The organism is Micromonospora profundi, from assembly GCF_011927785.1.
In the GTDB taxonomy this organism is placed as follows: Bacteria; Actinomycetota; Actinomycetes; order Mycobacteriales; family Micromonosporaceae; genus Micromonospora; species Micromonospora profundi.
This window is the reverse complement of the sequence record NZ_JAATJK010000001.1, coordinates 3,101,885-3,159,555: the sequence shown is the minus strand read 5'-3', so window position 1 is coordinate 3,159,555 and position 57,671 is coordinate 3,101,885. Positions and strand designations below refer to the sequence as shown.

The 57,671-nt window shown below is 68.0% G+C and carries 46 protein-coding genes and 1 pseudogene (2 of these 47 running past the window's edge); 33 read left to right on the top strand and 14 right to left on the bottom strand.

What is annotated here, in order from left to right; translation table 11 throughout:
* From F4558_RS32160 to F4558_RS32155, 10 genes are all read left to right on the top strand, one after another.
* On the top strand, window positions 1–687 hold the 3' portion of the coding sequence (locus tag F4558_RS32160) for an IclR family transcriptional regulator (RefSeq protein WP_167944482.1). It extends 63 nt beyond the left edge of the window; the window shows 687 of its 750 coding nt (coding positions 64–750); its start codon lies off the left edge, out of view; it ends in the stop codon at window positions 685–687.
* A gap of 8 nt (window positions 688–695) precedes the next feature.
* The gene (locus F4558_RS13915) at window positions 696–1,982 is read left to right on the top strand and encodes an acetyl-CoA hydrolase/transferase family protein (RefSeq protein WP_167944481.1); all 1,287 of its coding nucleotides are present in this window, start codon (window positions 696–698) and stop codon (window positions 1,980–1,982) included.
* A 48-nt stretch (window positions 1,983–2,030) separates the two neighbouring features.
* Window positions 2,031–3,572 carry an acyl-CoA carboxylase subunit beta gene (locus tag F4558_RS13910; protein WP_209273288.1) on the top strand — a complete coding sequence of 514 codons (1,542 nt, stop codon included), beginning with the start codon at window positions 2,031–2,033 and terminating at the stop codon, window positions 3,570–3,572.
* Window positions 3,573–3,584: 12 nt separating this feature from the next.
* On the top strand, window positions 3,585–5,159 hold the full coding sequence (locus tag F4558_RS13905; RefSeq protein ID WP_167944480.1) for an acyl-CoA carboxylase subunit beta: 1,575 nt from the start codon (window positions 3,585–3,587) through the stop codon (window positions 5,157–5,159).
* A gap of 77 nt (window positions 5,160–5,236) precedes the next feature.
* A complete protein-coding gene (locus F4558_RS13900) occupies window positions 5,237–5,452 on the top strand; it encodes a biotin/lipoyl-binding carrier protein (protein ID WP_167944479.1) in 216 nt (71 codons plus the stop codon).
* A gap of 37 nt (window positions 5,453–5,489) precedes the next feature.
* On the top strand, window positions 5,490–6,836 hold the full coding sequence (locus F4558_RS13895; protein WP_167944478.1) for an acetyl-CoA carboxylase biotin carboxylase subunit: 1,347 nt from the start codon (window positions 5,490–5,492) through the stop codon (window positions 6,834–6,836).
* A gap of 48 nt (window positions 6,837–6,884) precedes the next feature.
* Complete coding sequence (locus F4558_RS13890; protein WP_167944477.1) at window positions 6,885–7,463, top strand: biotin transporter BioY; 579 nt, start codon at window positions 6,885–6,887, stop codon at window positions 7,461–7,463.
* A 519-nt stretch (window positions 7,464–7,982) separates the two neighbouring features.
* Window positions 7,983–8,186: a transposase gene (locus F4558_RS13885; protein ID WP_167944476.1), complete on the top strand. Its 204-nt coding sequence runs from the start codon at window positions 7,983–7,985 to the stop codon at window positions 8,184–8,186.
* The gene (locus tag F4558_RS13880; RefSeq protein ID WP_167944475.1) at window positions 8,183–8,755 is read left to right on the top strand and encodes an IS3 family transposase; all 573 of its coding nucleotides are present in this window, start codon (window positions 8,183–8,185) and stop codon (window positions 8,753–8,755) included. The genes F4558_RS13885 and F4558_RS13880 overlap by 4 nt, the downstream gene beginning before the upstream one ends.
* Window positions 8,665–9,003 (top strand): integrase core domain-containing protein, encoded by a 339-nt coding sequence (locus F4558_RS32155; protein ID WP_312877332.1) that lies wholly within the window; start codon window positions 8,665–8,667, stop codon window positions 9,001–9,003. Before F4558_RS13880 ends, F4558_RS32155 begins: the two co-directional genes overlap by 91 nt.
* On the opposite strand, the gene F4558_RS13870 is transcribed toward F4558_RS32155, so the two are convergent.
* The 3 genes and pseudogenes from F4558_RS13870 to F4558_RS13860 form a co-directional block, all read right to left on the bottom strand.
* Window positions 8,992–9,993, bottom strand: coding sequence for an IS110 family RNA-guided transposase (locus F4558_RS13870; protein WP_312877331.1), 1,002 nt, complete (start codon window positions 9,991–9,993; stop codon window positions 8,992–8,994). The two genes, F4558_RS32155 and F4558_RS13870, sit on opposite strands and share 12 nt — an antisense overlap.
* 31 nt (window positions 9,994–10,024) lie before the next feature.
* Window positions 10,025–10,256 (bottom strand): annotated as a pseudogene (locus F4558_RS13865) (transposase); the annotation flags it as partial.
* 645 nt (window positions 10,257–10,901) lie between these two features.
* On the bottom strand, window positions 10,902–11,150 hold the full coding sequence (locus F4558_RS13860) for a hypothetical protein (protein ID WP_167944471.1): 249 nt from the start codon (window positions 11,148–11,150) through the stop codon (window positions 10,902–10,904).
* 169 nt (window positions 11,151–11,319) lie between these two features.
* On the opposite strand from F4558_RS13860, the gene F4558_RS13855 reads away from it, so the two are divergent.
* From F4558_RS13855 to F4558_RS13825, 7 genes are all read left to right on the top strand, one after another.
* Window positions 11,320–11,976, top strand: a complete 657-nt coding sequence (locus F4558_RS13855) for a nucleoside/nucleotide kinase family protein (protein ID WP_167944470.1) — start codon at window positions 11,320–11,322, stop codon at window positions 11,974–11,976.
* Complete coding sequence (locus tag F4558_RS13850; protein WP_167944469.1) at window positions 11,973–12,383, top strand: hypothetical protein; 411 nt, start codon at window positions 11,973–11,975, stop codon at window positions 12,381–12,383. The genes F4558_RS13855 and F4558_RS13850 overlap by 4 nt, the downstream gene beginning before the upstream one ends.
* 88 nt (window positions 12,384–12,471) lie before the next feature.
* Window positions 12,472–13,503, top strand: a complete 1,032-nt coding sequence (locus F4558_RS13845; RefSeq protein ID WP_167944468.1) for a macro domain-containing protein — start codon at window positions 12,472–12,474, stop codon at window positions 13,501–13,503.
* A gap of 1,232 nt (window positions 13,504–14,735) precedes the next feature.
* Window positions 14,736–15,584 carry a hypothetical protein gene (locus F4558_RS13840; protein WP_167944467.1) on the top strand — a complete coding sequence of 283 codons (849 nt, stop codon included), beginning with the start codon at window positions 14,736–14,738 and terminating at the stop codon, window positions 15,582–15,584.
* Between the two features lie 4 nt (window positions 15,585–15,588).
* The gene (locus F4558_RS13835) at window positions 15,589–18,057 is read left to right on the top strand and encodes a hypothetical protein (RefSeq protein ID WP_167944466.1); all 2,469 of its coding nucleotides are present in this window, start codon (window positions 15,589–15,591) and stop codon (window positions 18,055–18,057) included.
* Window positions 18,050–18,913: an ImmA/IrrE family metallo-endopeptidase gene (locus F4558_RS13830; RefSeq protein ID WP_167944465.1), complete on the top strand. Its 864-nt coding sequence runs from the start codon at window positions 18,050–18,052 to the stop codon at window positions 18,911–18,913. Before F4558_RS13835 ends, F4558_RS13830 begins: the two co-directional genes overlap by 8 nt.
* Before the next feature lie 66 nt (window positions 18,914–18,979).
* Window positions 18,980–19,549 carry an NUDIX domain-containing protein gene (locus F4558_RS13825; protein ID WP_167944460.1) on the top strand — a complete coding sequence of 190 codons (570 nt, stop codon included), beginning with the start codon at window positions 18,980–18,982 and terminating at the stop codon, window positions 19,547–19,549.
* Here F4558_RS13825 and F4558_RS13820 read toward each other — a convergent pair.
* The 3 genes from F4558_RS13820 to F4558_RS13810 are packed head-to-tail and all read right to left on the bottom strand — an operon-like array spanning window position 19,541 to window position 21,699.
* On the bottom strand, window positions 19,541–20,347 hold the full coding sequence (locus F4558_RS13820) for a phosphotransferase (protein ID WP_167944459.1): 807 nt from the start codon (window positions 20,345–20,347) through the stop codon (window positions 19,541–19,543). The two genes, F4558_RS13825 and F4558_RS13820, sit on opposite strands and share 9 nt — an antisense overlap.
* Window positions 20,348–20,396: 49 nt before the next feature.
* Window positions 20,397–20,879: a hypothetical protein gene (locus tag F4558_RS13815; RefSeq protein ID WP_167944458.1), complete on the bottom strand. Its 483-nt coding sequence runs from the start codon at window positions 20,877–20,879 to the stop codon at window positions 20,397–20,399.
* A 49-nt stretch (window positions 20,880–20,928) separates the two neighbouring features.
* The gene (locus F4558_RS13810; protein WP_209273287.1) at window positions 20,929–21,699 is read right to left on the bottom strand and encodes a hypothetical protein; all 771 of its coding nucleotides are present in this window, start codon (window positions 21,697–21,699) and stop codon (window positions 20,929–20,931) included.
* A gap of 398 nt (window positions 21,700–22,097) precedes the next feature.
* Here F4558_RS13810 and F4558_RS13805 point away from each other — a divergent pair, with 398 nt between their 5' ends.
* The gene (locus F4558_RS13805) at window positions 22,098–23,360 is read left to right on the top strand and encodes an IS256 family transposase (RefSeq protein ID WP_167944456.1); all 1,263 of its coding nucleotides are present in this window, start codon (window positions 22,098–22,100) and stop codon (window positions 23,358–23,360) included.
* A 348-nt stretch (window positions 23,361–23,708) separates the two neighbouring features.
* On the opposite strand, the gene F4558_RS13795 is transcribed toward F4558_RS13805, so the two are convergent.
* Together F4558_RS13795 and F4558_RS13790 are read right to left on the bottom strand one after the other, a co-directional pair.
* Window positions 23,709–24,050 (bottom strand): hypothetical protein, encoded by a 342-nt coding sequence (locus tag F4558_RS13795; RefSeq protein WP_167944455.1) that lies wholly within the window; start codon window positions 24,048–24,050, stop codon window positions 23,709–23,711.
* 582 nt (window positions 24,051–24,632) lie between these two features.
* Complete coding sequence (locus F4558_RS13790; protein ID WP_167944454.1) at window positions 24,633–24,848, bottom strand: hypothetical protein; 216 nt, start codon at window positions 24,846–24,848, stop codon at window positions 24,633–24,635.
* A 602-nt stretch (window positions 24,849–25,450) separates the two neighbouring features.
* Here F4558_RS13790 and F4558_RS13785 point away from each other — a divergent pair.
* Window positions 25,451–26,116 (top strand): LmbU family transcriptional regulator, encoded by a 666-nt coding sequence (locus tag F4558_RS13785; protein WP_245241320.1) that lies wholly within the window; start codon window positions 25,451–25,453, stop codon window positions 26,114–26,116.
* Window positions 26,113–27,402, top strand: a complete 1,290-nt coding sequence (locus F4558_RS13780; RefSeq protein WP_167944453.1) for a cation:proton antiporter — start codon at window positions 26,113–26,115, stop codon at window positions 27,400–27,402. Before F4558_RS13785 ends, F4558_RS13780 begins: the two co-directional genes overlap by 4 nt.
* Window positions 27,403–27,453: 51 nt before the next feature.
* Here the strand turns inward: F4558_RS13780 and F4558_RS13775 are convergent, their stop codons facing one another.
* The 6 genes from F4558_RS13775 to F4558_RS13750 all read right to left on the bottom strand — a co-directional run bounded on the left by F4558_RS13775 (window position 27,454) and on the right by F4558_RS13750 (window position 34,005).
* On the bottom strand, window positions 27,454–28,077 hold the full coding sequence (locus tag F4558_RS13775) for a hypothetical protein (protein ID WP_167944452.1): 624 nt from the start codon (window positions 28,075–28,077) through the stop codon (window positions 27,454–27,456).
* Window positions 28,078–28,258: 181 nt separating this feature from the next.
* Entirely contained in the window at window positions 28,259–29,962 is a 1,704-nt protein-coding gene (locus tag F4558_RS13770; protein ID WP_167944451.1) for a tryptophan halogenase family protein, read from the bottom strand.
* Window positions 29,959–31,371 (bottom strand): TfuA-like protein, encoded by a 1,413-nt coding sequence (locus F4558_RS13765; RefSeq protein ID WP_167944449.1) that lies wholly within the window; start codon window positions 31,369–31,371, stop codon window positions 29,959–29,961. The genes F4558_RS13770 and F4558_RS13765 overlap by 4 nt, the downstream gene beginning before the upstream one ends.
* On the bottom strand, window positions 31,368–32,609 hold the full coding sequence (locus tag F4558_RS13760) for a YcaO-like family protein (protein ID WP_167944447.1): 1,242 nt from the start codon (window positions 32,607–32,609) through the stop codon (window positions 31,368–31,370). The genes F4558_RS13765 and F4558_RS13760 overlap by 4 nt, the downstream gene beginning before the upstream one ends.
* Entirely contained in the window at window positions 32,606–32,824 is a 219-nt protein-coding gene (locus F4558_RS13755; protein WP_167944446.1) for a hypothetical protein, read from the bottom strand. The genes F4558_RS13760 and F4558_RS13755 overlap by 4 nt, the downstream gene beginning before the upstream one ends.
* A complete protein-coding gene (locus tag F4558_RS13750; RefSeq protein WP_167944445.1) occupies window positions 32,821–34,005 on the bottom strand; it encodes a lanthionine synthetase LanC family protein in 1,185 nt (394 codons plus the stop codon). The genes F4558_RS13755 and F4558_RS13750 overlap by 4 nt, the downstream gene beginning before the upstream one ends.
* Window positions 34,006–34,717: 712 nt before the next feature.
* On the opposite strand from F4558_RS13750, the gene F4558_RS13745 reads away from it, so the two are divergent.
* From F4558_RS13745 to F4558_RS13690, 13 genes are all read left to right on the top strand, one after another.
* Window positions 34,718–36,553, top strand: coding sequence for an ABC transporter ATP-binding protein (locus F4558_RS13745; protein WP_167944444.1), 1,836 nt, complete (start codon window positions 34,718–34,720; stop codon window positions 36,551–36,553).
* 1 nt (window position 36,554) lies between these two features.
* Window positions 36,555–37,421 (top strand): LLM class flavin-dependent oxidoreductase, encoded by an 867-nt coding sequence (locus F4558_RS13740; protein ID WP_167944442.1) that lies wholly within the window; start codon window positions 36,555–36,557, stop codon window positions 37,419–37,421.
* Window positions 37,418–40,327: a lantibiotic dehydratase gene (locus F4558_RS13735; protein ID WP_053657744.1), complete on the top strand. Its 2,910-nt coding sequence runs from the start codon at window positions 37,418–37,420 to the stop codon at window positions 40,325–40,327. Before F4558_RS13740 ends, F4558_RS13735 begins: the two co-directional genes overlap by 4 nt.
* Window positions 40,324–40,839: a flavin reductase family protein gene (locus F4558_RS31280; RefSeq protein WP_053657746.1), complete on the top strand. Its 516-nt coding sequence runs from the start codon at window positions 40,324–40,326 to the stop codon at window positions 40,837–40,839. The genes F4558_RS13735 and F4558_RS31280 overlap by 4 nt, the downstream gene beginning before the upstream one ends.
* A gap of 55 nt (window positions 40,840–40,894) precedes the next feature.
* Window positions 40,895–41,596 (top strand): ABC transporter ATP-binding protein, encoded by a 702-nt coding sequence (locus F4558_RS13730; RefSeq protein WP_053657748.1) that lies wholly within the window; start codon window positions 40,895–40,897, stop codon window positions 41,594–41,596.
* Entirely contained in the window at window positions 41,596–44,157 is a 2,562-nt protein-coding gene (locus tag F4558_RS13725) for an ABC transporter permease (RefSeq protein ID WP_167944438.1), read from the top strand. The genes F4558_RS13730 and F4558_RS13725 overlap by 1 nt, the downstream gene beginning before the upstream one ends.
* Before the next feature lie 240 nt (window positions 44,158–44,397).
* Window positions 44,398–46,323, top strand: a complete 1,926-nt coding sequence (locus F4558_RS13720; RefSeq protein ID WP_167944436.1) for a RiPP maturation radical SAM C-methyltransferase — start codon at window positions 44,398–44,400, stop codon at window positions 46,321–46,323.
* The gene (locus F4558_RS13715) at window positions 46,323–47,270 is read left to right on the top strand and encodes a TauD/TfdA family dioxygenase (protein ID WP_053657755.1); all 948 of its coding nucleotides are present in this window, start codon (window positions 46,323–46,325) and stop codon (window positions 47,268–47,270) included. The genes F4558_RS13720 and F4558_RS13715 overlap by 1 nt, the downstream gene beginning before the upstream one ends.
* Complete coding sequence (locus F4558_RS13710) at window positions 47,260–48,513, top strand: MFS transporter (RefSeq protein WP_231640111.1); 1,254 nt, start codon at window positions 47,260–47,262, stop codon at window positions 48,511–48,513. The genes F4558_RS13715 and F4558_RS13710 overlap by 11 nt, the downstream gene beginning before the upstream one ends.
* A gap of 33 nt (window positions 48,514–48,546) precedes the next feature.
* On the top strand, window positions 48,547–48,780 hold the full coding sequence (locus F4558_RS13705; RefSeq protein WP_167944434.1) for an MbtH family protein: 234 nt from the start codon (window positions 48,547–48,549) through the stop codon (window positions 48,778–48,780).
* Window positions 48,777–49,025 carry a hypothetical protein gene (locus F4558_RS13700; protein ID WP_167944423.1) on the top strand — a complete coding sequence of 83 codons (249 nt, stop codon included), beginning with the start codon at window positions 48,777–48,779 and terminating at the stop codon, window positions 49,023–49,025. Before F4558_RS13705 ends, F4558_RS13700 begins: the two co-directional genes overlap by 4 nt.
* A 27-nt stretch (window positions 49,026–49,052) precedes the next feature.
* Window positions 49,053–51,629 carry a non-ribosomal peptide synthetase gene (locus F4558_RS13695; protein ID WP_167944421.1) on the top strand — a complete coding sequence of 859 codons (2,577 nt, stop codon included), beginning with the start codon at window positions 49,053–49,055 and terminating at the stop codon, window positions 51,627–51,629.
* A protein-coding gene (locus F4558_RS13690; protein ID WP_167944419.1) for a non-ribosomal peptide synthetase crosses the window boundary here: on the top strand, window positions 51,626–57,671 show its 5' portion. It continues 794 nt past the right edge of the window; 6,046 of the gene's 6,840 nt are visible here — the first part of the coding sequence; its start codon is at window positions 51,626–51,628; its stop codon lies beyond the right edge, outside the window. Before F4558_RS13695 ends, F4558_RS13690 begins: the two co-directional genes overlap by 4 nt.

The window sequence follows — 57,671 nt, the reverse complement described above, 5'->3', positions numbered from 1 at the left end:
AACGGCATCACCAACAGCGACCTCAGTGAGCGGCTCGGGCTCGACCGCTCCACCGCGCACCGCCTGGTCAGCACCCTCGAACGCCGCGGCCTCGTGCAGCGCACGTCCGAGCGGCGCTACGTCCTCGGCAGCGAGCTGTACTTCCTGGCCTTCCGCGGCATGCTCGACCACTGGGCGGTCATCAAGCAGACGCTCGCCGATCTGGTCGCGATGACCGGGGAGAGCGCGAGCTTCTCCGTCCTGCACGGCCTGCAGTACTACTGCGCGCTGCAGCACAACTCGCCGAACGACCTCAGCTACTGCCCGACGGCGGGGGAGTGCTACCCGTTGAACGCCGGTGCCACCGGCTTCACGCTGCTGGCGTTCCAGCCCGAGCCGCGCCGTGAGCAACTCCTCGCGGAACTGCCGTTGGAGAGGTTCACCGAACGCACCATCACCGACCGGGACGAGCTGCGCGAGGAGCTGCTCCGGACGGTGAAACGCGGGCACGCGCTGAGCGCGGGGGCGCGCACGTTGGGCGGTTGCGCCGTCGCCTGCCCCGTGTTCACCCGCGAGGGCGTGCTCATGGGCGCCGTCGTGTTGTCCGCCGTCGAGGCGCGGCTGCCGCTGCCGAAGCTCGAGGACTTCGTCCCCGACCTCAAGGCGGCAGCCGCGCGCATCAGCAGTGAGCTGGCGGGTGCCAAGTGAGCGTCGCGATGGAAACCGATGTCGTCCGGATCACCCGCGGCGGCGATCTGACCCGCAGGCCGAAGAGCTTCGCCGTCGAGGACGTGGCCCGCTTCGTGCGCCCTGACGACGCGGTCGTCATCGGGCACGGCGGCGGATGGCCGCGGCGGATCGTCGAGTCGCTGGTCGCCGGCGCGAGCGGGCCGTTCACCATCCTGCACAACCGGATCGACGACGAATTGCCGTACTTCGCCGCGCCGGGCGCAGCCGTGCGGCACGCCGGCTTCATGGCCGGTCACAGCACCCGCGAGCAGATCGCCGCCGGCTCGGCCGACTTCATCCCCAACTGCTACGGGCTCACCCCGACGTTGATCAACAGTGGCGCCGTCGGTTGTGACGTGGTCGTGCTGCACCTGTCCCCGCCCGACGAGGACGGCTGGTGCAGCCTCGGCACGTGTGTGGCGTACCTGCCTGCGGCGGTCTCCCGGGCGCGGACCGTCATCGCCCAGATCAACCGGCAGATGCCGCGGACCTGCGGAACCTCGGTGCATATTTCCGCGATCGATCACCTCGTCGAGGTCGACGAGCCGTTGCAGGCCGTGGTCACCGCGCCGCTCGACGCGGTCACCTCGGCGATCGCGACGAACGTCGCGGGCCTGATCCGCAGCGGCGACACCATCCAACTCGGGATCGGCAAGCTGGCCGACGCGGTGTTGCGCGGTGTCGCCGGCAAGGACGGCATCCGCATGCTGACCGAGACGTTCAGCGACTCGGCCCTGGACCTGATGAAGGCCGGCACGCTCGCGCCCGGCCCCGACGGCCAACCGGCGATCACGGCGACGTTCGTCACCGGCAGCGAGGAGCTGTACCGAGCGATCGACTCCCGACCCGAGATCGTCATGTTGCCGGTCGATCGGACCAACGACCCGGCCACGCTGGGCAAGGTAAATCGATTCATCGGTGTCAACAGCGCCATCGAGATCGACCTCACCGGTCAGATCAATGCCGAGTCGATCGGCCCGAAGCTCTACAGCGGGCCGGGTGGACACCTCGACTTCGCCATCGGCGCCGCCTACGGCCACAACGGGCGCTATGTCTGCGCGCTGCCGTCGGTCGCCGCGAAGGGCGCGTTGTCGCGCATCGTCACGCGACTGCGCCCCGGCAGCACGGTGACCGTTCCCCGTTCCCTGGCCGACGTGGTGGTGACCGAGTACGGCGTCGCCGAGCTGCGCGGCCTCAGCTTGCGCGATCGGGCCCGAGCGCTCGTCGAGATCGCACACCCGGACCACCGCTCGTCGCTGCGCGCGGCCCTGTAGGCGCCGTCGCCGCTTTCGCGACACCCGAACGGCATTGGAGATGCTGACGTGACTGAATCTACATTGGACGATCGTCGGGAGCTGCACGACCAGCTCCGGGAACAGGCGCTCGGGATGGGCGGCGAGAAGAAGCTCAAGACCCGTGCCGCCGCCGGCATCCTCAACGCCCGGGAACGCATCGATCACCTCTTCGACGAGGACACGTTCCACGAGGTGGGCCTCTTCGGCGTGTCCCACCGACCCCAGATGCGGGACCGCACTCCAGCCGACGGCAAGGTCACCGGGTTCGGGCAGATCGCCGGCAACACCGTCGGTGTGGTCTCGAACGACTTCACGGTGCTCGGGGCGTCCAGCAGCCGTACCAACGCTCGCAAGATCAAGCAGGTCAAGCGGGTCGCGGCCCGGCAGGGCTACCCGGTCGTCTTCCTTGGCGAGTCCAGCGGCGCGCGGATGCCCGACGCGATGGGGGCCGAGGGCACCGTCGCCAACTCCGACGACCCGATCCAGTACCTACGGCGCCGCGACTCCCCCTGGGTGTCGGCCGTGCTCGGCCCCTGCTACGGGTCCTCCTCCTGGTACGCGTCGATGTCGGACTTCGTGGTCATGCGTAAGGGCGCGGTGCTCGCGGTCTCCAGCCCGCGCCTCACCGAGATGGCCACCTCGGAGAACGTCGACCCGGAGGAACTCGGCGGCTGGCGCGTCCACGCTCAGGACAGCGGCCTCGTGGACGTGGCGGTGGACACCGACGAGGAGGCGTTGGACCTGGTCAAGCGCTTCCTGTCCTACCTGCCGAACAACCGCGACGAGCCCCCACCGGTCGCCGCGGTGCCCGAAGGCGCCGACGACCCGGCCCGCGCCGAGCGCATCGCCGCGCTCGTGCCCACCTCCCGCAACCGGGTCTACAACATGCGCAAGGTGCTCGAGTGCATAGTCGATCCGGACTCGTTGTTCGAGTTGAAGCAGCTCTACGGCCGTCCCATCATCACCGCCCTGGCCCGGATCGACGGGCAGACAGTGGGCATCGTCGCGAGCAACCCGTTCGTCAAGGGCGGTGCGATCGACCCCGAGGCGTGCTCCAAGGCGACCAGCTTCCTCGTCCTGTGTGACTCCTTCAACGTGCCGCTGGTGTTCATCGCGGACCAGCCGGGTTTCCTGATCGGCAAGGACGGCGAGCGCAAGGGCGCCACCGGCCGGGTGATGAACTGGATGAACGCCCTGTCGCTGGTCACCGTCCCGCGCATCGCGGTCGTCGCCCGCAAGTCGTACGGGCAGGCGCTGCTCAACATGGGCCTCGGCGGCAACGCCGACGAGACCTGCGCCTGGACCACAGCGGAGATCAACTTCATGGACCCGCGGTTCGGCGCCCGCATCGTGCACGGCCGGGACGTCATCGACGACGCCGAACGGTACGAGGCAGCCGTCGCCGAGATGACCCAAGGCACCAGCGCCTACGACGCGGCCGCCGCCTTCGCGGTGGGCAACGTCATCGACCCCCGACAGACCCGCGCCTACCTCTCCGCCGCGCTGCGGGTGCACGGTCGGCGCGTCGGGGAGCATCACCTGGCCAACTGGCCGACCACGATCTACTGACGGAGGTGCGGGGTGAAGAACGAGATCGAGGCACGGCCGGCAACCCTCGCTGAGGAGACCGAACGGTATCTCGCCTGGAAGGAAGCCACACTCGACCACAACCGGCCCGAGGCCCTCGCCGCCCAGCGCAAACGCGGGGCACTGACCGCCCGGGAGCGGGTCACCCGCTTCGTCGACCCGGCCAGCTTCGTCGAGTTCGGGCAACTCGGCAGGCCGGACACCGAGGACCCGTTCGACGACGAGATCCACGGCGCGGCCGACGGCATCGTCATCGGCACCGGCCGGGTCGACGGGCGACCGGTGGTCGTCGTCTCCTACGACTTCACAGTCAGCGGCGGGTCGATGGGCCGCACCAACGACGAGAAGTTCGCCCGCGCCCGGCAGATCTCGCTGCGCAGCGGGGTGCCGCTGGTCATGTTCGTCGAGGGCGGCGGCGCCCGGATCACCGAACGGATGGGCTCCACCACGATCCGGGGACACGAACGCTTCTCCGACCTGGGCCTGATGTCCGGGTGGGCGCCGATCCTGTGCGGCGTGGTCGGCCACACCTACGCCGGACACGCCAACCTCGTCGCGCTCGCCGACTACGTGGTGATGGTCAAGGGCGCCTCCCTCGGGTTGGCCGGCCCCCGACTGGTCAAGGCGGCCACCGGCGAGGACGTCTCCACCGCCGACTTCGGCAGCGAACTGCACGCCAAGGAGATCGGGTCGATCGATCACGAGACGGAGACCGAGGACGACCTCGTCGCGCACCTGCGGCGGTACCTGTCCTACCTGCCGTCGAACTGCACCAAGCCCGCGCCCCGGCATCCGTACCAGCCCACCGACGAACGGCTGGACGACAGCGTGCTGTCCCTGGTGAGCGCGAACCAGGCGCGCGCCTACGACATGCGCAGGCTGGTCCGGAAGATCCTGGACGAGGAGAGCGGCTTCGAACTCAAGCCGACCTTCGCGCCCAACCTCGTCACGACCTTCGGCCGGATGGGCGGGCACACCGTCGGCGTCATCGCCAACAACCCGCTGTTCAAGGCCGGGGTGCTGGACGGCAACGCCTCGGACAAGATGTCGCGCTTCATCAACATCTGCGACGCGTTCAACATCCCACTGGTGTGGCTGGTGGACGTTCCCGGCTACATCGTCGGCACCGCTGCCGAACGGACGAACCTGTTCCGCCGCAGCATGCGTCCGTTGTGGGAGCTAAGCCAGTCCACAGTGCCGATCTGCACGATCGTCGTACGCAAGGCGTTCGGGCTCGCGTACCACACCATGGGCGGGGCGGAGTTCCACCCGGCGCTGATGGTCTGCTGGCCGTCCGCGCGGGTGAGTCCGATGGGCGCCGAGGGGGCCGTGAACATCCTGCACGGCAAGGACCCCACAGTCACGCCGGAGCAGCGTAGGGAACTGATCGACCACTACAAGCGGCTGGAGGAGCCGGCCGTCGCCGGCGCCAAGTTCAAGATCGACGACGTGATCGATCCGCGGGACACCCGCCAGGCCATCATCCGCACGCTCGACTTCATCGCCGACTCCCGGCACGAGTCGGGCCACTGGCGGCCCCCCAAGAAGCGGGGCATCGCCCCCGCCTGAACCGCTCCCGTCACCGATCCCCCCACCGGCGTCCGGCCCAGCCCGGTCCCAACAAGCAGAGAGAAGAGAGTGCCGACATGACGGAACTGCGCGCGGAGATGGTGGCCAACGTGTGGAAGGTCCTGGTGCAGCCGGGACAGCAGGTGGCCGCCGACGAGGACCTGGTGATCCTCGAGTCGATGAAGATGGAGATCCCGATGGTGGCCCCGAGCGCCGGCACAGTCGCCTCGGTGCACGTGACGGAAGGCTCCCAGGTGGCCGAGAACGACCTGCTGGTGGTGCTGGAAGGCTGAGAAGGCGACGAGCCGACCGATTGTCTGAGGGAGTTCGATGTTTGAATCGTTGCTTGTCGCCAACCGTGGCGAGATCGCCCGCCGGGTCATCCGGACCGCCGCGCGGTTGGGTGTGCGGACGATCGCTGTGCACTCCGAGGCCGACGCGACGCTACCGTTCGTCCGCGAAGCCGACGAGGCAGTTCTGCTCGGCCCCGCGGCACCGGCGCAGTCGTACCTGAACACCGAGGCGATCCTGGACGCCGCCCGCCGGACCGGCGCGCAGGCGATCCACCCCGGGTACGGCTTCCTCGCCGAAAGCGCCGCCTTCGCGGCGGCGGTCGGGGACGCCGGCCTGACCTGGGTGGGACCCTCGCCCGACGCGATCGAGGCGATGGGCGACAAGGTCAACGCCCGCAACCTGATGGCGAAGGCCGAGGTGCCGGTGGCCGCCGGCACCGAGTCTCCGGTAGCCGACGTCGAGGAGGCGGTCCGCGCCGCCGCGGCCATCGGCTATCCGATCATGGTCAAGGCCGCCGCCGGTGGCGGTGGCATCGGAATGGGGCTGGCCCGGGACGAAGTGGAGCTGCGTGCCGCGTACGAGACCGCCAAGGCCCGCGCCGAGCGCTTCTTCAGCTCACCCGGGATCCTCCTCGAGCGTTACATCGAGCACGCCCGGCACGTCGAGGTCCAGATCCTCGGCCTGGCCGACGGCCGGGTGGTCGCGCTCGGCGAACGAGACTGCTCGGTGCAGCGACGGCACCAGAAGATCGTCGAGGAGACCCCGTCGCCGGGCGTCTCCGCGCAACTGCGCGAGCAGATGCTGGCCGGCGCCGTCGCCGCCGCCGAGGCGGTGGGCTACCGCAACGCCGGCACCGTCGAGTGCCTGGTCGACCCGAAGACCCAGGAGTACGTCTTCCTGGAGATGAACACCCGCCTGCAGGTCGAACATCCGATCACCGAACTCGTGACCGGGGTCGACCTGGTCGAGGAGCAGCTTCGGATCGCCGCCGGCCTCGCTCCCGCAGCCGACCTGGACAACGTGCGCCCGACCGGGCACGCCATCGAACTTCGCGTGTACGCCGAGGACCCGGTGCGGTTCCTGCCACGCCCCGGCAAGATCACCGAGTGGCGTGAACCCACCGGTGACGGGGTCCGGGTCGACGCCGGCTACGAGGCGGGAACGCTGGTGACCCCGCACTACGACCCGCTGCTCGCCAAGCTCTGCGTGCACGGCGCGGACCGCGACGCGGCGATCGAGCGCGCCCGCGCCGCCGTCAAGGAGTTCGTCGTCGGTGGACCGGCGACCAACCTGCCGTTCTTCGACCAGCTGCTCACGCACCCGAGTTTCGTCTCCGGCGCGTACGACACCGGCATCGTGGCGAAGGTGCGCGCCGATGCCTGAGCGCGGACCCGTGGCGTGGCACCGACGCAATCAACGAAAGGATTCCACATGTCCTCGATGACCCTGGCACCAACGCTGGTGCGACGCTCCGGCCTGGTGGCGGAGGCGACGCTGGTGCTCACCGGCGTACTCCTGCTGGCGGTCTCCGCCCAGGTGGTGATCCCGCTGTGGTTCACCCCGGTGCCACTGACCGGGCAGACCTTCGCGGTACTCCTCGTGGGTGGGGCGTTCGGTGCGCTGCGCGGCCTGCTCACCTTCACGCTCTACCTGGCGGTCGGCGTCGCCGGTGCGCCCGTCTTCTCCGAGGCCGGCTCCGGCTGGCACGGGCTGCTGGGGCCGACCGGTGGCTACCTGGTGGGCATGCTGCTCGCCGTCGGCATCGTCGGCGCGACCGCGGAGCGCGGCTGGGACCGGAAGGTCCGGTCCTCGGCGTTGGTCATGCTGGCCGGCAGCGCCGTTATCTACGCCTTCGGCCTGACCTGGCTCGGTCTGTACCTCAACACGAGCGTGGCGGAGACCCTCGCCCTGGGCGCCGCTCCGTTCATCGTCGGGGACCTGATCAAGGTCGCGTTGGCCGCGGTCGCACTGCCCACCGCCTGGTCGATGGTGAACAAATTGCGCGGCTGAACCACGCCCGCCGCCCAGCGGCGATCCCGACCGATGCCGGCGGTCCACACCAGGGACGCCGGCATCGGCCGGTTCTATCCGCCGACCGGTAGAAGACCGTGCCGTCTCCGCTCGGGTTAACTGGTGGTGGGAAGTCGGTCCTGATGCAAGACGCGGAGCGCAGTCAGGCCGACCTCATCGAGACTGTGCATGGCGGACGCGATCACGTCCGCCATGGTCTCGGCCTCCCGGTCGAATTCCGCGACGGGGAGGCCGTTCTCCGTGCCGAACGCCGCATCGTCGCAGCCCGGTGGGGCCGTTCGTGATTGGGATGGATCCGACAACGACCAGTCCCTACATCAACTATGAGCCACCCCCGCTTTCATGGAGCTTCTTGACCATGGTCTGATGGCCGTGGGGGAGGAAGTCGTCCGTGGCAGCACCGAAGAAGTACCCCGATGAGCTCCGTCAGCGCGCTGTGCGCTTGTACTGCGAGTCGGACCCGCAGCCCGTGATCCGGCGTTGGCCGAGTAACTCGGCGTGCACCACGAGGCGCTCAGGAACTGGATCCGGCAAGCCGAGGCTGACGAGGGCGAGCGTCACGACCGGCCGACCAGCGAGATGGTCGAGGAGAACCGCCGGCTGCGCAGGGAAGTCGCTGAGTTGCGGTGGGCGAACGAGATCCTGAAGGCTGCGAGCGCGTATTTCGCGGCGGAGCTCGACCCGACCCGGCGACGGTCATGAAGTTCATCCACGAACACCGTGACCAGTTCGCGGTCGCGCTCCTGCTACGGGTTCTCAACATCGGCGCCTCGACCTACTACGCGTGGGTCAAGCAGGTCGAACGGCCCTGCGACCGCGACGTGGTCGACCTGGGGCTGATTTCCAACATCCACGAGATCTGGGAGACCTCCGGGCACACCTACGGCGCGGACCGGGTCCACCGGCAGCTACGCCGCGACGGCATCCGCGTCGACCGCAATCGGGTCGAGCGGTTGATGGCCGAGCAGGGTTGGCAGGTGGCGTTCCTGCGGCGCGGCTGGCGCGGCGGCTCCACCCGTCAGGACCCACGGCCTACGCCGGCGCCGGATCTGGTCAATCGGCAGTTCACCGCCGACGGGTCGAGCCGGCTCTGGGTCGCCGACGCCACCCGCATCCCGTGCGGCGAGGTCGTGTTCTGGTTGGCTGCGGTCCGTGACGTGTTCTCCCGCCGGATCGTCGGGTGGAAGACCTCCGACCGCTGCGACACCGACCTGATCCTCGCCGCCCTCGAATACGGCATCCAGTCGCGCGACGTCCGCGACGCCAGTTGATCCACCACTCGGACAGGGGGTCGAACTACACCTCCTTCCGCTTCGCGGAACGCTTACAGGACAACGGGATCTTGCCGTCGATGGGCTCCGTCGGCGACTCCTACGACAACGCCCTCATGGAGAACTTCTGGTCAACGCTGAAGATCGAACTCGTCTACCGCACCTCGTGGCGGACCCGCGACGAGGCCGAGAACGCGATCTTCGCCTACATCGAGACATCTCACCAACGGTGGCTGTCAAGCAGTTGAGGTCGCGGGTTCGGCGAAGGCCTTGCCGGGGTCGTAGAGGGTGTTGTGGCGTAGGCAGTGGTGCAGCTTGCCGAGCATGAGGTGGAACAGGCGCCGCAGGGCGGCGACGTGCCTGTCGCCGGCGGCACGGCGGGATCGGTAGCGGGTGTTCCAGTGGGAGTCATGCCGGACTGCCGCCAACGCCCACACGTATCCGGTAGCGGCGATCCGGTCATTCTTGGCGCGGCGAGCGTGCACGAAGCTGCTCTTGCCCGAGGATCGGGTCACCGGGGCGGCACCGGCGAAAGCACGTAACGCGCGAGCGTCGGCGAAGCGGCTGCGGTCGTCGCCGATTTCGGCCAGCAGCCGGGCGCCGAGTTGCACGCCGAGACCGGGGATGCTGGTGACGATCTTCGCGTCGGGGTGGGCGGTGAACACCTCGTCGATGCGCTGCTCCAGCTGCCGCAGCGTCTGGCAGACCGCGTCGAGTTGCCGCACCAGTCCTTGAAGGTGCAGGCCCATGGCCTGCTCGACGGCTGCTGCCTGGCGCATCTGCTCGCCGCGGAGGAAGCCGTGCAGCTTGTCCGCCTCGGCGGCGATGCCGCGTTGACGGCCAGCGCGGCTCAGCAACGCCGCGAGCTCGGTGGGAGCCAGCGCAGCCGCGGCCGCAGGTGTCGGCGCCGCGGCAAGGATCACCCGGGCGGCCGGCGAGTCGAGCCGGTGCCGTCCGCCGCGCTCGAACGCCGCCAGGGCGGCGGGGAAGAACATCCGCAGCAGCGTCCGGATCCGGTTGGTGAGCGTGACCTGGTCCCATGCAGCATCCTGCTGCGCCCGGGTCAGAACCCGCAGCGACTGCAGCAATTCACTGTCGGCCGGCAGCGGCCGATGCGCGGCCGCATCGGTGCGCAGGATGTTCGCCAGCACCATCGCGTCGAACGCGTCCGACTTGCCGCGCGAGACCCGATACCGGTCCCGATAACGCGACACGGCCAGAGGATTGATCGCGAACACCTGTCGACCCGCGGCTCGGAGACCAGCTACCACGCGGGACCCGCACCTCGACCGGTCCAAACGTCGGTGAGCACGGTCTTGGTCCGGCTGCCGTTACGGGTGTTCCCGCTGCCCCGACCTGCCGGGTCGTGCCTGTCGTAGCCGACATGGTCGGTGATTTCACCGTCCAACGCCGACTCCAGGACCCGCTTGGTCAGCTGCTGCAGCAGCCCGCCCTCGCCGGTCAGCTTCAGCCTGTCGCCACGAGCCCGATCGACCAGCATCGCGATCAACTGCTCATCCGTGACCGCACCCACCGACCCCACGGCCGGCTGTCCCACGATGGTCTCAGTCGTCATCTGGCGTCTCTCCCTTGATCGGTCGATCAGCCGTTATCTGTACAGTCCCCGGCCCGGCAGCTACCGTGACCGCCCGAGTTATGGCAATCTGCTCCATCGAGCGGGGTTCCTGGTTCTGGTTGTCTTGGAGTGACAAACCTTGATACCGGAACCCCACTTCTCACGTCGTGATCAACACCCTTGACCGACCCCGCCCACGCCTAACTGAACGGCGTTGGTACTAGACCGGGCTCGCCCGGGCCGCCGAGCGATCGTGAGCTGCCGACCCAGTGCTTTGGTGGACACCAGTGCTGGCTTCCCGCAGCCGCATCGGTCGATCGGGGAGCACGCTCACGATCGCCGCGCCTTGTCAGCGGCCGATCCGCGCACCTGCTCTTCGTTTCGACGCCGTCGGTCTCAGCGCTGGGAGCTGCGCCGAGGATCTTCGCTTTCGCCAGGCTGCTGGACACGGCGGGCGCTCAGGAGTGTGGAGTCCGTACCTGCTCGAAGTGGAGCTCGCGGATGAAGCGGTCTCGTGGTTGACCAACCACGAAGACCACGCAGTCGATGATCGACTGCGTAGTGAGGTCGCTATCTGCCTGCCGCGCGGCGTTGCTCGTAGCTGGGCACCTTGACGGTGATGAGATCGAGGCAGTTGTGCTGCTGCGTGAGCTGCTCGGTGAAGCGGCGCTGGTGTTCACGGAGCAGTTGGAGCCATTCGGCCTCGTTGCCGCTGCCCTCGCGGACGAGCTGGGCAGAGATTGGCCAGGGTTCGACGGAGGAGCCGAGCGGTCGGGACGCGACCCCAGCGAGAAGCCTCGCAGGACGCCGCACGCTCACGACGGGCGACGCCGGAACTCGTGCCGGGCTGACCTCTGCTCCGCTGGGCCGGCCGTGCCGAGTATGGTGCACATCGAGCGTCCACTGTGCCGGTCCGAGTGCGATCGAGCGCGCTTATCCGATGACGTGGGCCGATGATCATCAGTGTGAAGCCGGAAGGAAAGCAGCAATGCACAGCGCTGGCCCTCCCAAGAAGATCCTGAACATCAGCGGACCGTACGCGGTGGGAAAGGACACCCTGTTGAATGCGATCATCAGCAGGTATCCGAACCTCACGCACCGGGTGACCACGGTGACTACGCGGCCCGCGTCGTCCGACGCCGACCCCACCTATCGCACGGTGAGCTTGAACGATATGCAGGAGCTCGCCCTCTCCGAGGAACTCATCGTGACGAGCCAGTTCGGCGGAACGGTCCTCTACGGGACCAGCGCGAACGAGATCAGAGCAAAGATCTCTGAGGGACAGATCTGCGTGCACGCGATCTTCGCCGGGCCGGACGGTGCTGGACGCTTGAGAGAGGTATTCGGAAGTAAGTTGTTCTCGATCGGCGTGCTCGCGACACAGGGGAACATCGACGCACAGATGGACGTCCTAGCTGCTCGCCTGGCTGGGCGCACGAGGGATAATGAGGAAGCGGTGCGGGCGCGCCTGGCGTACCAGGCCGACCCCATCAGCTATGTCCTGGAGAACCCGGTGGTAAAGACCGGCGACGGCAACACGCCGGTGTTCGACCGCGTGATCGTCAACGACCAGTTGGACCGGGCGATCGCCGAGGTGACGGCGCTGTTCACGGAGTTCTTCGAGGTGGAAGAGGCTGCGCGATGACCGAGGGAAGATCAGACTTCGAGATCCTGTCGAGCGGCTTTGAGCGTGCCTACGTCGGTGGTTCCTATTTCAACCCCCCCGCTGACGTCTTGGCCCACGGTCGCCGACTCGCCCCGATCGATTCAGCGGATGTGCCTACGATGAACCTGAATGCGGACGGCCCAGCGACGTACGTGACGTCATCGCTGTTTCAGACGTTGTCATCGGCCCTGGCGGATGGCGAACTACTCTTTGCGGTCTACCTCCGTGGCGACGTGTTGGTGGCACCCTTCATCTGGGACGCGGAGCGACTGATCGACTTCGAGCAGCAGGTCCCTGACCGTGTGCTGTCACGACGCGGATTCTTTGGCGTGCGACGCGACCTCGCCGAGGCCGGGCTTCAACGCGAGGCAGCCCTCGCACCGTAGGCGCGCCTCTAGCCATCCCCGGGGGCGCGACCGAGTGCGGGGGCATACGGCACTATCCGCACGCACTAGATGCTGACAGCATGGTGGCATGAACGTGGCGCTGCTCGGGACGGCAGGCGTCTTCCTTGCTCTCGCATTGACCACGCTGATCTGGGCGGTCGCCGGTCGTGCCGTCGGACGGCGGCACACCGTGCTGGTCGCGACATGGCTGTGCATGGCGCTGGGCGCGACGCTCGTCATCTTCTCCTTCTTTCCAACCTCGTCGGCCGAGGGCACGGTGTTCGGCTGGAGCCTAGGTGGTGCCGGTGCCTTCGTCCTGCTGATCTGGACGGGCGCCCTTCGGGCAGCTCGGCAGGCCGAACCCCGCGACGCCAAGGACATGGAGATCAGGCGGCAGGACGAGCAGATCGCGCGACTGACCGAGCGACTTACGATGCTCGGCGCCGACTGCGGGCCGAGGATCGTGCCGGGACGGCGGAAGATCGACTACCGGCTGACCGGAAACAGCAGGCGGCGGTTCGGAATCATCGTCGGTGACATCCGACTAGTGACCGATGTAGACGTCTGGGTGAGCTCCGAAAACACCGACATGGAGATGTCGCGATTCTATGAGCGCTCCCTCTCGGCCATTTTCCGGTACGGCGGCGCACGCCGCGACGAGGCTGGGCACGTCATCGACGACTGCGTAGATGCCGAACTATCCGCGAAGGTGGCGGGCCGACGTCCGGTGGTGCCGGGAACGGCGATATCCACCACGTCCGGTGAGCTATCACGCAGCAACAAGGTCAAGTATTTGATCCACGTGGCCGCGGTGTCGGGGGAGCCAGGCCACGGCTACCGTCAGGTTGGCAACATCGCGCTTTGCGCAAAAAACGCGTTGGCCGAGGCGGAGGGCCTTCCCGACGTGGCATCGGTCGTCCTTCCCCTTTTTGGTGCCGGGGCGGCTGGTGCCGATATCCAAGCTACCGTGCGGGCGGTCAGTGCGGTTGTGGCGGAACATCTGGAACGCGCGACTGCTCGCATACGTACGGTGTATCTCCTGGCCTACACCGATGCCGAGCTTGCCGCCTGTTCCGCTGTACTGAACGGCATGCCCGAACTTCGCCCCCCGTCCCGTTGACTGCGGGCCGTGTTGGGGTCGGCCGTCGCGACCAGTTCCGCGCTACGGCGTGTCCATGCCGCGGCTAGTGACTCCGGCCATTCGACGAGTACGGCGGTGCAATGCAAGTACATTGACTCCCCACCGTCAGGTGCGCAGAGCTGAGCCTGGATCGGCAGCGTCGAAGGGTACCGCTCCCGGGCAGTTGAGTCGAGCGGCGCAGGCGAAAGGCCCTCAAGCTCGCGCGTGACGTTGATCGCGTCGATGAGCAGGTCGCGCAGAAAGTAGTCCGCCTCCCCCGAAGTGGCCCCGGTGGCCAACCGCACGAGCCGCTTCGCCTGGCGGTGTCGGTGTGTCCGGTCGCGCCATGACCGGTCGCGCGCACCCGGCGTTGGCTCTAGTCTGGCCAGGAGCCCGGCCACGCGCTCGCTCGTGACCGGGTCAAGTCGTCCCAGGACGCGGTGGCCCACAGCACGAGCAACAGCGAAGCCTGCCTCCCCCCAGCGGACGCGCGGGTGACTGACCAACCACGCGCTATCGGCAGCAACTCTGGGCGACCTCTGTCGCTGGTGTGGTCGTTGACGGCGCGGGCCAGTTCCCCCAGGACCAGCTCGACGCCCTTCGGGCGATCGGTCCACATTCCGCCAGTAAGCGTGCCGGCGACCTCCATCAGACAGCCACCCAGGCGGGGGTGGCTGTGGCTGTGTGCTCGCAGAACCGGAACCTGGTAGACGGAAATACGCGGCACCGACCCACCCTTCTCGACGAATACCACCGCATCGGATCGACTCCGGATTGCGGCGGGTGCGTTAAGACGCCAAGCCGACAGCTGGCCTTCGAGCTGAGGCGGCTTGGGTGCGGACGGACGTGCCGGGAAGTGAAGGATCTTCTGTTGCTCGTGGCAGGCTTACCGCTTGAGTGGAGGATCAAACGTGCCGAAAGCATACGCATTCATATTGGCTCCAGCAAGGCATCGGGGTCGGGGTCGGGGTCGCAGTGATTGCACCACAGGGGGCCGAATCCTGCATAGAGTGTGAGATCGTTTCAGGCGTTACAAGATCTCCCTGGCTTCCGCCATCTATCGGTAGCAATAGGACGAACCGACCCGCCGAAGCGTACGACAGTCGACAGAAGACGCTCGCGCGCCTGATGGTTGATCTACTCACTTGCAGTACCCTCAACCTCTGTAGCGGCAGACGTCGTCGGGGCACCAGGTCCAGCCCTGGCGAGTGTACGGATGGAAAGGGTCGGATGTGACCACTCTGAACCCCTCGTCGACGCCCTACTGGATGAGAATGGCCGCTGAGTTGGGCGGCGTGATCGGGCGATCCTCCCGAGCGGCCTGCTTCATCCTGGGGGCGGGTTGCTCGCTCACCTCGGGCGCGCCACCCACGAGCATTGTTGATCAGGCGTTTCGCGATGCCACGAAGGCCCGCTTCGAAGGGATGGATTTGCGAGACGCGCTGCACACCATTCCAGAACACGAGAAGCAAGACCTTCTCCAGCCGCTGTTCTCCGACGTTCGGCCCGCGCGCGGATACCTGGCGATCGCGGCACTGGCGAGACACCGGCTCGTGACTGTCATAAACCTCAATTGGGATGCCGCTTTGACCCTTGCGTGTGAGCAGGTCGGGGTGCGATACGAGGTGAGGGAGCTCAGGCAACTCACCAGAAACCGACCGCCTCCGTTTGAGACGGGCCTCGTCAACATCCACGTGCACGGGATGATCGGCGTAGAGTGCCGCTACGGTCGACTGGAGACACTCACGTTCAGTAAGGCCGAGACTGCATGGTTGGTTGAACACGGGCTCGCGAACACGACCGTCATCATCGGCGCCTCGCTACAGGCCGAGACCGATATGACCATGGTCTTCAGCAGGTGGGCTGAGTCGGCCGGGGGGCGCCGGCCGACCTCGTCCCAATGGTTCTTCGTCCGTTCTGATGGAATTGAGGCGGACCACAAGCTCCGCCGGGCGAACGTTCACGCTCAGCCGATGACGTACATAAGTGACCCAGACATAGACTTCGACACCGTCTCCACGCTCCTCGCCGACCGCGCGATCGGCACCATTCTCGGCACCCCTCGAAAAGCCTGGAGGTAAGCGAATGTCTACGGAGCACTCCGTCTGGCAGACGCTGAGGAATCGCAAGGGGAACATGCTCGATCTGCCACCGCTGGAGCAACTCGTGCCACCCAAGGACAAAATCATGCGTGGCCTTCTCGCTAACCGTGTTTGTTGGGTCGCGGGGCCGCCGAAGGTTGGCAAGACGGTCGTCGCGCACTATGCGGCCTATCTCAAATGGATGGCTTTCGCCTCACATGACACGTACCCGCCTCAGATCATGACGATTGATGGTGGGCCAGAGTGCGCGAGAGCCGTGGATCTTGCGATCGAGGCGCCACACAAAGAGAATCTACACGTCGTTGTCTTCGAGAACCCTTTCGGCGCAACTGGCACACGTCCGAACGCTGTCTTCCTGCGCCAGTTGCGATTGCTGATCGAGGCGCGCCCGGATCTCTACATTCTCGTCACGACACGTCCGCGTGGTTACATCGAGTTCAATCGTGAGATTGAACCGCTCTCGCAATACACGACGCCATTGGCCCTGTCCGACTGGTACGCATCACATGACCTTGCCAGATACGCGGCAAGGGGAGAGCGCGAAGGCGTCGTCCCGCCCGCGCAGCTTCAACGTCTGAGCACCCCCGCGCTCATCGATGAATATCTGCTCCACAACGTCTCTCCCAACACGCCAGCGCAGCGCGATGTGCTACGCCGACGATTCGGTGGCAACGTCGAGGATGTCACGCTCGACAAGTTGGCGGTACTGAAGACTAGGCGCGACATCGGGAAGCTTGCTGTTCTCCTGCGGCTTCAGGAACATGCGCCAACCCTTCTGACGACCGACGAGATCTCCGCAGTGGCGGGGTTCGAGGTGACGGACCATCCACATCTCAGCCTCGTCGCCGTGCCTTATGAATTCGACGGCCTGCGGCGGCTGCGCTTCGAGCATTCCACTGCACGAGAAGCGGCCGACCTGTTGCTGTCCGAGTCGGCGGAGAGTAGTTTCTCTGAGTTTCGGGGTCTGGACGGCGGTGCGGGGCTCGGTGCCTGGATCGGGCGTGCCCTTGAACTCTGGACCGCCCAACAGGAAATTGCTCGGGGTGACTGGACAGGCTTTGGCGCCCGGCGTGAAGACATCCGAATCACCTTGGCCTCGGACGCGCTGGCACTCGCGGATCGCAGTATCGCCCCTGCGGTCAAGATGATTCTCGAGCTGTCCTACGACGAATGGACGGCGCAAGACCTCGGGTACGAAATCGCTTCCGCATGGCCGGACTATGCTCACAGCGAGGAGGTACGATCGCTCGCGCTGCGTCTCATGAGGAGCGCGCAGGTGGACGGCGGGTACGCACTCTTGGAGGCATTGCTTTACGTCCGAAGCAAGGACGTAAAGGAACTGTGGGAATGGCTTGACGGCTACCTGCTCGGCTTGGCCACGATGGACCGTGAGCCGACGAAGCAGCTCCTGCTCGCGCTTGATGGCCTTGCCTGGCGACCCCCGCCCGACTGGCATGAACTGGGCTTCTGGGCGAAGACGACGCTGGAGAGGCTCGACCCACACGAGGACGCCTGGGGCTTCATCCGGTTCATGGCGGGCTACCACCCTGAGGGCGTCGCCTACCTGGCCCGGAAGGCATCAGAGTCGGTCCAGACGCTCGTCGCGCAGGACCAAGGGGTGGAGTGGAATGCGGGTCAAGCCGACACTGCAAGCTGGCTGGTCCGCTGGCACTACGTTCACCAGTGCCGGGCTCGCGCCCAGCTGGCCCGGCAACCCTGGTTGGATCAGCAGTTCCTCTGCCAGTCGTTCCACCCGGAAGTCACCCATTACGACCGTGACCACAACGCGGCCCGGCTGATCCGTTCCCTGAGAACAAGCGGTCGAGACGCCGCAGGATGGGGATTCTTCCTCGCGGAGAACCTGCGCGCGGTCGCCCCGAGCACCTATGGGGAGAAGACCCAGACGGAGGGCAGGCTCTCCCTCCGGGAGGCCGAGCCCGGTGGCCAGGGTGTCCTCGCTGTAGTGCTGACATACTCGGTCGACCAGAATGTGCTAGCCGACGTCCAAAGTCATTTTCACCGTCCCGCCGCAGTCACTCGACTCATGGAGGCATTGACTGACGGTCTTGTGGTCAGCGGCACCCGGCTGCTCGAGCCCCGCTTCAGCTACCGACGCAACCTCGCCGCCATCTACTCGACCTGCGGGCTGGACTGGTCCGACGTGAAGGCCGCGATCCCGCCGAGCGACCTTCTCACCGCTGATGGAGTATTCGACGTGGAGGGCTTGATCAGGCGGCTGGAAGAGGCGGCACGAGCGCATCCGCTGAAGGAGGACCAGGCCCTGAATTCCCTCCTTGTCGAGGTCATTCGCCGGGTCCGTAGCGGTGACCTGACCGCGCTCACCCCAATGGAGCACCGGGCCCCACGGAACGCAGGTAGGGACCAGGCGTACCTGGCACTCCTCGAATCCTCGGTGGCATTCCTGGCAACGAAGGAGCATGCCGGTGGCTAGAGGCTCCAGGCTCGCCGATCTCAACGGTATGTGGGCGTCGCTCAGGTTGCTCGCCGGGGGCTGGGGATCGGCGGACGGTTACTCGGTCGAGCTGGCCGTGCGGCTCGCCCAGATGACCCGTGCAGAACTCGCCCGTCACGGGATCGACGACGTCCGGGGCTGGCGGGATCTTGGTGTATCGGTCGAGCGCCGGGTCCTGTTTTCCTCAGGAATGCTAATCGGTCGGACTTTCCCGATGAAAGTGTGGGTCAACGCGAAGGACGACTGGCGACGCCAGCGGTTCACCGTCGGCCACGAGATAGCGCACTACCTTTTGCCACCTCGCTACGGACTCCTGCCGGACCTGCTCGAGCAGATGTGCGACGCCTACGCCTCCGAAATGCTGCTACCGGCCTCCCGGGTCCGGTCCCGGCTGGGCGCCTCGGGGAACCTAACCTCGGCCCGCGACGTCGTGGAGATGGCCAACGAGGCGCGCATCAACTTTTCGCCCGTGCTCTACCAGGCGGCGCGGACGGCGTGGGATCCGAACTTCAGCATCATCCTGGGCTCTGCGAAAACGGGTTGTCTGCGGGTACTGACGGGGGCTGGACCGCGGATCGGTAGTCCGCCGAGGGGCCAGCGGATCTCTTCACTGGGACGGTGGCGGGTTCTCCGCACCGAGACCGCGGCGCTGGCTCGCCGATCTGGGGTGGCCGAGCTCGACTACAGGTTCATCCGGCCGTCGGAACCTGACGAGCAGGAATCCCAGTCCGGACGGGTGCAGGGCCTCGCCAGATGGGATTCCGTCGAGCTTCCCGGTAGACAGACCGTCATCACGGTCAACTTTTTGGGGCTGCCGAACGTAACGTTCCACTGATCACCGTAAACAGTCAGCGGGCCAGGACGTCGAACTCTGTGGCCCGGCTACCGTGAGGAAGGCATTGTGGAAGAGTTCGTAGATCTGGTAAACGCGAACGGAGAGGCTGTCCTCCGCCATGTACCGAGATCGGAGGTCCGGCGTCGTAAGAACGAACTGATCAGCCAAGGCCTCTTTCAGCCCATCGTCATCGTCGTCGTATTTGATGACGACGATCGAGTGATCGCCCAGGTGAGGGGAACGTCAAAGGGCGACGATGGCGCACTGGAAATCGACCATGTGTGCGGCGTCGTCGCTGCTGGCGAGGCATGGGAGGAGGCCGGCCGACGGGAGGCTGCTGAGGAGGTCGGCGTTGAATTGGCGGACCTGGAGTTGATTGAGCAGCGCGTCAACGTCTACCAAAGGTATCGGAGCCTGGCCGTGGCCAGAGCGCTTGGTGACCCGAAGGTGGTCAACCCCCACGAGGTGTCGCGGGTGTTCCGGGCATCTCCCGAAGAGTTGCGGACCATGCAAGCCGACGCTGCCTCATTCGTACGCGGCTTCTTCGACGACTTGAACATGGCGCTCGTTCGCCGACACCGACTGGAATCCGCGCTCGGCGTGTCGATGGTGCCTCACGGGGGCCGATCAGCGTAGGGCGGCGCGCAGCATGCGGAGCACGGAGGCGTACCGGGCATCAAATAAGGGATCCGCGAGAAATTGACGGGCACCTGGGTTGCCCTCGTGAGCCAACCGTCGGATCCATCGCTTTCGCCATTCGACGAAGGCTCGACCCGTCTCCAGGAGTTCGGCTGCCGAGCTGGACGATCCCCACTGGCGAAGGATCCTCCCGGCCCGCTCCGCCGGCTCAAGTGCGCTGCCGAGGCGCTCCCAGGAGGTGAGTTCGATGGGTTCCAGGGGTGCCCATGCGAAGACCAGAGAGATCAAGTTCCAATCGTGTGTTCCCACCGTGGAAAGTTCAAAGTCGACGATCGCGGTGGGATCACGGCGCCCGTTCAAGACGATGTTCGTCGGGTGCGGATCGCCGTGCACGAACGCGTCGCCGTCGGACATCGGTGGGGCCAACCAGTCAGCGTGCCGAATTTCCTGCCGGATTCCAGCGCTCGCGAAGGAGAACCGCTGCATAAATCTCGTCACCGCCGTCAACAGCGAGGGTTGCGCCGCCCAGCGCGGCAGCGTGCCCGGTAGCGCGAAGCCGGGCATGTAGGTGAGGATGACGGAACACGAGTCGATCCGTCGGATCTGTCGCGGGCAGCCGGTGAAGCCGCGTCGCGCCATCGCGCCCAGCGCCTCCTCGACGGCGAGCGGCCAGCGGTGACCCTGCCGCCGCACGACCTTGTTCGCTACTCTCTTTATCCTCCCGCCGTTCAGATACCCGCCGTGCAGTGTCCGGACCACGTTCGCCCGTCTCGCCTTCACAACGATGAGGGGCATGGGTCCCGCATGACCAGCCACCACCCGCCGAATGTGGCCTACGTCGGCCCTAGTCGCGGAGCTCAGCGTCGGGCTCAAGTTTGACGTCCAGGTGATCGGCGTCTCGCCAGATCTCCGAAGTCTGCCGTCGGAGTCGACCGAGAAAGACGAGCGAGGCGTGGAATCCTGGCTTGTACGGCACGTACGAGTGGATCTCGCCGAAGCGACAGAGATACGGGATCAGTGGGTAGCGGATTTTCCGTTTGACCACCTCTAGATCGGACTCGCCCTTGAGATGGTAACTGCGCTCACCGTCGCGCACTCCGTCGCGGTCCGCCACGTCGATCTTCAGATACCTGCCCGACGCGGGCACTTCGCGGAACCGGGTGTCCAGGAAGCGCCCGAACAGCGGCATCGACACGAACCACCACCGGTGGTTATGCCGGCTGTCCGTCCCCACGCCGTCCGGCCAGACGTGGAGTCGAAGGCGGTAACCGCGGAAGGACATGAGGATGTACTTGCGAAAGCCGATGGGGTGCATCTCAGTTTTCATGTTGCCCTCAACAGATCTAATGTCGGCTCTTCCCGGCCCGTTCCGGGGGTTAGGCGAGGAGTTCGAGGACTCGTGCGGCTCGTCGGTACTTGGAGTCGTGCACAGAGCTTGCACCGAGTGATTCATGCAAACTCGAGGAGAGGGTCGTCATCAACTGCTCGACTCGCGCGTCGGCCAGCATCGAGGGACTGATTCTCGGATAGATCGGAAGTTCTATCTCGCTGAACATCCCGGTCTCGCGACTCGCCTCCGGCTGCCGGAGGTTCGCCACGTCGGCTCGATCGAGGCTGCAACGCAATACGTCCTTTCCATCCAGCAGCACGTAGAACGTGTACCGGTACTGGGCGACGCAGATCGCCGGCCTCAGCTCATCCGGCCCGATGCCGGTCGCCTCCCATAGGAAGCTCCCTGGGTGGCGTATGTCCTGACGGGACAGCAGAGAGCGAACGACGCTGACCGCCTCCGGGGAGGTCGGTCGCAGTTGGATGATGCGTTTTTCGTCACCGTCGAAGATATGGCGGTGATCGCGTCTAACCTCATTCTCGTCCGCACCGTATTTAAAGGCGCAGAAGGCATGGGTTTTCGGGTTCGAAGTGGTGCGGAGAACCATGTGTGCGTGGAGCAGGGCGTAGTCCTCGGTGTCGTAGTAGACGCCGGTATTCCGCCGTGGGTCGATCCTGTCGTTGGGCTTCTCAAGGATTTCTGCCCCGGTCACGATGTCGCCTATTCGGCACGTCATGTAATCGAGCCAGGCGAAATAATCCAGATTGGTCGTTTCGTTCCGGATGGCCAGCTTGGGCCCGAACTGGTTGAAGAGCACGAGATTGCCGTCGCGTTGGAAAGTCGGAATGTCATGCAACACTTCACCGCCTGGCTCATGCGGCTGAACCGGCCGCTATGTCTAGTCATGCCGTTAGTGTTCCTTCTTCCGCGGACTCTCATTGAACCGCGTGCATCGCCTACGGTCAAGGGCTCATGGCATACCATAGATATCGGTGTCGTTACCGATCTTTCGCTGCGCGTCTAGTTGCCGGACCGATTTTCGATTGCTCGGCAACGAGAGTCCTCTCAATAGGGACCTCTCAGGTCTCCGAGCACAAAACCGTGGTAGCCGGACCTGCTTCGCCACCCCGGGCCGGGGACTGCGTAGATTTCCGTGTTTGACCTGGGTGTGGTCCGTTGGACAGGACGTTGATCCTGTCCGGAAAGGACCACGTCATGGCAGACAAGAAGAACGCTGCTCAGCTTCCTGAACCGACCGAGGTGGAGGTGGAGTTCGCGCAGCAACTGGTCGAGCGGGCGAAGGCCGACGGAGTGTCGTTGGTCGGGCCGGGTGGGCTCCTCGCGGGGATCACCCGCACGGTTCTCGAGTCAGCGCTCGATGCGGAGCTGGACGCGCACCTCGACGAGGCCGGTGTCGACGAGGCCACCGGCCGGCGGGCCAACGTCCGTAACGGTCGCGGGGCGAAGACGGTGCAGACCGAGGTCGGGCCGGTGCGGATCCAGGTCCCGCGGGACCGGGCAGGGTCGTTCACGCCGCGGATCGTGCCGAAGCACGCCCGCCGCCTGGACGGGTTCAACGAGGCGATCCTGTCGCTGTACGCGAAAGGATTGACGACCGGTGAGATCTCCGCGCATCTGGCGGACGTGTACGACGCCGAGGTGTCCCGGGAGCTGATCAGCCGGGTCACCGACAGCGTCGTGGACGAGATGGAAGCCTGGCGGCAGCGGCCCCTCGACAGGATCTATCCGGTGGTGTTCATCGACGCGCTGGTGATGAAGATCCGCCAAGGGCAGGTCGCGAACCGGCCTGTCTACGTCGTTGTCGGCATCAGCCTCGACGGGGAACGCGACGTGCTTGGTATGTGGGCCGGCACCGGCGGGGAAGGCGCCAAGCAGTGGGCCGGCTACCTCACCGAACTGCGTAACCGGGGCGTCGAGGACGTGTTCATGGTCTGCTCCGACGGCTTGAAAGGCATGACCGACGCTATCGAGCAGGTCTGGCCGCAGGCGGTGCACCAGCAGTGCGTCGTGCACCTCGTCCGGGCGTCGCTGCGGTACACCAACCGCAAGGACTGGCAGAAGATCACCCCCGCCCTGCGGGAGATCTACACCGCCCCCACCGTCGCCGCGGCGGAGGCACGCTTCGAGGCGTTCGCCGCCGAGTTCGGTGACCAGTACCCGGCCGTGATCCGGCTGTGGCGCACCTCCTGGCCGCAGTTCGTGCCGTTCCTCGACTACGACCACGAAGTCCGCAAGGTCCTCTACACGACCAACATCATCGAGAGTTTGAACGCCCGGTTCCGGCAAGCGGCCCGCCGGCGCGGGCACTTCCCGACCGAGCAGGCCGCGATGAAGGTCCTCTACCTCGTCGTCCAGCAGAAACGCCGGGGTGGCGGGAGTATCACCGGCCGGGTCTACGGTTGGGCCAAGGCCCTCAACGCCCTGATCCTCGCCTACGGCGACCGGATCACCATCTAAGAATCTCGATCACACCACAGGCCCAAACACGGAAATCGACACACTCCCGCGGGTGGTAAGCGCCGGCCGGCGGTGGGGCAGCGCCCGACGTGCTGCCATCTATGGCGGCCTGGGTCGGGGACGCCGCCCGTGAGCCGGGCGACCTCGATTACGTCGTCACCCCGCACACCATCACCAGCGACAGCGCCGACGCCCAGGCACGGCGCGACGACGCCAAGAACGCGGTCCGAGCCGACCCGGGTCCGGGGCTGCAACCAGACCGGATCACCGAGTCCGCGATCTGGAACATGTCGACGATCGACGGCGGGCAGGGGTGCCGGCCGCTGCGCAGCGCGCCTCGATCCACCGTCACGGTGCCCAACTTGATGCTCGACCCGCCCACTGGGACCAGAAACCCCAGGCCCGGGGCGAGTAGGACCGCTGGCCCTCACGGTCGGCGACGCTGAACTCGCGGCCCGGCTCCGGGGCGAGCCGGACCAAGGCGTCCACGCCGTGCGCCGGCGCTGGATCCGGGCCGTCCGTGCCGGCGGCCCGGGAGATCACCGCGAGCGCCACCTCGGTCCGCCGGCACCGCTGTTCGTCCAGGCCGGTGGCCTCCGCGTGGGCGGCCAGCGCCCAGTAGAGGGCGTAGTAGCGGGCGTAGTGGCTCAGCGTCGAGACGCCGGGGACCAGGATGTCGACGCCCGCCATGACTGGCGCCTCCACGGCCAACGGGTATCGGCCGGCACGCGCCGTCAGCCCCGGCTCGACCCAGGCCGGGCCCTCTAAACGGCTATCGAGGATGCGATCACGGTCAGTGTCCCCTCGCTGACATTTCGCCATTGTCGCCCGTCCGGACCGCGTATCACATCCGCCGAGCGGGCGACCACTATGGATGGGGACGGTGCGGCTGCCGGCGGCATCGCCGAGCTGCATGTCCGCGGATGGAGGGAGCCACCGCGAGCATTCGCCGGTCGTCCTGTTGAGGCCGACTGCGGGCAAGGCTTAACTTCGGAACCTACTTTTGAGGTACCAGCGAAGAAGATCCAGATCAGACGTTTTCGGCCGAAGTCAACGGGTTCCTGCTGAACGACCTCGGTGAGCTTCTCGAGGAAGTCGTCGCACCAGCCGCGGGGCAGATACAACTCCCGGTCATGAGCGGTTTCTGCCCCGGCCTTGACAACCGTGCCGTCGCTCCAGTTGATGTCCACGGTGTCGCTAGACTTGCGCGAGCTTGAGAGTCGTGCCGAGCGTAATCGGCGGTGGGGCAATGGTTCGTGTCGCTCGGACACATTATTTCCCCACGAAGCGTGATTTCTCTTCGCGTTTCGAGCGATCCCCGTCCCGTTGGGCGGGGATATTTGCTGTGCGGGTCAGGGCGTTCGTCGGGGCGGTGAGCGGGAGGACCGCCGTGTCGGTTTCGATGGTCCAGGCGTCGTGGTCACACACGATGATCATGTTGTTGAGCCGCAGGTAGCCTGCGACGCTGTCTGGATCCTGGTCGCGCATCGCCGGGTGGTGCCGACGCAGGCAGCTGTCGTGTCGAACCCTGTCCAGGAGATGGTCCTCTCGGATGTAGAGGGTTTTCTGTCGTCTCGATGACTGCGCCCGGGGGGCGGCGGTGTCGGTGGAAGGCTTGCGTACGTACGAATTTGGCGGGCCACCTGCGGCGACCAGCTGAACTCAGGAAATCCATCGATGCGCATCTTGCTCGACATCGTATCGATGGTCTATGGTGGACAGGTGTGCAACTCGTGATCATCTCGGCCGCAGCTAAACGCATTGGGCAAGCGGCGATTCTGAGAGTTGCTTGAATATCACATGTCCACACGCTCATCTACGGGGGGATGAAGCTATGGTCAACTCTTCGCTGCAATGATTGCTGCCGGCGCGGCGCCCCTTTCCCTGGTGCGCTCGTAAACCGCTGTGTGCCAATGACCTCTGTACGACAGCGAGCCGGTAGTTCTTTCGGTCGACAGGCTGCCCACCATGTACTCCGGCCGTGCCGTGCTGCACGGAGCCCCGGAGTGCAGTGGCGCCGTAGCCAGGTCGCCTTACCTTTATTACCGGGTTTCCGGCTGCGTCGTGCACATCGATGACACGGAGGAGTAATGCCGACAGCAGCCCGCCGGAGTTCCGTTTCCAGGCAAGGTGCTACCCATGCTGTTAACCCCGATCTCGCCGTCATGCGCCGGACCTCTCTGCACATACGGGCGAACCTGCCGGTGGAGGAGTGGAAGCGCATCGGCCTGCGGATCGGGGCGATCTCAGAATCGTCAGTCTGGTGGCTCGGTGACTGGCTCGTCTACGGCCAACGCACCTATCCGGACCGCTATCAGCGCGCGATCAAGGAAACCGAGCTCGACTATCAAACCCTGCGCAACTACGCCTGGGTGGCGGGCCGATTCCAGGCCGGCCGGCGCCGGCACACCCTGTCGTTCCAGCACCACGCCGAGGTCGCCGCGCTGCCGCCGCCCGACCAGGACAAGTGGCTCGACAAGGCGGAGCGCCTCAAGTGGTCGAGAAACCAGCTGCGCAACAACCTGCGCGAGGCCCGGGCCAGCGAGGCCGGGACAAGCCGCGCCTCGGCGGTCCGGGTGTCGGTCAACATCCCGCAGGAACAGGCGCAGGCCTGGCAGGAGGCGGCGAAACGTGCCCAGCAGGAGCTGCCTCAGTGGATCGCCAGCGTGCTGACTGAGGAAGCCCAGCGGAACGCCGCAGTCGACTCGGCTCAGCGCGGCGTTGCGGCAGGTGAGGCGATCGAGGCACACGGGTGACGCCGCTGGCGCCGCCCCTTGGCGGCGACCAACTGCTGTGGTTTCTCGTGCAGATCGCGCTGCTGTTGGCGGTGGCGACGCTGCTCGGCCGGCTCGCCATGCGTTGCGGGATGCCCCCGATCGTCGGTGAGCTGTGCACGGGGGTGCTGCTCGGCCCGTCCCTGCTGGGCAGCGTGGCTCCGGGTGTCGCGGAGCGGCTGCTGCCGCGGGGTGCCGAGGCGGCACATCTCGTTGACGCGGTCAGTCAGATCGGCGTGCTACTGCTGGTCGGGCTCGCCGCGACACAGCTCGACTTCACCGTGCTCCGGCGCCGCCGGTCGGCTGCGGTGTGGGTCAGCGGGGCGGGTCTGGTGGTGCCGTTCGTGCTGGGCCTGGCGCTCGGTCACGCATTGCCGGGCGAACTGCTGCCCGCCGGGGTGGACCGCACCGTCTTCGCGCTCTTCCTGAGCGTGGCGATGTGTGTCAGTGCCATCCCGGTCATCGCCAAGACGCTGACCGACATGCGGTTGCTGCATCGCGATGTCGCCCAGCTGGCGCTGATGGCGGGAACGCTCGACGACGTGATGGCCTGGTTCATGCTCTCCGTCGTGGCGGCGATGGCCGCGTCCGCGCTGACAGCCGGGGCGGTGGCGACATCGGTCCTGGTGCTCGTCGCGTTCGTCGCTGTCGCTGTGGTGGTGGGCCTGCCGCTGCTGCGCCGACTGTTGGTGCGGATCCACGCGTCCGACGAGCCTCGGCTACGAATTCCGGCCATCGTCGTGGTAATCATCGTGGGTGCGACGGTCTCGCACGCGCTGGGGCTCGAGGCCGTGTTCGGAGCGTTCCTCGCCGGTGCGCTTGTGGGCCGGGCAGGTGGTTCCGGGGGGCTCGGTGCGCTGCGCACCGTCGTCCTCACGGTCCTCGCGCCGCTGTTCCTCGCGACAGCAGGGCTGCGGGTCGACTTCACGACCCTAGCCGGCGGAAAGATGATCGCCGTCGCGGCGGCAGCGCTCGTCGTCGCGATCGTAGGGAAGTTCGCGGGTGCCTATCTCGGCGCCCGGCTGAGCCGGCTCGGGCTGTGGGAGGGCACCGCACTCGGTGCCGCGATGAACGCCCGCGGGGTGGTGGAGATCGTGATCGCCACGGTCGGACTGCGGCTCGGTATTCTCGACATCCGCTTCTACACGATCATCGTGCTGGTCGCGGTGGTGACCTCGATCATGGCGCCGCCGCTGCTGCGGATCGCCATGCGCCGCATTGAGGAGACCCCTGAGGAGCAACGGCGGGCTGTACTGCAGGACGCTTGACTCGGCCGAACGGGCCACCGGAGATCCGGTGGCCCGTTCGGCATCCGACGGTCAACCCAGGTCGGGTGGGTAGGGAAAGGCGTCGAAGGCCACGTCCAGCTCGTCCGGGGTCAGCCGCGACCAGTGCCGCTCCAGCTTGCGGGCGACCTGCCGGTCCAGGGGAGCGTTAAGGGTCTCCGGTTGCGGCTTCGCGATGCTCTGGACCGCCCACGCCATGCCGGTGAGCTCGTCGATCCTGCCCCAACGTTCCGGGCTAATCTCAAGCATGATCATTGCGCGGTTGTAGGCGTGCCAGGTGTGCCAGTTCATCGGCGGCTCACCGTTGGGCCCGGTGTTCATCATGTGCACGTGATAGCCGTCCGCCATCCGAGGGTCGTAGAGAGTGCCCTCGCCGAGCAGCCTGAAAGCGCGGGCAAGGTCCCGGTCCGTGCGGCACCATCTGGTCAGGATCTCGAGCTGTGCCCTCGACAACACCTGATAGGCGGCCTTCGCCGGCGCGACCCGGGTGTAGAACTTGTCGGGGTAGGTGCCGGCCTGCCGGGTCAGCAGGAAGACGTTGTAGAGCCCTTCCGCCGAGCCACCGAACGCGTCGCCGACGGCTGCATAAGCATCCTGGATCTCCTGGCTCGGATCGTAATAGAAGACCATCTCGTACTCGTACCACAGCTCGTTCATGACCCGGTCTCCGTGCATTCCCGGCACCGGGGGCAGGGGTCGTGGCCGGGCGGTGGCCGAAGCGGGCCCGGCGTCGACGCCGACTAGCCCGGCCGCCGCCACGGTGCCGGCCGCCATCCTGAGTAGCTGCCGTCGGTCCACAAAGAACATCGTTGTCTCCGATCGTGAGAGATGGTTGTGATCAGCCGAACGCGAGACCGGGCCGGGCCCAGCTGTCGGAGTCCTCGAGGAGCTCGTTCAGCAGGCGGGGCTCGGTGTCGAAGGCCGCGAGCGCGTCGGCGTGCGGCAGTGCGTGACGTACCAGGGCCTCGGCGCCGGCCTTGCGGCGCCGCCAGTGCTCCAGCGGCTCGGCTGGCGGGACCAGCCGGGCGGGGACCTTCTGGCCCAGCAGGATGGTATCGATGCCGGCGATGCCGTAGAAGGTCGGTGCGGACCCGTTGGCGAAGCTGAGCGTCAGCTTGTCCCGGAACCGCAGCGGCGCACCGGCCGCGTATACGTCCAGCAGCGGTTGCAGGCCGGAGATGTCGGTCCGTTCCCGGACGTCCTTCCAGAACGGTGTATCCAGGCGGGTGTTGAAGCGGTAGTGCACTGCCAGGAACCAGCGGATCGCGTCCCATCGGTCGGCCATCGCCGTGTTGACCAGGGCCTGCGGCTGCGGATCAGCCCAGGAGGCTGGCAGCGTGGAGACCAGCGCCATGATCGCCCAAGTGATCATCAGCAGGCCGCTGGACTCGAGGGGCTCGACGAAGGCGTAGGAGTTGCCGACACCCATCACGTTGCCGCGCCAGATCTGCTCGTGCCGTCCGGTCCGGAAGCGCACCTGCCGGGGCTCGCTCACCCCGGGGAACCGTCGGGCCAGCTCGTCGGCGGCCGTCTCGTCGGACAGTGCGGCTGAGGAGTACACGTACCCGAGGTGATTGCTCTCCCTGGTCGGGATGCTCCAGCACCACCCGGCATCCATGGTCTTCGCCGTGGTGAACGGGTTGAGATGCCCGCCGTGGTCGACGTTGCCGGTGACCGCCGAGTCGGTGAAGAGGCTGTCGGCAAAGCTGCGATACGGCGTGCCGAGCCCCTTACCGAGCAGCACCGACGGAAAGCCGGTGCAGTCCACGTACATGTCGAAGTTGAGCGTCCGCCCGTCGGCCATCCGCAGGTGATCCACCCAGTCGTCGGCGGAGCGGACCACCTCGGCGATCCGGGAGTCGATGTGCCGGACCCCGTTGGCCAGGGCCAGCTCGGTGAGGTAGGCCACGAAGCGCGCGTTGTCCAGGTGGTATGCGAAGGGCAGATACTTCATCAAGGAGAGGTACTCGCCGTCGCCGAGATCGAAGACCGGGGTTCGGCCCGCCTTCATCAGCAGCGCCTGCACCGACGAGGCATTGATGTCGCCCTGCGCCGCTAGCGAGCCGCGGATGCCGATCGAGTTGGTGTCCCAGTCGAAGGGCGCCTGAAAGCCGTCCGGATCCGGACCCCACTCGAAGCGGATTCCCTGCTTCCAGGTGGGCCGCACCTTCTGGTAGAGCTCGTGCGGGTCGATGCCGAGATAGTGGTGCAGGAAGGACACCATCGCCGGGGTGGTGGACTCGCCGACGCCGATGATCGGTATCGACGTCGACTCCACCAGGGTCACCTCGAGCCAGGGTCGCTTCGCGCGCAGCGCCAGGGCGGTGAGATAACCTGCGGTGCCACCGCCGATGATGCCGATGTGGCGAACTGCCTGCGGGTCGTCGGCACGAGGGCGGGGCATCGTGTCGGCCGTGCGCTCGCTGCCGGCGGACAACCGCCGCACGTTGAGGCCGCGTGAGTCGCTGAGCCAGCCACGCACTCGGGTCGCCCCGTCGGCGTCCATCATGGAGATGAGTAGGTCGAGCTGACCATCGGTCATGTCGCCGGATCCTTTCTCGGTGCCGGGGTCGGCGTGGAGTGCTCGGCTGCGACGGCAGCCAGGAGGCTGGCGAGCAGACGGCCGCGCAGCCGCTTCGCGACGACAAGCGCGGACAACAGGTGCAGACCGGAGTTGAAGCCGGCCTCCTCGGCCAGGTTGCCAAGCTCGGTATCGACCGGTTGCCCGCCCCACCAGGCGTGTTCGCCGACCAACTTGGTGATCTCGTCATCGGTCAACGGGGCCAGGTCGTCCGCGTCGGGCTCCGCGTTGTGACCGGCCGCAGCGCGTGACCATCGCTCGTATTCGTCGTTCCAGCGCAGGTGGTCCAAGGTGAGCCGGGTTGTGCGTTCAACGTGCCGGGAGTAGACCAGCCAGCGCCGCAGCGCCCGCCGCCCGGCCGCGTCGCGGGCCAGTAGTCGGAACTCCTCGGCGCTCTGATGGTTGCGGCTCAGCCAGGCGGCAAAGTCGGCGTCCCCGGTTTGGTGGTGCCGAATCCGCCACCGGGTGATCTCGAGATCGACCTCGGCGGGGGTCGGCTCAATGTGCAGGAGTTGGTCGAGGGTCGCGGCCAGTGCCCGGTCGAGGACCGCTTCGTTCAAGGCCGCGGCATTCGGATGGTGCACCTGCACGAACTCCGCGATCGTGTCGAGGGCGATGCCATGCCCGGACACGGGAACCCGGCGCTCGCGGTCGTAGAGGGCATCAAGGCTGCTGCTGCGGGCCAGTTCGAACGTGGGTAGCCGCGGTGGAGGAGGCGCGGCGGCGAAGCTGCACAGCAGGCTCAGCAGCAGACGGGCATCGTCGGCTTTGACATCCACGGCGGAGTCTCGCCAGAAGTCGGCCAGGCCTGCCAGCTGATCCTGCGGTACGTCCTCGCCCTGCAACCGGCGTAGCACAGCGGGTCGGGAACGGTGTGGGTACGGCAGATCCTTCGCGTGTTTCTCGGCGAGGTCGCGTACCGGAGCTGAAATGACGCCCGCCAGCTCCGCCGCCGCAAGTGTCGCGCGGACATTGACCATTGGTTCGGAGAGGTGAACGTAGTCGCCGTCGTCCTGGTGGTAGACCAAGGCCACCTCGTCATCGTCGATGAGCTCGCCCGAGGCGAACTGGTCGAAGACTTGACCGACGCCGGCCATGCCGAACTGCTCGAGTTCGGCGGCCCGCAGCGCACCCATGCTGGAGGACCCGAAGACGTGCACGCCCCGGTCGAGTACCAGCAGGATCTCCTTGTGCCAGACCGAACGCGACTGGTGGAACTCACCGTCGATGAGCCCGATCGCGGCGGGCGGCTCCGCCAGCCAGGACGCCATGTCACCCTGCCGGGCCGGCGGCAGGAAGGTGGCGGCCGGCAGGATCCGGCGGGCTTCGCTCAACGGCAGGCTGGGGCCGAGGAAGACGACGACTGTCATGCCGCGCCGCCCGCTGTCCGTGCGAACGCCACGGCGCGGTGGCCCGGCGCGAAATTCTCGAAGCGGTAGCCCTCCAGGCCCGGCACCACGACCTTGACGACGTTCACCGGGCACCACGGGACGCTCAGGTCGACGACGACCACCCTCCGCAGGCCGGCGTCGCCCAGCAGGGCGATCAGCCGACGCACGTCTTCCTCGAATGTGTGTGCGGCCCGCGACTGCGGTGCTGCGGCGGCCGGGCGTTGCGCGGCGGCCCGCAGGAAACCGGCCTGCTTGGCACCGGCCCGCCGAGTCAGCTCGCGGTGCCGGTAGAGATCGTCTCGGGAGCCCGCGATGGTGACGGTATGCGCCTGCACGGCCTCGGTGATCGCGCGGATCACGGCAACCTCGGGGTCGAGATGGGCGCCGTAGCCGGTGAAGCGCCCGGCGGTCTGCTCCTCGTCGTCGACGACGGTCGCCCGGAACACCGGCACGCGGGTGTCGACGGTGCAGTCGGTGACCACGATGTCCATGCCGGTCTTCTTGATCCGCTCTAGCAGCTCCTGGACCGTGCGGTGGGCCAGCACGTCCGGGTGGGCCGGCGGCGGGGGCACGCCTCGCTCCCAGCGCTCGGCATGACATGTGGTGGCGTCGCGTTCGATGACTTCCAGCAGGCCGGAATGGATGGCTTCGCTCAGGGTGTTGCCGGAGGCCAGCCCATTCGAGGTGATCTGGAACGAGAAGAGGTCGAAGATCCGGCTCTGCCGGTTACCCATGTGAATCATCGACAGCGGCAGGGCCACCTTCTCGCCAGCGACGATATCCCAGCCGCACACCCACTGGTAGGGCCAGTCGTGGGGAAACGGCGCCGAGCGGGCGAGCGGCAGGTCGGCCGGCTCGGGCACCGGCATCTCGCCGCGGATCTCCTCGTACGTGCGGCGCACGGTCGCCGGCTGCCACAGCACCTCGGCGTGGTGCAGCTCGAGGGCCTCCATCGCCCCTGATACCAGTGCCGCGGGCAGGGTGAGCCCTTTGCCGGAGCCGAGGCTGAGCACCCGTCCGTTGGGCCTGATCGAGAGGGTCACCGGGATGCCGATCCGGTCCAGCCCCGTGATGTTCGCCAGCCGTGTCACTCCCATACGGGGCAGCACCGGCCTGATCCGCTCCAGCGTCACGTCCACCGGCACACTACGCTGCCCGCCGGGCCCGTGACCTTGGGGAGTTTGTCCCGCGTCGAGCAGCTCGGAGAGTGTGGTCACGCTCCGGCCTCCTCGGGCGTGCCGGGATCCGCGCCGCCACGCGCGACGATCAGCCCACGTAGCTCGGCCTCCGGCACTCCGGCCAGGCCCAGCTCGGCGATCAGTGGGCCCCGCCGCTCGGGGTCGGCCAGTTCGCGGGCCAGGCCGGGATCGATCAGCAGGCGGGCGAGCGCCGCGCGAACCACGGCGGGCAGTCCGGCCACGGGATCGGTCATCGCGAGGCCCGGGTCACGGGCCCGCCCAGGAGCCGATCCTCCCAGGCAGCCGGCTGTCCGGTGCTCTCCTGCAACAGGGCCAGCGCCACCCCGAGGTCTCCGTCCAGGAAGGAGGGACGGCGGGTCACACCTTCGGCGGTGAGATAGTGCAGCGGCCCCTGGGCGCGCTCGTAGCGGACGTAGTCGACCCAGTAGGCGCTCAGGCGGTCGGCGCCCGGCAGGTCCCACTGCTGGGCGGCTCGGCGCCCGTACCAGCAGAGGCCTGCGGCGCCGTGGCACAGTCCGGAGTCAACGACCTTGGCGCGGTTGCTCGGCCGGGCGATGACTATGGCGGCCGCCTCGCGGGCCATCGCGTCCGCCTCACCGGAGCCGGTCGCCGTCGCCGCGGCCGCCAGCGCCAAAGAGACGCCGGGATCGCCGTAACACCAGGCGGACCGCGACGGTTCGTAGCGGCTCTCGACGGTGTGCGGGAACAGCGCGTCGCCGAGCTCGCTGCGCTGTCGCATCAGCCAGCTCAACGCGGGCCGCAGCAACCGGGCCGCCTCACCGGCGCTATCCAGCCCGCTGACCGTCACCCGGCTGAGATAGGCGACCAGGCCGGCGTTGCCGTGCGCCATGCCGAGATCGCGCTGGCCGATCGAGTGCGGCTTCATAATCTCACGGAAATCTGTGGCCGCGACCCGGATGAAGATCCCATCGTCGTCGTGCTCGACCCGCCGCTCGATCGCCCGCACCGTCTCGGCCGTCATCTTCTCCGCGACGTCGGCGTTCGGGTGGCCCAGCGCGTAGACGCCCAGGCCGAGTAGGCCGCTGGGCAGGTCGACGGCCTCCCTGGCTGGGAAGTCAACGATCCAGCCGAGGATCATGTCATCGAGCCCGTCGAGGCCCCGGATCGGCAGCCCTGTGCTGTGGGATACCTGCACCGCTGTCCACGCCGCGTGGGCGGCACCACCATAGAGCCACGGCGGCAGGTCACGGTAGTGCCGAAGCAGGTCGATGGCCTCGAAGAAGGTGTCCCGGGCAGCGAACCCGTCGCCGGTCGCGCGCTCGAACTCCAGCCCGGCGAAGGACAGGTCCAGCATGTCTGCGAAATTGGGCCCGTCCTGGATCATCGAGCGCGCGTCGTCATAGATGAGGCGGGCCAGGTCGAAGGTCTCGGACGTGCGATGATTTTCGGGCACGATAATCCTCCCAGCCGTCGGTCGGGCAGGCTCGGTAAAGGGAAACGTCGGCATTGAGACGACGTAGCAAATCGCCACGGGAACGCTTGATGAAATGTGCTACGTACGCCATGAATTGTCAAGCAAATGCGCGACCCCACTCACTGCCGGTTAGACGCAGTGCCTGCTCAAGGCTCTCCTCGTAGCCGGGTTCGTCTCGCCGGCGGGACGGCGAGTTGCCCGGCCCGGTTGCCTCGGAATCCTCGTCGAAACCGTTGTTGCACGTACATGAACGCTTTTCGGTGGCCGGGTATTGCCTTTGGCTTGAGTCGTTTCGTATGGTTCCGCTGTCGCTTCCTAAAGGGCGGCGGCATCGACATTGGGAGGAGGTGAAAGAATGGCTAAAAATGTTGTTGAGGCAATCGACCTTGCGGTCGACGTGGAGGTTTTCTCCGCTCCGAACAGCACCAAGCAGGCTCCGCTGACGATCCAGTCGCCGGAGGCCGGTGGCTGGACCACCACGACCACGTGCTGGAGCTGCACCGCGACCTGCGGTTCAGTGTGTGACGCCTCGACGTGTTCCTGCTGATCGAATACCCGCGTACGGGCCGCTGAGACGGTCTCGTAAGGGATTCGGCTGGGCGGGCGGCGCATCACACGATGCGCCGCCCGCCCATCATGGATTTGCCGGCAGCGGCATCGCAACCATCAGTGCACGTTGGGAAGGACACGCATGGCACTTCGTGACCCGGGTTCGCGGCGCTCGATGCCGGCGAACATTGCCGGCGCATTGCAGCTCAGCTGGCTGGCCAGCCGGTCGCTGTTCAGCTTCGTCCTCATTGTCCTGCCGGTGCTGGAGGGTCTGCTCGGGGTCGGACTGCTGCTGATCTTCCGGGGCGGGGCCGGCGTTTTCCTGACCAGCACCAGCATGGCCCGGCCGTCATTGGGGCCGCTGCTGCCCTGGCTGGTTGGCGCAGTGTTGGTCACTGTGCTGGTGCAGTTCCTCAACAACCTGAGATACACCTTGGAAGAGCTGCTGCTGGAGCGGGTCCGGCAGTTCAGCGCCGTTCGCATGCATCAGGCCATCGGCTCGCTCGAACTGGCCGACTTCGATGACCCGATCGTGCACGACCGGATCAGCCGCGCCGAGACGACAGCCGACTACAAGCCGCGCCAAGTCGTACGCGGGGTGACCGGCCTGGTCGCCTCCATCTTCCAGATCCTCGCCGTCGCCGCGCTGCTGGTGGTGCTGGAGCCGCTGCTACTACCGATTATGCTGATCGCGGCCGCGCCCATCATGTTGATCTCGTCTGCGCTGGCCGGCGACAGATTCAGTTACTTCCAGAACATCACCCCGTTGGAGCGGCGCCGCCGGTATCTGGGCCAGCTCATCATCGGCCGTCAGCCCGCCGCTGAGGGCCGATCGTTCCGGCTGACCGGCCACTTCGCGGAGCAATACCGGCAGTTGTCGGTCGAGCGCTATGCCGAGCTTCGGCAGATGATGGCCCGGCAGTGGCGCAAGCACGCGCTCAGTCAGATCACCGTCGGACTCGTGCTGTCCGTCGCGATCGCGACTCTCGCCTGGTTTTACACCACCCGTTCGATGGACACGGCCACCCTGCTGACCACGATCTTCGCCTTGAGCCGGCTGGCTGCCGCCGTCGGCGGGTTGGGCGGCCCGATCGCCGAACTGTCCGAGGCTGGTCTCTTCCTCGGCGATCAGCAGGCCTTCTACGACCAGGTCGAGCAGGCGAAGACCAGCCGGAACAGCGAGCAGCGCCCGGAGCCCCTGCGCCGGCTTGAGGTCCGTGACGTGACGTTCGCCTATCCCGGTGGCGACCGGACCGCCCTGGACGGCGTCTCCCTCACGATCCGTGCGGGAGAGCTCATCGCTTTCGTCGGGCCGAACGGTTCCGGCAAGACGACCCTGGCCAAGATCCTGGCCTTCCTGTACGAGCCGGCGGACGGCACGGTGCGCTGGAACGACGTCGACACCGGCGACCTGGACCGTGAGGGTCTGCGCGACCGGGTCACCGCTGTGTTCCAGGACCACATGACGTATCACTTCTCGATCGCCGACAATGTCGGGCTCGGCGACATCGGACGCGACCGCGACAACGGCCGGCTGCGCGAATCGCTGGCCGCCGCCGGAGCAGACGACCTCGTCGGCAGTCTTCGACAAGGCATTGACACCGCGCTCGGGCCCGAGTTCGGCGACGGCACGTCACTGTCCGGCGGCGAGCTTCAGCGCCTGGCCATCGCCCGCGCCGTCTACCGCGACCGCGAACTGGTGATCATGGACGAGCCGACCTCCGCGCTCGACGCGCACGCCGACCACGCGTTGCTGAGAGGTCTCCGCGAGGTGCTGCGTGGCAAGACCAGCATCCTGGTGTCGCACCGCTTCTCGAACGTCCGCGACGCCGACCAGATCTTCGTTTTCGACGCCGGCCGGATCGTCGAACGCGGCACGCACGACAGCCTGATGGCGGCGGGCGGTCTCTACGCGGAGATGTACACGCTGCAGGCCAGCGCCTACCAGGTGACGCCGACGGCGGGAACGGTGTCGTGACATGACAAAAGCCCCGTTGGGAGTCCTGGAATATCTGGACCTGTCCTGCGGCACGGCCGTGGCGGACAAGCACCGCACCGCCTTCGCCGGGGCAATGGCGGCCGAAGCGATCGGATACCGGCGGATCTGGGTGCCGGAGCACCACGGCCCCGGCTCGGCCAGCACCAATCCCCTGCCGATCGTCGCGGTGCTGGGCAGCCACACCACCCGGGCTCGGGTCGGCACCGCGGTCAGCCTGCTGCGGCTCCGGGACCCGTCGTTGACAGCCGAGGACTTTGTGACCGCCGCCGCGTTCTGCGGCCCCCGGCTCGACGTCGGCATCGGGCGCGGGGCGAGCGCGGAGTTCCTCAGTCGGCTAGCCAAGGACGACCAGCAGCTTGACCGCGCGGTCGAGGACCTGCTCAGCACGCTAGCGACGGGCAGCGAGGTCACCGGGCCGCTGACCGAGCCGTACGAACTGTGGATGCATGGCGCGGGCGGAGGTTCGGCCGGTACGGCTGCCGACGCCGGGGCCAACTACTGCCACGGCCTGTTCCTCAACCCCGATCTCGATACCTGCATGCGCGCGCTGGAGAAGTACCGGGCCAGAGGTTCCTCCGGAAGCACGGCGGTCGCCGTCGCGGTGGCCGCGAATGCTGATCCCCGGCGAGCCCTCGTCGACGCGGACCGGCAGCCGTATGCGGTGACCACCGGCACGGCGGCGGACTGCGCCGAGACCATCGCCAACGTTCTGCGGCTGACCGGCGCGGACGAAGTGATCCTGATCGAGACGTCGAGCCGGCGGGACGACCACCTGCGGGCGCTTCGTGAGATCTACGACCTGGTTTCCGCCAGGCCCGAAACCACGGAACGGAGCCCGCGACGATGACCACCGATTTCGCCATGGCGCGGATCCCCCTGCTCAGCGTCGAGGAGGCCGCTGACCTGCTCGCCCGTGACGACACTGGCGGTGACCTGGTCCGGTCCGTCGTCGACCTGGCGTGGAGTTCGCCGGAGGGCATACCGGGCGAGCAACCGCCCCGGCCGCACGAGACCACGATGCGCTACATCGCCAGGATGGGCGGCCGCGCCACCCCGTTCGGGCTGCTCGCCGGCACGCGGCACGTCAAGGTCGGCGCGGACCGGCGCATAGAGCTCGGCCCGCGGGAGCGGCACCGGGCGGGGATCCGGGTGGATTTCGAGCTGCTCGAACGCCTGGTCGCCGAGGCGATCGCCGTGGCGGACCCCGACCGTCGGCCGTTACGCCGCAACCGCACCCTGCGGCGGCAGGCCGGTGGCTTGCGCTACATGAAGGCAGGGGACGCGACCGCCGACATGGTGAGCGTGCGGGGCACCGCGGCCATCGACACCGTGCTCGACATCGTCGGCGAGAAGACTCTGCTGGCCGGCGAACTGCTGGATGCACTCGAGGGTCGTTTCCCCGGGACGTCGCGCGCCGCGCTGCGATCCTTCGTCGATCGTGCGGTGCAGAGCGAACTGCTCACCACTGCCATCGATCTTGTGCGCCCGGGTGACGAACCATTCGACCTCGCCCTGTCGACCCTGGATCGGATCGGTGACCAGCTCCGCGCCGGTGCCCTGGCAGGGCTCGGTGCTGAGGTGCGCACCCTGCGCCGGATCGAGCCCGCACTCGGAGGCCGTCTGGAGGCCGCCTTCCGGCGCTTCGTCGAGGAGGTCCCGTCGCTGGCGGACGTGCCACCGAACCGGCGTTTCCATCTCGACCTGGAGATGGACCTCGCGGCCGCGACGCTCGATCGGCGCACGGTGCAGGACCTGACCGACGTGGTCCGGCGGGTCGAGAAGCTATTCGGCAGGCAGGTGCTGCTGACCGAGTTCCGCAAGGCGTTCCGGCGCCGCTACGAGGACGCCGAGGTGCCACTGCTCGAAGCGCTGGACCTCGAGAACGGCGTGCTGCAGCCCGGCGACCGCAACGTCTCGCCGCTGGCGCAGCAGGCCGAAGTGACGATGCAGCATTCCCGTCCTCTGGTCGAGGTGCCCCGGGAACTGCTCCGGTTGTTCGGCGAGTGGGCCCAGCACGGCGGCGAGATCGACATCTCCCAGCTGCCGGGTGTGCCTCGGACGACCAGCCGCGGGCTGCTCGCGTCCTTGCTCGACAACCACGAGGGCCGCTTCGACAGCATGCTCACGGCCGGCTACCAGCGGACGTCGCTGGCGCTGATCGCCCGGTTCGTGGTCGGGCGCGAGGAGACGACCGAGGCGGTGCGCGCCTGGTCCGAGGCGACTGCCGAGGATGCCGACGATCCAGATGCGCCACTGCATGCCGAGCTGGTCTACTCGCCGGGCGGTCGGGTGAGCAACGCCCTGGTGCGGCCGCGGGTCTTCCGGCACGACGTCGCCCTCGGCGGCGGCGGCGACGGATCACTTTCGCTGGACCGGCTGCGGCTTCGCCTGGATGGCGAAACGCTGCGGCTGCGCGACAGCGTCACCGGGCGGGACGTCATCCTTGAGATGAACGCCGCCCACAACGTGACCGCGCCGGGCCTCGATCCGATCTACAGTTTCCTCGGCATGATGGTGTCACCGGGCGCCGTGGGCTGGTCCTGGGGCGCGCTGAGCCCTCAGCCGCACCTACCCCGGGTCGTCTGCGGCCGGGTGATCGTCGCACCGGAGATCTGGGCGCTGACCGGTGCGGCCGTCAAGGAGGTGCTGGTCTCGGACGACCCGTCCGCGGAGCTGCGCCGCCGGTTGCCCGGTCTGGGGAAGCGGCGCTTCGTCGGTGTCGGGGAGGACGACCGCCTGCTGCCCGTCGACGTCGACTCGGCCCGATCGATCGCGCTGGCGCTGACCCGGCCGGCAAAGAACGAACGCGTGGAGCTGACCGAGCTGCCGCACATCGAGAGCCCGACGGCCGTCGGACCGACCGGGCGGCACGTGTGCGAGGTGACCATCCCGCTGCGCCGGGAGGAGAAGCTGCCGCGACGCCGGCTGCCGGTGGCACCTTTCGACCCGCGGGCCGGGCTCGCCTGGGTGTACTTCAAGCTCTACTGCGGATCGTCGGCTGCCGACGCGGTGCTCGCCCGGATCGCCAGGCACGTCGAGCGGCTCGGCGAGGCCGGCCTGATCGACGACTGGTTCTTCCTGCGCTACCTCGACGAAGGCTTTCACCTGCGGGTCCGGATGCGCCCGGCCGGGCCGGAGCACCGGCCGGGCGTGTTGACCGCGATGGACGCCTTCGCCACCGCGCTGCGCGCCGAAGGACTGATCACCCGAGCCGTGATGGACGAGTACATCCCCGAGGTGGCCCGCTACGGCGGACACTCCTCGCTGCGCAAGGCCGAGGCGCTGTTCACCGCCGACAGCGCAGCGGTGGCCCGGCTGGTGGCTTCGGGTACGCCCGAACAGCTCCGCCTCTACCAGAGCGTCGCCGACATCCTCGCCTGGACCGGCAGGCTTACCAGCACCCTCGATCAGCAGCACGACTTCCTGTGCCGCTGCCGCGACGGTCTCGGCCTGGAATACGGCGGCACCCGCAACGTGCGCGGCAGATTCTTCCGGAGACATCGGGCCGACCTGGATGCCTACCTCGCCTCGGCCACCGTAGACGGGGTGACGTTACTGCGGCTGACCGACCTGATCGCCACCAGTGGCGGGTCGCTGCCGATGCCCATTGCCGCCTCCGTGCTGCACATGCACTGCAACCGCTTGTTCATGGTGGATGGCCGGCGCCTCGAATTCCTCGCCTACGACCTCGCCGACCGCAAGGTGCTGGAACGCCGGGCCCGATCCGTTGACACGGCGGGAACGCAGCAGTGACCACGACCCCGGTGACTGCGACGGGCAGCGCCCAGACCTACCGCAACTTCATGCGCGGCTTCCCGACCGGGGTCGCCGTCGTGACCGCGCTGGACGGCCGAAGACAGCCGGTCGGCTTCACGTGTTCGTCGCTGAGCGGGCTGTCGCTCGAGCCGCCGATGCTCCTCGTCTGCATCAGCAATGTGAGCACCACTCTCGCGCAGATCCGCGTGGGTGGAATCTTTGCCGTAAATCTGCTGAGTCAACGGGGCCGGTCCGCCGCTGATCAGTTCTCCGCACCCGGCCATGATCGATTTGCCGGCACCGCCTGGCGCCCGACCGCCACATTGGCGCTGCCGTGGCTGGTGGAGGCCGCGCACGCGGTTAGTGAATGCCGCGTCGTTCGGATGGTCGAAGCGGGCGATCACACCATTGTGGTCGGCTCCGTCGAGGCGGTCACGACCGTTGATGACGACCCGACACCGCTTTTGCACTGTTTCGGACGGTATAAGGTGTGGCCTAAATCGGCGTAGCCTTGGAGGAAGATCAGTGCAGACCGTCGTCCCTTCCGCCCTTGTCGGCACGGACATGTGCAAGCGCTTTGGATCAGGCGAATCCACAGTCCACGCATTACGGGAGGTGAATGTCGATTTCCCCTCGGGCGTCTTCACCGCGGTGATGGGACCGTCCGGCTCCGGGAAGTCCACCCTGCTGCATTGTCTCGCCGGGCTCGACAGCCTGACCTCCGGCTCGGTCCGGATCGCGGATATCGACATCACCGGTCTCGGTGACACCGAGTTGACCAAGCTGCGCCGCGACAAGGTGGGCTTCATCTTCCAGTCGTTCAACCTGCTACCGGCCCTGACCGCGCGGCAGAACATCCTGCTGCCGCTCGGCCTGGCAGGGCGCAAGGCGGACCAGGAGTGGTTCGACCGGGTGGTCGGCGTGTTGGGGCTCGCCGACCGGCTCGGGCACCGGCCGGCCCAGCTTTCCGGCGGCCAGCAGGTCCGGGTGGCCACCGCGCGGGCCTTGGTGACCCGGCCGGCGGTCGTCTTCGCCGACGAGCCCACCGGCAGCCTCGACACCAGGTCGGGGGCCGAGGTCCTGGGCTTCCTGCGGACGTCGGTCCGTGAGCTCGGGCAAACCGTCATCATGGTCACCCACGATCCGGTCGCGGCCAGCTACGCCGACCGGGTGTTTTTCCTGGTCGACGGCGCCGTCGTCGTCGAGCTGACGCAGCCCACCGCCGAGCTGATGTCGGACACCCTGAAGAAGCTGGAGCAGCGCTGATGTTCGGGCTTGCATGGGCCAATGTCACCTACCGGGTGTCGCGGCTGCTGCTGCCCGGCCTCGCCGTGGCGCTCGGCGTCGGCTTCGTGTCCGGCACCCTGATGGTCACCGACACCATGCGGCAGGTGTTGCTCGACCAGCTCAGCAGCACTCCGGCCACGCTGAGCGTTGTGGTCGAGCGCAAGACGGACGACCTGGCCGGCAGCGCCAAGACGGTGCCGGCGGCGTTGCTCGAGCAGGTCGGCAGGATCGACGGGGTCGCGGCGGCGCGCGGGCAACTCTGGGGACCCGTCGCCGCGAACGGCCCGGACGGGCGGCGCCTGGCCGCTTCCCCGAATCGCTCCATAGTCATCGGCATCGCCGACGAGCCTCGGCTGCGGGACGTCACCTTCGTCTCGGGACAGGCGCCGAGCGGCCCCACCGACATCGCGCTCGACTCCGACACCGCCGTCGCACAGCGGATCGACGTGGGCCAGCAGCTCAAGGTCGGCGGATCCGGCGGGGGCGAGGAACGCACGTACACGGTCACCGGGCTCATCGACGTGAGCGACCGCCGCGCCGAGTTTGGCGACTCCGCGGTGGTGGGTCTGCTGGACAGCGCAGCCGCCGCCGTGCTCAGAGCGACCGCGTACGGACGCATCGAAGCCCTCGCCGTCGCGGGATTGAGTCAGGAGCAACTGCGCAACCGTGTGGCCCAGCAGGTCGGCGACCAGTATTCGGTGCGTACCGGCGAGGCCGTGCGCGCGCAGGAGGCCAGCGACGCCGCGCGGGATCTTGACTCCTTCACCAACGCGCTGATGTTGTTTGCCGGGGTCTCGCTGCTCATCGCCGGCATCGTCGCCTACAACACCTTCTCCGTCGTCGTGGCCCAGCGTCTGCGGGAGACGGCTCTGCTGCGCTGCGTCGGAGCGACCCGGCGGCAGGTCTTCGCCGGCAACCTGACCGAGTCCTCGGTGCTCGGACTGCTCGCCTCCGTGGTCGGCCTGATCTTCGGCTTCGGCGCGGCGCTGCTGATGCTGCGGTTCTTCGGCGGTAACGACGGCATCGACACCGGCGGCGCGCCGATCCAGTTCGAGCCGCGCACCGCGGTGGTCGCCCTGCTGGTCGGCCCGCTGGTCGCGACGCTGGCGGCCCTGGTCCCAACGGTACGAGCGGCCAGGGCTCGCCCGATCTCCGCGTTGCGGGACGCCGCGACCGGGCCGGTCCGGGGCGCCGGGCGGCGGCGCCTGGTCGCCAGCGTGTTCGCCACGCTCGCCCTCGTGCTGCTCGCCGGTGGGGTCGTCGCGGCCCGCGTCGCCGACGAGCCGGGGCGACCGCCGCTCTATGCCGTCCTGGCCGGCGCGCTGTTGCTCACCGCGGCGGTGCTGATCGCCGCACCGCTGGCGATTCCCCGGCTGGGTGTGCTCGCCACCCGGATCCTGGGCCCGCTCGCCGGTCACCCCGGCCGGCTGGCGGCGGAGAACGCCCGGCGCAACCCGGAGCGGACGGCGACCACGGCGGCAGCGCTCTGCATCGGCCTGACCCTCGTCACAGTGGTCAGCACGATCGCCGCGGCCGCCACCACCTCCGTCGAAAGCAGCTTCGCGCGCAACTTTCCGTTCGCCTACACCTTGCGGTTGGACGGCGCGAATACGGGCGCTGCCCAGGTCATGACCGATCTGCAGGGCCGCTCCGAGGTCGGCGCCGTCGTCGGCGTGCGTGGCCCGAGCGCCGCCACCGAGGTGACCGTCAAGGGTCGGGAGCTGCGGATGAAAGGCGTCGACGACACCATTGGGCTCGCCGCGCCCGACGCGGTGGCGAAAGGCACGCTGCGCGGCTTCGGCGTCGGCAAGGTGGCGCTCGACGAGGCCCTCGCCGATCAGCTCAAGGTGACGGTGGGGGACCGGCTTGACGCCAAGGCAGCCGGCGGGCAGGCAGACCTGCAGCTGACTGTGGTGGCGTTGTTGGACAACATGTCCCCGCTGGGCCCATTCGCCGTGGCGGCCGGGGATCTTGCCCGCGTCGCGCCGCAGGTGCCGGTCTCAGCGGTACAGCTGACCAGGGCAAAGGGCGTCACCGACGCCGCTCTGCAACAGGCGGTTACCGACGCGGTCGCCGGTCACCCCGAGGTGACACCGGTCAGTAGCGCCCAGAGCGTCAAGCAGTGGAGCGACGCGGTGGGGACGCTGCGCAGCCTGCTCATGTCCCTGCTCGGCTTGTCGGTGCTGATCTCCTTCTTCAGCGTGGCCAACGCCCTGTCGCTGTCGATCGTAGAACGCACCCGGGAGTCCGCGCTGCTGCGGGCGCTCGGTCTGACCCGACGGCAGCTCAGCCGTACGCTGATGGCGGAGGGGGTCTTCGTCGTCGCTCTGGGTGCCGCCGCGGGCATTACGCTCGGTGTCGGCTTCGGCTGGGCGGTGGCTGCGGCGATGGGCTGGAGCGCCGCGGCGGTCTTCTCCTTCCCGGGTCTGCAGATCGCGATGTTCGCCGTGCTGGCCATCGTCGTGGGCCTGGGCGCCACGCTGGTCCCGGCCCGCCGCGCGGCCCGCCTGCCGATCGTTCGGTCGCTCGCTCGGGAGTAGCCGCTGAGCCCCGCCCGCGTCGGGTGCGTCCCGCCGGCGGGACGCACCCGACGCGGGCGGGGCTCAGGTTTTTTGTGGTTAATACATGCCTCTATAAGCCCGGCAGAATTTCCTTGCCGGCGCCGCGAGCGGCGTGGCAGGATCTTTTTAAGAGAGATATGTCCACGCCGATCGTCGCGTGACCTCCGCCGCTAATCAGAAAGCGATGACAGGAGTGGGTTTGTGCTGCGCATCGCATTGGTGAACGTTCCATTCGCGAGCTGGGATCGGCCGTCGTTTGCGCTGAGCCAGCTGGCCGGCCTGCTCCAGCGGGAATTCGGCGAACACGTGGTCGTCGACGTGCATTATCTGAATCAGGACGTCGCGACAGAGCTGGGTGCCCTGACCTACGAGGCGATCTCGCTCACCCATGATCACGTCGACACCGGTCTCGGCGACTGGCTGTTCCGGTCGATCGCCTTTCCTGGCGCCCCGGACAACATTGACGAATATTTCAGTCGCTATTACAAAGGTGGTCGGTGGGCCGAATTCCGCGATCGGATCCGGCGATACCGCGACACGCTGCCGAGCTTCCTTTCCGGTCTGGTGGATCGCTACCGGCTGCCCGACGCGGACATCGTCGGTTTCAGCTCGATGTTCGCCCAGCACGTGTCGAGCATGGCGCTGGCCCAACTGGTCAAGGACCGCAACCCCGGCACGATCACCCTGCTGGGCGGCGCCAACTGCGAGGCGCCGATGGGCGCCGTGATCGCCGAGCGCGTGCCGCAGATCGACTACGTCTTCTCCGGCCCGGCGCTCGAGACCTTTCCCGATTTCGTACGCTGCGTGCTTGAGGACAAGCTCGAAGCCGCCGACGCCCTCCCGGGGATCGTTTCGCGCCGCAACTGCGATCAACCGCAATATCGCAAGGCGGTCGGCCGCAACCGCGACATCGACGAGGTGCTGCGTCCCGAGTACGACGACTTCCTCAGCGCGCTGGACGAGCACCCCGAACTCGCCCGCACCGGCAACGCCACGCCGACGCTCTACTTCGAGACCTCCCGCGGCTGCTGGTGGGGGGAGCGCTCGCACTGCACCTTCTGCGGGCTGAACGGCCAGAGCATGTCCTACCGCTCAATGCGGGCCGATCTCGCGATCGAACAATTCAACTGGCTGTTCGAGTTCGCTCCCCGGTTCACCTCGCTGTCCTGCACCGACAACATCCTCCCGCGCAGCTACGCGAAAGACGTCTTCCCGCAGCTGACGCCGCCGGCCGGTGTCTCCATCTTCTACGAGGTGAAGCTGCCGGTGAGCCGCCGTGACCTGACGTGTCTGGCGCAGGGCGGGGTGACGGTGGTGCAGCCCGGCATCGAGGCGCTGGCCACCAGCACTCTGAAACTGATGGGCAAGGGCACTACCTCGTTCCAGAACCTGCAGTTTCTCAAGACGTGCCTCGATCTCGGCATCGACCCGCAGTGGAACCTGCTGATCGGATTCCCAAACGAGGACCCCGCCACCCTCGAACAGTACGAGAAGGACATCCCGAAGCTGGTGCACCTCCGGCCGCCCTACGACGTCTTCATGGTGCGCTTCGACCGGTTCAGCCCGTACTACGTCAAGCGTGAGGCCCTCGGCCTCGACCTGCACCCGATGGACTACTACCCGCTGATTTATCCGTTCCCGCCTGAGGCGCTCGCCGACCTGGCCTACTTCTTCGCCGACCACAGCCTGGGCACGTACATGCTCAACGCGCTGGAGTGGCACGACCGGCTGCGCGCCCGGGTCGCCGCCTGGCGCGGCGCGTGGCCGGAGGGGGCCGGGTCCCCGGAGTTGCGTCTGCTCGGCTCGGCCCGGGACGGCTGGCGGATCCTGGACTCCCGCTGGGGCCCGGCCAAGGTCGAGAGCATCGACCAGGAGACCTGCCGGCTGTTGCGCCGGCTGGGCTCGCCGGCCCGGCCCGACCAACTCGTCGACGACTTCGGTGGGCAGGCCGCGCTCGACCGGATGGTGACCTGGCTCGACGAGCGTCAGATGCTCTTCGAGGAGAGCGGGCGCCTGCTGAGCCTCGTGCTCACCGAAGGTGAGGACGTGGAGGCCGAGACCGCGGACGAGACCGCCACAGACATCGCCCGGCCATTGCTCCCCGTCCTGAACACGACGGTGGGCGTGTCACGAGGAGGCGCATGATGGCCCAGCAGACGCTGCCCGCCCTGATCGAAGGATCCGGGGATCTCGTCAGCCACGCCCACGGCGACGCGTCCGAGGTCCGGAAGCTGCTCCACAAACACGGTGCTGTCCTCTTCCGTGGATTTGACGTCGGGGGGGCCGAGGGCCTTGAGTCGTTGGTCCGCACGCTCTCCGGGGAACCCCTGACCTACGTGGAGCGGTCGTCACCGCGCAGCGTCATCCATGGCAACATCTACACCTCGACCGACTACCCGCCGCAGGAAGAGATCTTCCTGCACAACGAGAACTCGTATCAGGCGGTATGGCCGCTCACGCTCTACTTCCACTGCGTCGAGCCGCCCCTGTCCCAAGGCGCCACCCCGCTGGCCGACACCCGCCGGATCCTCGCGTCGATCAATCCGGCGGTGCTCGACGAGTTCCGCCGGCGTCGGTGGATGGTGGTCCGAAACTTCGCTGCGGAGATCGGCCTGCCCTGGCAGACCGTCTTCAACAACGGCAACCGTGACGAGGTCCTGGACTACTGCAAGCGCAACGGCATCGAGGCGCAGTGGTTGGGCGATGACCACCTGCGCACAACGGCCGTGCGCGACGCCGTCCACCGACATCCCGTCACCGGCGAGGAGATCTGGTTCAACCACTGTGTGGCGTTCCACGTCAGCACGCTGCCCGAGGAGGCCCGGCTGGCGCTGCTGGAGATGTTCGGTGCCGACAACCTGCCAGCGAACACCTACTACGGCGACGGCGCTCCCATCCCGCAGGACGTCCTGGACCACCTGCGGTCCTGCTACCGCGGCGCGTCGGTGCGTTTCGACTACTGGCGTGACGATGTACTGATGGTCGACAACATGCTGGCTTCGCACGGCCGTGAGCCATACACGGGCCCTCGGCGGATAGCCGTGGCGATGGCGGAGCCGTCCTGCGAGGACGGTGACCCGCGTGAATGGTGAGGCCGAGAGCGCCATCCGGCCGGCCCGGATCACCCGGGACTTCGCAGTCTTCTGGTCGGTGCAGGGCCTGTCCGAGCTCGGCAACGGATTCGCGCTGGTCGCCCTCCCGCTGCTGGTGCTCAAGCTGACCGGCTCGGTCGTCCAGATGGGCCTGCTGACCGCCACGGCGGGTCTCGCCTCGCTGGGCACCGGCCTGATCGCCGGCGCCCTGGTCGACCATCTCGATCGGCGCCGGATGATGATGCTCTGCGAGGCCGCCCGGCTGGTGCTCTACGGGCTCATCCCGGTCGTCTGGCTGGTCAGCCCCCAGCTCTGGCTGCTCTATGTCGTGATGGCCGCGACCGCCGCGTTCAACCTTATCTTCCAGACCGCCTACGTCACGGCGATCCCCGCGCTCGTCGACCGGGAGCAGATCACCACGGCCAACAGTCGGCTGGAGACCACGAACGCGACCGCGTACATCGTCGGCCCGATGCTGGCCGGCGCGGTGACCGGGCTCTTCGGGCCGACCACGGCTATCGCGGTGAACGCGGCCACCTTCGGCGTCTCCTGGTTCGGGCTCGCGCTGATCAGGCTGCAGCCGAAACCGGCCAGCCCAGCCACAGCGATCGGCTGGCGCGACATGCGCGACGGCTTCCTCTCCGGCGCCCGGTTCCTCGCCCGACACCCGGTGCTGCGACCGCTGACCCTGCTGCTGACGATCATCACCTTCATGAGCCTCGGCATGGTCGACGTGCTCATCTATCACGTCAGCCACGACCTCGGCGGCAGCGAACGTCTCGTCGGATACGTGCTCGGCGTGACCGGCATCGGCACGATCGCGGGCGCCGGGCTGAGCGCCTGGCTGCGCCGTCGGGTCGGCTTCGGCTGGTGCTGGCTCGGCTCCTACGCGCTCTGCGGCCTCACGGTCGCCGCGCTCGGCATGTCGACCGGCGTCGTCGCTGCGGCGGCGCTGGCGTTCGGGTACTCGTTCGGCATGGCGCTCGCCGGGGTCTGCTCGGTGTCGCTGCGCCAGCAAGTCACCCCGCCGGAAATCCTCGGCCGCGTCACCTCGGCCTTCTGGACCCTGCACAGTGCCCTGGCCCCGCTCGGCGCCGCCGTTCTCACGCTGGCGGTGAGTCACGTCGGGGTGCGCACCCCGCTGCTCGTGGTCGGCGCGATCTTCCTCGTCCTGGTGGTGGCAGGGCTGCGCACTCCGATCTCCCAGGCCTACCCCGAACGCGTGCCGGTCACCGCCGGATGAGCCGAGCAGATCCCTATTAAGAAGGAGCGATCGATGGACGCGGCAGACGACACCGACAGCCGATCCTACCGGGTGGTGGTCAACGACGAGGAGCAGTTCTCGATCTGGCCGGTCGACCGGGAGAGCCCGGCCGGCTGGACGGGCACGGGCAAGACCGGATCGCGCGCCGAGTGCCTCCGGCACATCGGCGAGGTCTGGACGGACCTGCGCCCGCTGAGCCTCCGCCGACGGATGGAGCAGGACGAGGCCGCAGAGGCGTCCCGATGAGCCCGTACAGCCGGGCCTACCGGCTCGGCGAGCTGCGCGCCTTCGACGGCTGGGCCGAGCCGGCCGGCACCGGGCTTACCGACGACGACGTCGTCTACCTGCGCGACGACCTCACCGTCGTACGCACACCGGTTCTGACCGACCCGCAGCTGATCTGGGACTCGGCGGACCCGCGATGGCAGGACTTCTGCATCACCCGGCTGCGCTTCGACCGGCCGGCGGACCTGCGACCAACGCGCGACTGACAGCTGCGGCAGACCATGGAGGGCACAGTGCCGAAAGAGCAGATCCGGCCGGCATCCGCGGCCTACTGGCGGGAGACGCTCGGCGACGCAACCGCAGTCGACCTGTGGACGGACGTGCCGCACCCGCCCGTGCAGTCCCACCGGGGCGCCACCCACCACTTGCGCCTCGGCGCCGACCTGGCGCAGCGGTTGCGCAGCCTCGGCCAGCAGGTGGAGGCCGACCTGCCGGCGGTCCTGCTCGCCGGGCTGCTCGTCCTACTCGGCCGCTACCAGGGCCGGACCGACGCACTGGTGGGACTCACGACCGGCGGTGCGAACACGGTCGTGCTCCGCGCCGGGCTTGCCGGCCCTCTCCGCCCGCGCGAGTTGGTCGCCCGGGTAGCCGCCGGCACTGCCGCCGCGCGTACCCATGAAGTGCCTTTCGAGGACCTGGTGGACCTGCTGGCCGGCGCCGACGACCCGAGCCGGCATCCGATCTGCCAGGTCGGTTTCGAAGCTGTGCCCGGCCCGGTCCAGAACGACCCGGTCGCCATCTTCGACCTCAAATGGACCATCCACGACGACACGCGCGACCTGCCGTGCGCCGTTCAGTACGCCACCGACCTGTGGCTGCCGGCCACCGTCGAGCGACTCGCCCAGGCATGGCTGCAGGTGCTGCACGCGATGGCCATGAACCCGGACGGGCCCCTTGACGACCTCGGCCTGGTCACCCCGGCCGAACTTGCCCGCCTCAACCGATGGAACGACACAGCGCGGCCGCTTCCGGGCACGTGCACCGTCGACGGCCTGGTCCAGCGCTGGGCGTTGCGGACCCCCGACCGGGTCGCCCTCACGGAGGGCACCACTGGTCTGACCTACGCCGAGCTCGTCGGGCAGGCCGCCCAGGTGGCCCAAACCCTGATCGGGGTGGGCGTCGGCCCGGACAGCCAAGTCGGCCTGCACCTGCCACGCGGCGCGGATCTGGTGGTCGGCATGCTCGGCGTGCTCAAGGCGGGCGGATCTTATCTCGTGCTCGACCCCTCGCACCCCGCCGAGCGTCTCGACTTCATGGTGCGCGACTGCCGGGTCACCGCCGTACTGACCGGAACGGACGTCCCGCCCTGGCTGCCGGCCACCGGCGTGCCCGCGATTGCTCTCGCGCCGACTGCCCGCCGGTCCGTCACCTCCGCGGCGGAGCCGCGCTCGCTGCCCGGCGCGCTCGCGGCGGTCATGTACACCTCCGGGTCGACCGGGCGGCCCAAAGGCGTTGGCGTCGAACACCGGGGAATAGTTCGGCTCATCACCGAGACCGACTACGTGACGATCGGACCGGACGACCTCCTGGTCCACCTGGGCGATCCGTCGTTCGACATCACGCTCTTCGAAGTCTGGGGCGCGCTCTGCAACGGTGCCCGGGTCGAGGTGCTCCCCGGCGGCGAGCAACTCGGGCCCGAGGAGGTACTCGCGCTGCTCGGCAGGCTGCGCCCGACCGTCCTGGCACTGACCAGCACGCTGTTCAACCGCGTCGTCGACCTCGATGCCGGAGCCTTCGGTGGCCTGCGTTATCTGTTCGTGGTCGGCGAAGTGATGGATCCGGGCCGCAGCCGGCAGGTCCTGCGGGACGGGCCGCCCGGCCACCTGATCAACGGCTACGGGCCGACCGAGAACACCACCTTCTCGACCTGCCATCGGATCACCGACCTGCCCGAGCGCGGCGGCGTGCCAATCGGCCGGCCCATTGCCAACACCACCCTGCACGTGGTGGACCAGCAACTGCGCCTGGTGCCGATCGGATTCCCCGGCGAGCTTTATGTCGGCGGCGCCGGCCTGGCCCGCGGCTATCTCGACCGGCCCGCGCTGACCGCGGAACGCTTCGTCCCTGATCCCTTCGGCGCTGTGCCCGGCCTGCGGCTCTATCGCACCGGAGACCTCGTCCGGTGGCGCGGGGACGGGGCCATGGAATTCCTCGGGCGGATCGACCAGCAGGTGAAGGTGCGCGGATACCGGATCGAGACGGGCGAGATCGAGGCCGCCCTGCTCGCCACCGGCACCTTCCGCGAGTGCGTCGTCCGGCTGGTCCAGGTGAGCGGCGACAACCGGCTGGTCGCCTACCTGGTCGGCCGGGAAGGGCAGCAGATCAGTGTTGACGACCTGTTGGCCCAGCTGCGCCGGCGGCTGCCCGCCTTCATGCTCCCCAACCACTTCATCGCCCTCGACCGGCTGCCCACCACCGTCAGCGGCAAGCTCGACGTCCGGGCGCTGCCCGGCGTGCCCGCCAGCCTCCAAGTGTCGCCGGTGGGCAGAGTCGCGCCCCGCAACCCGCTCGAGCGCCAGGTATGGGAGATCTGGGCCGAACTTCTCGGAGTGCGCGAGTTCGGGGTGCACGACAACTTCTTCCTCCTCGGCGGCCACTCGTTGCTCGCGATCGTGGTGGTCACCGAGATCGGCAGTCAGTTCGGTGTCGACGTACCGGCCCGGGTGATCTTCGAGACCCGGACCGTCGCCGGGCTCGCGGCCGAAATCGAGCAGCGCCGCCGTGAGCGTCCCGGCAGTCCGCCCGACGAGGTCGACGACCTTGTCCAGCGCATCGAGCGAATCTCCCGGCAGGAAGGGACCGTGTTGTGAGCGCTGTGTCCGACCAGATCCGCGACCTGCCTCCCGGACAGCGGGCACAGCTGCGGCAGCGGCTGTGGGAGCGGGGCCTGCCGCCCATCGGCCTCGGCGCGGACGATGGGGACGCCCCGGCATCGTTCACCCAACGCCGCATGCTGTTCCTGCACCACCTCGACCCGGCCAGCCACGCCTACCACAGCCCCACGGCCTACCGGATCACCGGCGACCTCGAAGTGGCCGCGCTCGCGCTGACGCTCGACGACGTCCAGGCCCGGCACGAGGTCCTGCGGGTCGCCCTGCCGGTGCACGAGGGCCGACCCGTCCAGCGGGTCGCTCTGCCCGGCCCCCGGCCGCTGCCCGTCCTCGATCTCAGCGGCCTGCCCGTCGAGCTGCGGTACGACGAGGCCGAGCGGCTCGCGCAGACCGAGCCGGGCGATCCGTTCGACCTGGCTGCGGGACCGCTGCTGCGCTATCGGTTACTGCGCCTCGCACCGCGGGAGGCACTGCTGCTCGTCACCTTCCACCACGCCGTGTTCGACGGCTGGTCGATCAGCGTCTTCACCAGGGATCTCGCCCGCTGCTACGAGGCGCGGGTGACCGGCACGAAGGCCGACCTGCCGCTGCTGCCGGTGACCTACCGCGAATACGCCTGCTGGCAGGAGGACTGGGCGGCCGGTGACGATGCGACGCGTCAGCTCGACTACTGGCAGCAGCAGCTCGCGGATGCCCCGGAGGCCCTGACACTGCCCACCGACCGGCCACGTCCGGCGGTCGCGGGACATCAGGGCGCAAGCGTGACCGGCACCGTGCCGTCGACGGTCCGCGACCGGCTGGTCGCCCTGGCCGGACGGTCCGGCGGCACGCTGTTCATGGTGCTGCTCGCCGCATTGCAGGTGGTGCTCGCCCGGTACAGCGGCCAGAACGACGTCGTGGTCGGCACGCCGGTCGCCAACCGGCGCCACCGCGCCCTGCACGAGCTGATCGGCTTCTTCGCAAACTCTGTCGCGCTGCGCACCCGGATCCGTGCCGACGAGCCGTTCAAGGACCTTCTCGAGCGGGTGCGCCAGACCTGCCTCGACGCCTACGAGCACCAGGACGTGCCGCTCGACCTGGTCGCCCGCCGGCTGCACCCGGAGCGGGACCTGAGCCGCAACCCGATCTATCAGGTCAACTGCACCATGCATAACACCCCCGATCCCGTACGTACGATGGCCGGCCTGCAGGTCGTCATGCTCGACATCGACGACCACGCCGCCCGCTTCGACCTGGACCTCAACGTCGTCGAGGAGCCGGACGGCCTACGCTGCCTGCTCATCTACGCCACCGACCTTTTCGACGCGGCGACCGCCGAGCGCCTCACCCGCTCCCTGCTGCTGGTCCTCGATGCGGTCGGCGCGGACCCCACCACCCGTGTCGGCGACCTTCCGTTGCTGGACGGCGCGGAGCGCGACAGACTGCTGCGCGACGACAACGCGAGCCTTCGGGAACGGCCCGCCGACCCGCGCGTGCACCGGCTGTTCGAGGAGCAGAAGCGGCTGTGTCCCGAGGCGGTCGCCGTCTCCGATCCCTGCGGCCGGATGACCTACGCCGAGCTGGACGGCCGCGCGAATCGCATCGCTCACTCGTTGCGAGAGCAGGGGGTGCGCCGTGGTCACATCGTCGCCGTCCTGCTCACTCCGTCGACGGAACTGGTCGCCACCCTGCTCGGCGTGCTCAAGGCCGGCGCCGCCTACCTGCCGATGAACCCAGCCGACCCCACGGCCCGGCTGATCCACCTGCTGGGGGACAGCGCCGCGACCCTGCTGATCACCGAGGCCGTCCGGCAGCAGATCACCGACATCCCCGTCCTGTACGTGGAAAGCCTGACCGGCACCACCGCCGACCCGCCCCGGGTGGACGGCCACGCGGACGATCCGATGTACCTCATCTACACATCCGGGTCGACGGGCGGCCCGAAGGGAACGCTGGTGTCGCACCGCAGCGTCGCCAACTATCTGCTCTGGACGGTGGAGACGTTCGCGGCAGCGGGTCACGGCGGCGGCACCCTGCTGCACTCCTCGGTCGCTGTCGACCTGACCGTCACCAGCCTCTTCGCCCCCCTGCTGGCCGGGCAGCGGATCATCGTGCCGCACGCCGGAGAGGCGCCCGGTGCAGCGCTGGCCGACTCCGCGCGTACCGACCGCGACCTGACCTTCGTCAAGCTGACTCCGGCCCACCTGCGCCTACTCGAAGACGTCCCTGGCGCCCAGAACCGCCGAGAGCAGTGGACCCGCGCGTTGGTCATAGGCGGCGAGGAACTGCGCGAAGGCCAGCTGGCCGGCTGGCATCCGGACGCCGCCGGGCTACGGCTGATCAACGAGTACGGCCCGACCGAGACCGCGGTCGCCTGCGCCGCGTACGAGGTGGGCCCGGCCCCAGCGCCCTCGGGCCGGGTGCCGATCGGTACCCCGATCGCCAATACCAGGCTCTACGTGCTGGACGAGAGCCTGCAGCCGGTACCGGTCGGCGCCACGGGCGAGCTCTACGTCGGCGGCGCCGGAGTCTCCTACGGCTACTGGAACCGCGCCGCTCTGACCGCCGATCGGTTCCGGCCCGACCCGTACGGCGGCCTACCCGGCAGCCGCCTCTATCGCACCGGCGACCTCGTGCGCCGCCGCAGCGATGGCAACCTGGAATACCTCGGCCGCGCGGACGACCAGGTGAAGATCCGCGGCCACCGGGTCGAACCAGGGGAGATCGCCCGGCTCGCCGAGGAACACCCGGCCGTGCGGCGATGCGTGATCGAGGTGGACCGCGCCGTCTCTGGTACGGCACAACTCGTCGCTATCGTTGCCGTCGACGGCAACGTCGCAGACGCCGGGCACCGCGACGAACGGCTCGCGCAATGGCGCAGCCTCTATGACGAGGACGTCTACGCCGATCTGTCCGCCGGCGCGGACCCCGCATTCCACCTTGCCGGCTGGATCAGCAGCTACACGGGCGAGCCGATCGACCCGGCCGAGATGGCGGCCTGGCTCGACGAGACGGTCGCCCGGCTCGCGGCGTTACGTCCGCGCCGGATCCTCGAGATCGGCTTCGGTACCGGCATGCTGTTGGCTCGACTGGCCCCCGGATCCGAGCACTACCGAGGCGTCGACCTCTCAGCCGCCGCAGTCGACTACGTCCGCCGGTCCGTCCCGGGAGCGGGGGACGCCCACGTCGAGCTGTCCGCCGCACCCGCCCACCTCGGCGTCCCTGCCGGGCAGAGTTTCGACACGGTCGTTCTCAACTCCGTCGTCCAGTACTTCCCGTCCGAGCGGTATCTCGCCGAGATCCTCGAGCAGGCGGTCTCTGCGGTGGCCCCGGGCGGCCACGTCTTCGTCGGCGACGTGCGCAACCTGGCCCTGCTGCGCGTGTTCCGCACCTCGGTCGCTGCCCGGCGCGCCCTGGCCGGCACGACCGTCGGCCGGCTGCGAGCCGACGTGCAGCGCCAGCTCGACGCCGAGGAGGAACTGTGCCTCGACCCCCGCTTCTTCACCGGCCTGCCGACCATCCTGCCTCGGATCAGCGCCGTGCGCGTCATGCCCAAACGCGGCGGGACCAGCAACGAGCTCATCCGCTACCGCTACGACGTCGTCCTCGAGATCGACGGACCGGCGCCGGCGCCGAGCGAGGTTCTCGACTGGAGCGCCGACGGCCTTAGCCTGACCGCTCTCGAGTCCCGCCTGACCGGCGAACGGCCCGCCCGGCTGGTTGTCGCCGGCGTGCCCAACGCCCGGTTGGACGGCGACCTGGCACTGCTGGACGCGCTCGCCGGCGCCTCCGGTGACACACCGCTCACCAACCTCACCTTCGGCGATCCGGGGCAGCCCGGTCATGATCCGGAACAGCTGTGGCAGCTCGCCGGCCGGGTGCCCTACCAGGTCGAGCTGAGCTGGGCCCGGGGCCGGACCGACGGCGCCTTCGACGTGCTGCTGACCCGAGTCGACCAGCTCGGCCCCACAAGCCCCGAGTTTTCCGCACCGACGCCGCAGCGCCTAGCGAACGATCCGCTGTGGCATGCCGCAGCCGTCGCCGCGTTGCCGGCGATCGAAGCGCACCTGCGCGCCCACCTGCCCGCTCCGCTGGTTCCGTCACGCTACGTCCCGCTCGCCGAGCTGCCGCTGACCCAGGGCGGCAAGCTCGACCACACGGCCCTGCGTCATCTGGTCGAGGCCGGTACCGACGGCGCAGCCGGTAGCCCGCAGGCCGCGGGGCGCAGGCCGATGAGCGACACGGAACGCCGGATCGCGGAGATCTGGACCGAACTACTGGCTCGCGAGGCGATCCGCCCAGACGACGACTTTTTCGACCTCGGCGGCCACTCCCTGCTGACCTTCAAGCTCGTGTTCCGGCTGCGCCGAGAGTTCACCGTCGAGGTCCCGATCCGGGCACCGTTCGAATTCTCCACGCTCGCCGCCCTCGCCCGGCTAGTCGACGAGCTCATCCAGCAGGAGGCGGAACCCAGGCCCCCGGCCCTGGAACGCGTTGCCCGCACCGGGTCGATGCCCGCATCCTTTGCCCAGGAAAGGCTCTGGTTCGTGCATCAACTCCATCACGGCAGCGTTCAATACAATTTCCCGGTCTTCCTGCGGCTGCGCGGCAAGCTCGATGTGGCCGCCCTGACAGCCGCCCTCGACGAGGTCACCGGCCGCCACGAGGTGCTGCGCACCGTGCTGGTCTCCGAGGACGGCGGCCCCCGCCAAGTGATCCTGCCGCACCGCCACGACGATCTGCCCGTGGTTGACCTCTCCGGCCTGCCGCCGACCGAGTGCGCCGCCGAAACCCGACGGCTCGGGCGCGACCAGTACGCCCAGCCGTTCGACCTCGCGCGCCCACCGGTGGTCCGAACCGCCCTGGCCCGGGTCGGCCCGGCCGAGCACGTCCTGCTCCTGACCATGCACCACATCGCGGTCGACGGTTGGTCGGCGGGGCTGTTGCTCGACGAACTGGCCGAGGCATACGCCGCCGCCCTCGACGGCCGGCCGTCGCGCCTGCCCGAACTGCCGGTCCAGTACGCCGACTACGCGGTCTGGCAGCGCCGCTGCGCTGCGGAGGGCCAGTGGGACAGCCAGCGCGACTACTGGCGGGAGCGCCTCGACGGCATCCTGGAGCTGCCCGGCCTGCCCACCGACCAACCCAGGCCCGCGCACGCCGCCCACGCCGGGGGCCTGCTGCCGTTCCGGATCCCGGCCAACACCACCGAGGCGCTCCGCAAGCTGTGCGGCCAGGAGGAGGCCACCCTGTTCATGGGGCTGCTGAGCGTGCTGCACGTGCTGGTAGCCCACCGCACCGGCCGGCAGGACGTCGCCGTCGGCTCGGATGTCGCCAGCCGCTCGGACACCGCCACCGAGCGGCTGATCGGTTTCTTCGTCAACCAGATCGTGCTGCGCGGCGATCTCAGCGGCCGGCCGACCTGGCGCGAGCTGCTGCGCCGCACCAGGAGCAGTACGCTCGACGCCTACGCCCATCAGGACCTGCCGTACGAGGAAGTCGTCAAGCTGCTCAACCCGCGGCGCAGCGGCAACCCCAACCCGCTGTTCCAGATCAAGATCGTGCTGGATAGCACGGCGGAGTCGGCGGCCACCCTGCCCGGACTGGAGGTCGAGCCGGCCGGCCTGGATGTGATCGACACCAGCCGGTTCGACCTCGTGCTGCTGCTCAAGGCCGACGCCGAGGGCATCGAGGGCACCTGGGACTACGACGCGGAACTGTTCAACCCCGGCACGGTCGAGGCGCTACGCGACGAATATCTGGCGCTGCTCACCGCCCTGATCGAGCGCGCCGACGAGCCGGTCGGGGACAACCCGGCACCCCGGCGGCGCAAGGGATTCAAGCGGCTCGCACCGACCGCGATCACCCTCGCCTCCGCAGAGGCCGTCACGCGCTGCCCGATCGGCGACGGGTCTGCGCTGCCGCTCGTGCTGAGCCCGACGCGCGACGACGTCGACCTGGCCGACTGGGCGGCCGCCCACCGTGACTCGCTGGAGTCGACGCTGCGCGAGGTGGGAGCGTTGCTGTTCCGCGGCTTCGACA

Coding starts and splice junctions, on each gene's coding strand:
- F4558_RS13890 (WP_167944477.1), top strand. CDS start 6,885: ATGTCCTCGATGACCCTGGCACCAACGCTGGTGCGACGCTCCGGCCTG.
- F4558_RS13790 (WP_167944454.1), bottom strand. CDS start 24,848: ATGCGCGACCAGGATCCAGACAGCGTCGCAGGCTACCTGCGGCTCAAC.
- F4558_RS13795 (WP_167944455.1), bottom strand. CDS start 24,050: ATGGCGGGCGTCGACATCCTGGTCCCCGGCGTCTCGACGCTGAGCCAC.
- F4558_RS13740 (WP_167944442.1), top strand. CDS start 36,555: ATGACAAAAGCCCCGTTGGGAGTCCTGGAATATCTGGACCTGTCCTGC.
- F4558_RS13785 (WP_245241320.1), top strand. CDS start 25,451: ATGCCGACAGCAGCCCGCCGGAGTTCCGTTTCCAGGCAAGGTGCTACC.
- F4558_RS13700 (WP_167944423.1), top strand. CDS start 48,777: ATGAGCCCGTACAGCCGGGCCTACCGGCTCGGCGAGCTGCGCGCCTTC.
- F4558_RS13715 (WP_053657755.1), top strand. CDS start 46,323: ATGGCCCAGCAGACGCTGCCCGCCCTGATCGAAGGATCCGGGGATCTC.
- F4558_RS13855 (WP_167944470.1), top strand. CDS start 11,320: ATGCACAGCGCTGGCCCTCCCAAGAAGATCCTGAACATCAGCGGACCG.
- F4558_RS13770 (WP_167944451.1), bottom strand. CDS start 29,962: ATGACCGATGGTCAGCTCGACCTACTCATCTCCATGATGGACGCCGAC.
- F4558_RS13775 (WP_167944452.1), bottom strand. CDS start 28,077: ATGAACGAGCTGTGGTACGAGTACGAGATGGTCTTCTATTACGATCCG.
- F4558_RS13805 (WP_167944456.1), top strand. CDS start 22,098: ATGGCAGACAAGAAGAACGCTGCTCAGCTTCCTGAACCGACCGAGGTG.
- F4558_RS13880 (WP_167944475.1), top strand. CDS start 8,183: ATGAAGTTCATCCACGAACACCGTGACCAGTTCGCGGTCGCGCTCCTG.
- F4558_RS13755 (WP_167944446.1), bottom strand. CDS start 32,824: ATGACCGATCCCGTGGCCGGACTGCCCGCCGTGGTTCGCGCGGCGCTC.
- F4558_RS13765 (WP_167944449.1), bottom strand. CDS start 31,371: ATGACAGTCGTCGTCTTCCTCGGCCCCAGCCTGCCGTTGAGCGAAGCC.
- F4558_RS13735 (WP_053657744.1), top strand. CDS start 37,418: ATGACCACCGATTTCGCCATGGCGCGGATCCCCCTGCTCAGCGTCGAG.
- F4558_RS13900 (WP_167944479.1), top strand. CDS start 5,237: ATGACGGAACTGCGCGCGGAGATGGTGGCCAACGTGTGGAAGGTCCTG.
- F4558_RS13725 (WP_167944438.1), top strand. CDS start 41,596: ATGTTCGGGCTTGCATGGGCCAATGTCACCTACCGGGTGTCGCGGCTG.
- F4558_RS13845 (WP_167944468.1), top strand. CDS start 12,472: ATGAACGTGGCGCTGCTCGGGACGGCAGGCGTCTTCCTTGCTCTCGCA.
- F4558_RS13895 (WP_167944478.1), top strand. CDS start 5,490: ATGTTTGAATCGTTGCTTGTCGCCAACCGTGGCGAGATCGCCCGCCGG.
- F4558_RS13730 (WP_053657748.1), top strand. CDS start 40,895: ATGTGCAAGCGCTTTGGATCAGGCGAATCCACAGTCCACGCATTACGG.
- F4558_RS13705 (WP_167944434.1), top strand. CDS start 48,547: ATGGACGCGGCAGACGACACCGACAGCCGATCCTACCGGGTGGTGGTC.
- F4558_RS13835 (WP_167944466.1), top strand. CDS start 15,589: ATGTCTACGGAGCACTCCGTCTGGCAGACGCTGAGGAATCGCAAGGGG.
- F4558_RS13820 (WP_167944459.1), bottom strand. CDS start 20,347: ATGCCCCTCATCGTTGTGAAGGCGAGACGGGCGAACGTGGTCCGGACA.
- F4558_RS13850 (WP_167944469.1), top strand. CDS start 11,973: ATGACCGAGGGAAGATCAGACTTCGAGATCCTGTCGAGCGGCTTTGAG.
- F4558_RS13745 (WP_167944444.1), top strand. CDS start 34,718: ATGGCACTTCGTGACCCGGGTTCGCGGCGCTCGATGCCGGCGAACATT.
- F4558_RS13915 (WP_167944481.1), top strand. CDS start 696: ATGGAAACCGATGTCGTCCGGATCACCCGCGGCGGCGATCTGACCCGC.
- F4558_RS13815 (WP_167944458.1), bottom strand. CDS start 20,879: ATGAAAACTGAGATGCACCCCATCGGCTTTCGCAAGTACATCCTCATG.